Annotated in this window: 55 protein-coding genes and 1 riboswitch (1 of these 56 only partly in view); of the genes, 40 read left to right on the top strand and 15 right to left on the bottom strand. The window is 65.8% G+C overall.

Features of this window, described 5'->3' with window-relative positions; translation table 11 throughout:
• From AC13C7_RS15150 to AC13C7_RS15135, 4 genes are all read left to right on the top strand, one after another.
• Window positions 1-302: the 3' end of a M50 family metallopeptidase gene (locus AC13C7_RS15150; RefSeq protein WP_446117519.1), read on the top strand. It extends 382 nt beyond the left edge of the window; the window shows 302 of its 684 coding nt (coding positions 383-684); the start codon falls outside the window, past its left edge; it ends in the stop codon at window positions 300-302.
• A 152-nt stretch (window positions 303-454) separates the two neighbouring features.
• Entirely contained in the window at window positions 455-2,074 is a 1,620-nt protein-coding gene (locus AC13C7_RS15145; protein WP_482867988.1) for a thiamine pyrophosphate-binding protein, read from the top strand.
• 98 nt (window positions 2,075-2,172) lie between these two features.
• Window positions 2,173-3,402 (top strand): beta-ketoacyl synthase N-terminal-like domain-containing protein, encoded by a 1,230-nt coding sequence (locus AC13C7_RS15140; RefSeq protein ID WP_482867987.1) that lies wholly within the window; start codon window positions 2,173-2,175, stop codon window positions 3,400-3,402.
• 5 nt (window positions 3,403-3,407) lie between these two features.
• Window positions 3,408-4,214, top strand: coding sequence for an enoyl-ACP reductase FabI (locus AC13C7_RS15135; protein ID WP_482867986.1), 807 nt, complete (start codon window positions 3,408-3,410; stop codon window positions 4,212-4,214).
• A 24-nt stretch (window positions 4,215-4,238) separates the two neighbouring features.
• Here AC13C7_RS15135 and AC13C7_RS15130 read toward each other — a convergent pair whose 3' ends face one another.
• Entirely contained in the window at window positions 4,239-4,667 is a 429-nt protein-coding gene (locus AC13C7_RS15130; RefSeq protein ID WP_172320523.1) for an FKBP-type peptidyl-prolyl cis-trans isomerase, read from the bottom strand.
• Between the two features lie 139 nt (window positions 4,668-4,806).
• On the opposite strand from AC13C7_RS15130, the gene AC13C7_RS15125 reads away from it, so the two are divergent.
• The 4 genes from AC13C7_RS15125 to AC13C7_RS15110 are packed head-to-tail and all read left to right on the top strand — an operon-like array spanning window position 4,807 to window position 8,511.
• Window positions 4,807-5,496 carry a haloacid dehalogenase type II gene (locus AC13C7_RS15125; protein ID WP_446117516.1) on the top strand — a complete coding sequence of 230 codons (690 nt, stop codon included), beginning with the start codon at window positions 4,807-4,809 and terminating at the stop codon, window positions 5,494-5,496.
• Complete coding sequence (locus tag AC13C7_RS15120) at window positions 5,493-6,329, top strand: alpha/beta fold hydrolase (RefSeq protein ID WP_482867985.1); 837 nt, start codon at window positions 5,493-5,495, stop codon at window positions 6,327-6,329. The genes AC13C7_RS15125 and AC13C7_RS15120 overlap by 4 nt, the downstream gene beginning before the upstream one ends.
• Window positions 6,326-7,312 carry a threonine ammonia-lyase gene (locus tag AC13C7_RS15115; protein ID WP_482867984.1) on the top strand — a complete coding sequence of 329 codons (987 nt, stop codon included), beginning with the start codon at window positions 6,326-6,328 and terminating at the stop codon, window positions 7,310-7,312. The genes AC13C7_RS15120 and AC13C7_RS15115 overlap by 4 nt, the downstream gene beginning before the upstream one ends.
• Window positions 7,309-8,511 carry an endonuclease/exonuclease/phosphatase family protein gene (locus AC13C7_RS15110; RefSeq protein WP_482867983.1) on the top strand — a complete coding sequence of 401 codons (1,203 nt, stop codon included), beginning with the start codon at window positions 7,309-7,311 and terminating at the stop codon, window positions 8,509-8,511. Before AC13C7_RS15115 ends, AC13C7_RS15110 begins: the two co-directional genes overlap by 4 nt.
• On the opposite strand, the gene AC13C7_RS15105 is transcribed toward AC13C7_RS15110, so the two are convergent.
• The 3 genes from AC13C7_RS15105 to pcaD are packed head-to-tail and all read right to left on the bottom strand — an operon-like array spanning window position 8,474 to window position 11,806.
• Window positions 8,474-9,694 carry a TCR/Tet family MFS transporter gene (locus AC13C7_RS15105; RefSeq protein WP_482867982.1) on the bottom strand — a complete coding sequence of 407 codons (1,221 nt, stop codon included), beginning with the start codon at window positions 9,692-9,694 and terminating at the stop codon, window positions 8,474-8,476. The two genes, AC13C7_RS15110 and AC13C7_RS15105, sit on opposite strands and share 38 nt — an antisense overlap.
• Complete coding sequence (locus tag AC13C7_RS15100; protein WP_482867981.1) at window positions 9,687-11,012, bottom strand: class-II fumarase/aspartase family protein; 1,326 nt, start codon at window positions 11,010-11,012, stop codon at window positions 9,687-9,689. The genes AC13C7_RS15105 and AC13C7_RS15100 overlap by 8 nt, the downstream gene beginning before the upstream one ends.
• Entirely contained in the window at window positions 11,009-11,806 is a 798-nt protein-coding gene (pcaD, locus tag AC13C7_RS15095; protein WP_482867980.1) for a 3-oxoadipate enol-lactonase, read from the bottom strand. Before pcaD ends, AC13C7_RS15100 begins: the two co-directional genes overlap by 4 nt.
• Before the next feature lie 145 nt (window positions 11,807-11,951).
• On the opposite strand from pcaD, the gene AC13C7_RS15090 reads away from it, so the two are divergent.
• Together AC13C7_RS15090 and AC13C7_RS15085 are read left to right on the top strand one after the other, a co-directional pair.
• On the top strand, window positions 11,952-13,037 hold the full coding sequence (locus tag AC13C7_RS15090; RefSeq protein WP_482867979.1) for a Zn-dependent alcohol dehydrogenase: 1,086 nt from the start codon (window positions 11,952-11,954) through the stop codon (window positions 13,035-13,037).
• Window positions 13,034-14,257, top strand: a complete 1,224-nt coding sequence (locus AC13C7_RS15085; protein ID WP_482867978.1) for a mandelate racemase/muconate lactonizing enzyme family protein — start codon at window positions 13,034-13,036, stop codon at window positions 14,255-14,257. The genes AC13C7_RS15090 and AC13C7_RS15085 overlap by 4 nt, the downstream gene beginning before the upstream one ends.
• 68 nt (window positions 14,258-14,325) lie before the next feature.
• Here AC13C7_RS15085 and AC13C7_RS15080 read toward each other — a convergent pair whose 3' ends face one another.
• The 4 genes from AC13C7_RS15080 to AC13C7_RS15065 all read right to left on the bottom strand — a co-directional run bounded on the left by AC13C7_RS15080 (window position 14,326) and on the right by AC13C7_RS15065 (window position 17,513).
• On the bottom strand, window positions 14,326-15,093 hold the full coding sequence (locus AC13C7_RS15080; RefSeq protein ID WP_446117507.1) for an FCD domain-containing protein: 768 nt from the start codon (window positions 15,091-15,093) through the stop codon (window positions 14,326-14,328).
• A gap of 67 nt (window positions 15,094-15,160) precedes the next feature.
• Window positions 15,161-15,817, bottom strand: a complete 657-nt coding sequence (locus AC13C7_RS15075) for a YiaD family glycine zipper/OmpA-like lipoprotein (RefSeq protein ID WP_172320534.1) — start codon at window positions 15,815-15,817, stop codon at window positions 15,161-15,163.
• A gap of 148 nt (window positions 15,818-15,965) precedes the next feature.
• Window positions 15,966-16,544, bottom strand: a complete 579-nt coding sequence (locus AC13C7_RS15070; RefSeq protein ID WP_482867977.1) for a hypothetical protein — start codon at window positions 16,542-16,544, stop codon at window positions 15,966-15,968.
• 105 nt (window positions 16,545-16,649) lie between these two features.
• Window positions 16,650-17,513: a methylated-DNA--[protein]-cysteine S-methyltransferase gene (locus AC13C7_RS15065; protein ID WP_482867976.1), complete on the bottom strand. Its 864-nt coding sequence runs from the start codon at window positions 17,511-17,513 to the stop codon at window positions 16,650-16,652.
• A gap of 68 nt (window positions 17,514-17,581) precedes the next feature.
• Here AC13C7_RS15065 and AC13C7_RS15060 point away from each other — a divergent pair, with 68 nt between their 5' ends.
• The 3 genes from AC13C7_RS15060 to AC13C7_RS15050 are packed head-to-tail and all read left to right on the top strand — an operon-like array spanning window position 17,582 to window position 20,162.
• Window positions 17,582-18,466, top strand: a complete 885-nt coding sequence (locus tag AC13C7_RS15060; protein WP_482867975.1) for a serine hydrolase domain-containing protein — start codon at window positions 17,582-17,584, stop codon at window positions 18,464-18,466.
• A gap of 59 nt (window positions 18,467-18,525) precedes the next feature.
• Window positions 18,526-19,170 carry an endonuclease III gene (nth, locus tag AC13C7_RS15055; protein ID WP_172320538.1) on the top strand — a complete coding sequence of 215 codons (645 nt, stop codon included), beginning with the start codon at window positions 18,526-18,528 and terminating at the stop codon, window positions 19,168-19,170.
• Complete coding sequence (locus AC13C7_RS15050) at window positions 19,167-20,162, top strand: adenosine kinase (RefSeq protein WP_172320539.1); 996 nt, start codon at window positions 19,167-19,169, stop codon at window positions 20,160-20,162. The genes nth and AC13C7_RS15050 overlap by 4 nt, the downstream gene beginning before the upstream one ends.
• 34 nt (window positions 20,163-20,196) lie before the next feature.
• Here the strand turns inward: AC13C7_RS15050 and AC13C7_RS15045 are convergent, their stop codons facing one another.
• The 3 genes from AC13C7_RS15045 to AC13C7_RS15035 form a co-directional block, all read right to left on the bottom strand.
• Window positions 20,197-21,258: a hypothetical protein gene (locus tag AC13C7_RS15045; RefSeq protein ID WP_482867974.1), complete on the bottom strand. Its 1,062-nt coding sequence runs from the start codon at window positions 21,256-21,258 to the stop codon at window positions 20,197-20,199.
• Window positions 21,259-21,289: 31 nt separating this feature from the next.
• Entirely contained in the window at window positions 21,290-21,706 is a 417-nt protein-coding gene (locus AC13C7_RS15040) for an OsmC family protein (protein WP_172320541.1), read from the bottom strand.
• Window positions 21,707-21,767: 61 nt separating this feature from the next.
• Entirely contained in the window at window positions 21,768-22,586 is an 819-nt protein-coding gene (locus AC13C7_RS15035; RefSeq protein WP_172320542.1) for a sulfotransferase family protein, read from the bottom strand.
• A 133-nt stretch (window positions 22,587-22,719) separates the two neighbouring features.
• On the opposite strand from AC13C7_RS15035, the gene AC13C7_RS15030 reads away from it, so the two are divergent.
• The 9 genes from AC13C7_RS15030 (at window position 22,720) to AC13C7_RS14990 (ending at window position 32,966) form a co-directional block, all read left to right on the top strand.
• Window positions 22,720-24,297 (top strand): DUF5928 domain-containing protein, encoded by a 1,578-nt coding sequence (locus tag AC13C7_RS15030; protein WP_482867973.1) that lies wholly within the window; start codon window positions 22,720-22,722, stop codon window positions 24,295-24,297.
• Window positions 24,298-24,309: 12 nt separating this feature from the next.
• Entirely contained in the window at window positions 24,310-24,693 is a 384-nt protein-coding gene (locus tag AC13C7_RS15025) for an HIT domain-containing protein (protein WP_482867972.1), read from the top strand.
• 93 nt (window positions 24,694-24,786) lie between these two features.
• Window positions 24,787-24,975 (top strand): zinc-finger domain-containing protein, encoded by a 189-nt coding sequence (locus AC13C7_RS15020; protein WP_446117496.1) that lies wholly within the window; start codon window positions 24,787-24,789, stop codon window positions 24,973-24,975.
• 79 nt (window positions 24,976-25,054) lie between these two features.
• Window positions 25,055-25,501: a hypothetical protein gene (locus tag AC13C7_RS15015; protein ID WP_446117495.1), complete on the top strand. Its 447-nt coding sequence runs from the start codon at window positions 25,055-25,057 to the stop codon at window positions 25,499-25,501.
• Between the two features lie 84 nt (window positions 25,502-25,585).
• The gene (gene polA, locus AC13C7_RS15010; protein ID WP_482867971.1) at window positions 25,586-28,378 is read left to right on the top strand and encodes a DNA polymerase I; all 2,793 of its coding nucleotides are present in this window, start codon (window positions 25,586-25,588) and stop codon (window positions 28,376-28,378) included.
• Between the two features lie 254 nt (window positions 28,379-28,632).
• Window positions 28,633-29,979 (top strand): SNIPE associated domain-containing protein, encoded by a 1,347-nt coding sequence (locus tag AC13C7_RS15005; protein ID WP_482867970.1) that lies wholly within the window; start codon window positions 28,633-28,635, stop codon window positions 29,977-29,979.
• Window positions 29,980-30,190: 211 nt separating this feature from the next.
• The gene (gene speB, locus AC13C7_RS15000) at window positions 30,191-31,147 is read left to right on the top strand and encodes an agmatinase (RefSeq protein WP_482867969.1); all 957 of its coding nucleotides are present in this window, start codon (window positions 30,191-30,193) and stop codon (window positions 31,145-31,147) included.
• A gap of 56 nt (window positions 31,148-31,203) precedes the next feature.
• Window positions 31,204-31,998 carry a crotonase/enoyl-CoA hydratase family protein gene (locus AC13C7_RS14995; RefSeq protein WP_482867968.1) on the top strand — a complete coding sequence of 265 codons (795 nt, stop codon included), beginning with the start codon at window positions 31,204-31,206 and terminating at the stop codon, window positions 31,996-31,998.
• The gene (locus AC13C7_RS14990) at window positions 31,995-32,966 is read left to right on the top strand and encodes a M28 family metallopeptidase (protein ID WP_172320551.1); all 972 of its coding nucleotides are present in this window, start codon (window positions 31,995-31,997) and stop codon (window positions 32,964-32,966) included. Before AC13C7_RS14995 ends, AC13C7_RS14990 begins: the two co-directional genes overlap by 4 nt.
• A gap of 69 nt (window positions 32,967-33,035) precedes the next feature.
• On the opposite strand, the gene AC13C7_RS14985 is transcribed toward AC13C7_RS14990, so the two are convergent.
• The gene (locus AC13C7_RS14985) at window positions 33,036-33,614 is read right to left on the bottom strand and encodes a DUF1285 domain-containing protein (RefSeq protein ID WP_474889182.1); all 579 of its coding nucleotides are present in this window, start codon (window positions 33,612-33,614) and stop codon (window positions 33,036-33,038) included.
• 86 nt (window positions 33,615-33,700) lie between these two features.
• Between AC13C7_RS14985 and AC13C7_RS14980 the strand changes: the two genes are divergently transcribed.
• From AC13C7_RS14980 to AC13C7_RS14965, 4 genes are all read left to right on the top strand, one after another.
• A complete protein-coding gene (locus AC13C7_RS14980; RefSeq protein WP_482867967.1) occupies window positions 33,701-34,708 on the top strand; it encodes an AAA family ATPase in 1,008 nt (335 codons plus the stop codon).
• A complete protein-coding gene (locus tag AC13C7_RS14975; RefSeq protein ID WP_482867966.1) occupies window positions 34,705-35,598 on the top strand; it encodes a DUF58 domain-containing protein in 894 nt (297 codons plus the stop codon). Before AC13C7_RS14980 ends, AC13C7_RS14975 begins: the two co-directional genes overlap by 4 nt.
• An 85-nt stretch (window positions 35,599-35,683) precedes the next feature.
• Window positions 35,684-38,440, top strand: a complete 2,757-nt coding sequence (locus tag AC13C7_RS14970) for a DUF4159 domain-containing protein (protein ID WP_482867965.1) — start codon at window positions 35,684-35,686, stop codon at window positions 38,438-38,440.
• Between the two features lie 2 nt (window positions 38,441-38,442).
• Window positions 38,443-40,509 (top strand): hypothetical protein, encoded by a 2,067-nt coding sequence (locus AC13C7_RS14965; RefSeq protein WP_482867964.1) that lies wholly within the window; start codon window positions 38,443-38,445, stop codon window positions 40,507-40,509.
• A 103-nt stretch (window positions 40,510-40,612) separates the two neighbouring features.
• Here the strand turns inward: AC13C7_RS14965 and AC13C7_RS14960 are convergent, their stop codons facing one another.
• On the bottom strand, window positions 40,613-40,969 hold the full coding sequence (locus AC13C7_RS14960; RefSeq protein WP_446121599.1) for a hypothetical protein: 357 nt from the start codon (window positions 40,967-40,969) through the stop codon (window positions 40,613-40,615).
• A 165-nt stretch (window positions 40,970-41,134) separates the two neighbouring features.
• Here AC13C7_RS14960 and AC13C7_RS14955 point away from each other — a divergent pair, with 165 nt between their 5' ends.
• The 4 genes from AC13C7_RS14955 (at window position 41,135) to AC13C7_RS14940 (ending at window position 44,108) form a co-directional block, all read left to right on the top strand.
• Entirely contained in the window at window positions 41,135-41,548 is a 414-nt protein-coding gene (locus AC13C7_RS14955; protein WP_482867963.1) for a hypothetical protein, read from the top strand.
• Between the two features lie 108 nt (window positions 41,549-41,656).
• Window positions 41,657-42,493, top strand: a complete 837-nt coding sequence (locus AC13C7_RS14950) for a trypsin-like serine peptidase (RefSeq protein ID WP_482867962.1) — start codon at window positions 41,657-41,659, stop codon at window positions 42,491-42,493.
• A 140-nt stretch (window positions 42,494-42,633) separates the two neighbouring features.
• Entirely contained in the window at window positions 42,634-43,089 is a 456-nt protein-coding gene (locus AC13C7_RS14945; protein WP_172320559.1) for an Hsp20 family protein, read from the top strand.
• A 137-nt stretch (window positions 43,090-43,226) separates the two neighbouring features.
• On the top strand, window positions 43,227-44,108 hold the full coding sequence (locus AC13C7_RS14940; protein WP_482867961.1) for a Hint domain-containing protein: 882 nt from the start codon (window positions 43,227-43,229) through the stop codon (window positions 44,106-44,108).
• Here the strand turns inward: AC13C7_RS14940 and AC13C7_RS14935 are convergent.
• Entirely contained in the window at window positions 44,105-44,977 is an 873-nt protein-coding gene (locus tag AC13C7_RS14935; protein WP_482867960.1) for a glycosyltransferase family 2 protein, read from the bottom strand. The two genes, AC13C7_RS14940 and AC13C7_RS14935, sit on opposite strands and share 4 nt — an antisense overlap.
• Window positions 44,978-45,117: 140 nt before the next feature.
• Here AC13C7_RS14935 and miaB point away from each other — a divergent pair, with 140 nt between their 5' ends.
• Entirely contained in the window at window positions 45,118-46,455 is a 1,338-nt protein-coding gene (miaB, locus tag AC13C7_RS14930; protein WP_482867959.1) for a tRNA (N6-isopentenyl adenosine(37)-C2)-methylthiotransferase MiaB, read from the top strand.
• 117 nt (window positions 46,456-46,572) lie between these two features.
• On the opposite strand, the gene AC13C7_RS14925 is transcribed toward miaB, so the two are convergent.
• Window positions 46,573-46,956, bottom strand: coding sequence for a hypothetical protein (locus tag AC13C7_RS14925; protein WP_172320563.1), 384 nt, complete (start codon window positions 46,954-46,956; stop codon window positions 46,573-46,575).
• A 546-nt stretch (window positions 46,957-47,502) separates the two neighbouring features.
• Between AC13C7_RS14925 and AC13C7_RS14920 the strand changes: the two genes are divergently transcribed.
• The 9 genes from AC13C7_RS14920 to trmB all read left to right on the top strand — a co-directional run bounded on the left by AC13C7_RS14920 (window position 47,503) and on the right by trmB (window position 55,210).
• Complete coding sequence (locus AC13C7_RS14920; RefSeq protein WP_446121588.1) at window positions 47,503-48,072, top strand: OmpA family protein; 570 nt, start codon at window positions 47,503-47,505, stop codon at window positions 48,070-48,072.
• 5 nt (window positions 48,073-48,077) lie between these two features.
• Window positions 48,078-48,440, top strand: coding sequence for a hypothetical protein (locus AC13C7_RS14915; RefSeq protein WP_172320565.1), 363 nt, complete (start codon window positions 48,078-48,080; stop codon window positions 48,438-48,440).
• A gap of 166 nt (window positions 48,441-48,606) precedes the next feature.
• The gene (locus AC13C7_RS14910; protein WP_407925864.1) at window positions 48,607-49,596 is read left to right on the top strand and encodes a PhoH family protein; all 990 of its coding nucleotides are present in this window, start codon (window positions 48,607-48,609) and stop codon (window positions 49,594-49,596) included.
• A 78-nt stretch (window positions 49,597-49,674) separates the two neighbouring features.
• On the top strand, window positions 49,675-50,169 hold the full coding sequence (ybeY, locus tag AC13C7_RS14905) for an rRNA maturation RNase YbeY (protein ID WP_482867958.1): 495 nt from the start codon (window positions 49,675-49,677) through the stop codon (window positions 50,167-50,169).
• A gap of 48 nt (window positions 50,170-50,217) precedes the next feature.
• On the top strand, window positions 50,218-51,111 hold the full coding sequence (locus AC13C7_RS14900; RefSeq protein WP_172320568.1) for a hemolysin family protein: 894 nt from the start codon (window positions 50,218-50,220) through the stop codon (window positions 51,109-51,111).
• The gene (lnt, locus tag AC13C7_RS14895; protein WP_482867957.1) at window positions 51,108-52,592 is read left to right on the top strand and encodes an apolipoprotein N-acyltransferase; all 1,485 of its coding nucleotides are present in this window, start codon (window positions 51,108-51,110) and stop codon (window positions 52,590-52,592) included. Before AC13C7_RS14900 ends, lnt begins: the two co-directional genes overlap by 4 nt.
• Window positions 52,593-52,625: 33 nt before the next feature.
• Window positions 52,626-52,676: riboswitch (SAM-SAH riboswitch) on the top strand.
• A gap of 6 nt (window positions 52,677-52,682) precedes the next feature.
• Complete coding sequence (gene metK / locus AC13C7_RS14890) at window positions 52,683-53,864, top strand: methionine adenosyltransferase (RefSeq protein WP_172320569.1); 1,182 nt, start codon at window positions 52,683-52,685, stop codon at window positions 53,862-53,864.
• A gap of 78 nt (window positions 53,865-53,942) precedes the next feature.
• Entirely contained in the window at window positions 53,943-54,413 is a 471-nt protein-coding gene (locus tag AC13C7_RS14885; RefSeq protein ID WP_172320570.1) for an ABZJ_00895 family protein, read from the top strand.
• A gap of 71 nt (window positions 54,414-54,484) precedes the next feature.
• Complete coding sequence (trmB, locus tag AC13C7_RS14880) at window positions 54,485-55,210, top strand: tRNA (guanine(46)-N(7))-methyltransferase TrmB (protein WP_482867956.1); 726 nt, start codon at window positions 54,485-54,487, stop codon at window positions 55,208-55,210.
• Window positions 55,211-55,401: the final 191 nt, after the last annotated feature.

Here is a 55,401-nt window from a genome sequence, read left to right as displayed (position 1 = left end):
TCTGCGGGCTGACCGGGGCCGCCCTGATCGCCGCCTCGCGGTATCTGCGCGAAGGGGCCTGCGACCTGATCCTGCGGGTGATCGGCCTGTCCAGCCTGATCTACGTGCCCTACGATATATGGGATGACACGATCCGCCGCGCGGACCTGCGTTCGGACGCGCGGATGCTGGCCGAGGAGATCGGCGGGACAACGATGATCTGGGGCGGTCTTTGGTTCCTCCTCAGCCTCGCGGTCATCGCATGGTGCCTGTCGCGCGGGTTGGGGCGGGACAGCAACCTGCATCTCGGGCCGCGCCGGTAATCGGTTTGCACCGGGCTGGATGCGGGATTTTGCAACAAGACCGGCCCCTGGGTGCGCGTATTCCGCATGGATCGGGCAATACGGGCCCAAGAACGCGCACACTTCGCGGTCATTGGCCTGTATGAGGGGGCAAGCAATCCAGGAGGTTCCCGATGGAGAAGATCCACGTCCACCAGTCCCTCGCCAAGGCCGTCGCCGAGCATGGTGTCAAAACGATGTTCGGCCTCATGGGCGACGCCAATCTCTTTCTGGTCGACAGCTTCGTGCGCGACTGCGGCGGACAATTCGTGCCCGCCGCGCATGAGGCAAGCTCGGTCCTGATGGCGCTGGCCTATACCCAGGTGACCGGCAAGATCGGGGTGGCCAGCATCACCCATGGCCCGGCCCTGACCAACACGGCGACGGCGCTGACCGAAGGGGTGCGGGGCAAGGCCCCGGTGGTCCTGCTGGCCGGCGATACGCCGGTCGCCAATCCGCGCCACCTGCAAAGCATCGACCAGCGCGAGTTGGTCAAGGCCACGGGCGCGGGGTTCGAGCAGCTTCGCACGCCCGAGACCGTCGCCGCCGATGTCGCCCGTGCCTTCTATCGCGCGGCGGTGGAGCGGCGGCCCATCGTGTTGAACATGCCGGCCGATTTCATGTGGCAGGAGGTCGCCCATACCCGCCAGGTGCTGGACGTGTTCTCGGCGCCCGGCGGGGTCTCGGAAGGGGGGATCCTGGATGAGGCGATCGGCATGATCGCGTCGGCCCGCGCGCCCATCATCCTTGCAGGTGCCGGGGCCATCGACGCCCGCGACACGCTCATCAAGCTGGCCGACCGGCTGGAGGCACCGCTTGCGACGACGCTGAAGGCCAAGGGGCTGTTCACGGGCCACAAATACGACATGGACATTTTCGGCACGCTGTCGACCCCGGCGGCCTATGAGTTGATCGACAAGGCCGATTGCATCGTCTGCTTCGGCACCGGGCTGCACAGCTTCACCACCGACCAGGGCAAGCTGGTAAAGAACAAGCGGGTCATCCAGATCGACATCGAACCGACCGCCATCGGCAACAGCGTGCACCCCGATGCGGGGCTGGTGGCCGATGCCGGGCTGACCGCCGAGACGATCGCCTGGTGGCTGGACGAGGCCGAGATCCCCGGCAGCGGCTTCACCCGCGACATCGACCCCGACACCTTGCGCGCGCATCCGGTGGCGGCGGACAAGTCGGGTGAGGGCTTCGTCAACTATGTGCGGGCGCTGGACCGGCTGGAGGAGGCGCTGCCAAAGGATCGGATCCTCGTCACCGATGGGGGCCGCTTCATGACCGAGGTCTGGTGCCGCATCACGGTTCGCGATCCGCGCAGCAATATCGTGACCGCCAATTTCGGCGCCATCGGTCAGGGCTTGCAACAGGCCATCGGGGCCGGCGTGGCCGCGCCGGACAGACCCGTTGTGCTGTTCACCGGCGATGGCGGCTTCATGATGGGCGGCATCAACGAGTTCAACACCGCCGTGCGCCTGGGGCTGGACATGATCGTCATCCTTGCCAATGATTCCGCTTACGGGGCCGAGCATATCCAGTTTCTCGACCGTAAGATGGACCCGAGCCTGACGCAGTTCGACTGGCCCTCCTTCGCGGAGGTCGCCACATCGCTCGGCGGAACCGGCCTGGAGGTGCGGTCCGCGGAGGATCTGGAACAGGCCATCACGGCGATCGAGGGGCGCACGGGGCCCATCCTGATCGACCTCAAGCTCGATCCCAACGACGTGCCCCGGATGCGGATCTGACGGGCGGGCCCCGAAACCTGTCTGGCCGCCCGCCCTGCCCCTTGCCCTGCTTCCCGTCACCGTCCTACAAGTGACCAGCGGATCAGAAGGAGCAGTTTATGCGCCGAGTAGTTGTCACCGGATTGGGGATCGTCTCCTCGATCGGAAATAACGCCGAAGAGGTCGAGGCCAGCCTGCGGGCCGGAACATCCGGTATCGAGGCCAGCCCGGAAATGGTCGAGCACGGCTTCCGCAGCCAGGTTGCGGGCACGCTCAAGATCGACCCCAAGGAGCATGTGGATAAGCGCGCCCTGCGCTTCATGGGGCCGGGCGCGGCCTATGCCCATATCGCCATGAGCCAGGCGATTGCCGATGCGGGGCTGTCGGATGATGACGTGGTGAATGTGCGCACGGGCCTCGTCGCGGGCTCGGGCGGGCCGTCGACCAGCGCCATGCTGTCGGCGCATCAGACGGTTCTGAAATCCGGGGCGACCAAGCGGATCGGACCGTTCGCGGTGCCGAAATGTATGTCCTCCACCATCAGCGCCAACCTTGCGACGGCGTTCAAGATCAAGGGCATCAACTACTCCATCACCTCGGCCTGCTCGACCAGCCTGCATTGCATCGGCAACGCGGCGGAGCAGATCATGATGGGCAAGCAGGACGTGATGTTCGCGGGCGGCGGCGAGGAGCTGGACTGGACGCTGTCCTGCCTTTTCGACGCCATGGGCGCGATGTCGTCCAAGCGCAACGATGACCCGACCAGGGCCAGCCGCGCGTTTGACCAGGACCGCGACGGCTTCGTGATCTCGGGCGGCGGCGGCATCGTGGTGCTGGAGGATCTGGACCACGCCCTTGCCCGCGGCGCGACGATCTACGCGGAAGTGACCGGGTTCGCCGCCACCTCGGACGGGCATGACATGGTGGCACCGTCTGGCGAGGGTGGCGAACGGGCGATGCGGCTGGCGCTGCAAACCCTGCCGGAAGGGCGCCGCGTCAGCTATATCAACGCGCATGGCACCTCGACCCCGGTGGGGGACGTGGGCGAAGTGGAAGCCTGCCGCCGCGTCTTCGGCCAAGGCACCGTCCCGCCGATCAGCTCCACCAAGTCGATGACCGGCCACGCGCAGGGGGCCGCGGGCGCGCTTGAGGCGATCTTCTGCCTGCTCATGCTGAGGGGCGATTTCATCACCCCCTCGATCAATGTCGAGACGCTGGCCGAGGGCATCAACCCCGGCGAGGTTGCGACGGACCTTGTTGAAAGCGCGGGGCTGGACACGGTGATGACCAACAGCTTCGGCTTCGGCGGCACCAACGGCTCGATGCTGCTGTCGCGTTATAACGGATAGATTTCATGGCAAATTTGATGAACGGCAAACGCGGATTGGTCATGGGGGTCGCAAACGAGCGCTCCATCGCCTGGGGCATCGCCAAGGCGCTGCGGGCCGAGGGGGCGGAACTGGCTTTCTCCTTCCAGGGCGACAATTTCGGCAAACGAGTGCGGCCATTGGCCGAGCAACTGGATGTCAACCTGCTCTTGGATGTGGACGTGACCGACGATGACAGCCTGGATGCCTGTTTCAGCAAGATCGAGGAGGAATGGGGCCGGCTGGATTTCGTCGTCCATGCCATCGCCTATTCCGACAAGACCGAACTGGCGGGCCGCTTCATCAACACCACGCGCGAGAATTTCAAGAACTCGCTGACGATCTCGTGCTATTCGCTGATCGACGTGGCGCGGCGGGCCGAACCCCTGATGTCCGAGGGCGGCACCATCCTGACACTGACCTATATGGGGTCGAACCGGGTGACGCCGTTCTACAACGTGATGGGCGTGGCCAAGGCGGCGCTGGAAAGCTCGGTCCGCTACCTGGCCAACGATATGGGGCCGAACGGCATCCGCGTGAACGCGATCAGCCCCGGCCCGATGAAGACGCTGGCTGGCGCCGCGATCTCGGGCGCGCGGCGCACCTTCAACACGGCGCGCGACAATGCACCCTTGCGGGCCAACGCGACGCTGGAGGCGATCGGCGGAACAGCGGTCTACCTTGCCTCGGACATGGGCGCCTGCACGACCGGTGAGATCATCACCGTCGATGGCGGCTATCACGTGCTTGGCATGATGCAGCCGGAAAACCTGCAAGGGCCGGGGGCCGCGTAAGGGCAGCCCCCGCCCAGATCCCGGTCAGTCGACCGAGACGACCTTGACGGCAAAGGTCAGATCCTTGCCCGCGAGCGGGTGATTGGCGTCCAGAACGACCTCGCTCTCGGTCACTTCGGCCACCGTCACCGGCATGGCCTGCCCCTCGGGGGTCTGCAACTGCAACTGGGTGCCGAGGTCCAGCGGAATGCCATCGGGCACCGAGGAGCGCGGCACGCGCTGCATCGCCTGCGGGTTCTTCTGGCCATAGGCGTCATCGGCGGGCACGGTGACGGTCTTCTCTTCGCCTTCGGCCATGCCGTCCAGCGCGGTTTCCAGACCCGGGATGATCTGGCCCTCACCCATCGTAAAGCTCAGCGGATCCCGCCCTTCGGAGCTGTCGAAGACCGACCCGTCGGCCAGGGTTCCGGTGTAGTGAATTGCGATCTTGTTTCCGGCGGATGCCTGGGACATGTGACTTTCCTTCGTGTTTCGCGATTTGAAACCGCGCAACCTAAAGCCCATGCGCGTGATGTAAACCGGATTTCCCGAACCTCGCATCTTTCCGCTGACCTCTGCCTGTGCCAGTCTGCCGCCAAAGGGGGACCGCGCGATGACCATCACGACCTGCATTTTCGATGCTTACGGCACGCTCTTCGATGTCAGTGCCGCCGCCCGCGCGGTGGCCGAGGAGCCCGGCGCGGGCGCCTTCGCCGGGGTCTGGCAGGACGTCGCCGGCCATTGGCGCGCCAAGCAGTTGCAATACACCTGGATCCGGGCGCTGACCGGGCGGCACGTGGATTTCTGGCAGGTCACGCAAGACGCGCTGGATTGGGCGTTGGAGCGTTGCGACGTGGCCGATGCGGAACTGCGCGAGCGTCTGTTGGGTCTCTATTTCACGCTGGCCGCCTATCCGGAGGTGCCGGGGATGCTGGCCGAGTTGAAGGATGCGGGGCTGGCGACGGGGATCCTGTCGAACGGCTCGCCCGAGATGTTGCAGGGCGCGGTGGACAGCGCCCTTATCGGCGACATGCTGGACGCGGTGTTGAGCGTCGAAAGCGTCGGTATCTTCAAGCCGGATGCGCGGGTCTATGACCTTGTCGGGGCGCATTTCGGGTGCCGCCCGGACCAGGTGCTGTTCGTGTCCTCGAACGGGTGGGACGTGACCTCGGCCAGCGCCTACGGGTTCCGCACGCTCTGGGTCAACCGCGCCGGTGAGCCCGTGGACCGTCTGCCGGACCCGCCCGACAGGATCGCCCCGGACCTCACTGGCGTTGCCGGATTGCTCGGGCGGTTTTCATGAGGAATGTCACGACCGCGGACGGGCTGACGCTGGCCTATGACGATCAGGGCGCGGGCGTGCCGCTGCTGTGCCTGGCGGGCCTTACCCGCAACATGGACGATTTCGAGCCGGTTCTGGAGACGTTCGGAGACCGCGCGCGCATCATCCGGCTGGACAGTCGCGGGCGCGGGGCGTCGGATTTCGCCGAGGATGTGATGACCTATTCGGTCGTGCAGGAGGCCGCCGACGCGCTGGCGCTGGTAGATCACCTGGGGCTGGACAAGGTGGCCATCCTCGGCACGTCGCGGGGCGGGTTGCTGGCGATGACGCTGGCCTTTCAGCACAAGCATCGGCTGGCGGGCGTGCTGCTGAACGATATCGGGCCGGATATCGACGCGGACGGGTTGCGCTTCATCATGACCTATCTGGGCGAGCCGCCGCCCTTTGACACGCTGCAAGACGCCATCGAGGGGTTGCCCGATCGCATGGCACCCGCGTTCCGCAACGTCTCGCCCGAGGGATGGGAGAGGTTCGCGCGGCGCTGCTGGTCGGTGGCCCCCGATGGCAGGCTCGGGTTGCGCTATGACCCGCGCCTGCGCGACGCGGTCGAGGCGCAGGCGGAGGGATTGGAGCCGCCGGATCTCTGGCCGCTCTTCGGGCTGTTGGAGGGGGTGCCGCTTGGCCTGATCCGGGGCGCAAATTCCGACCTGCTGACGCGCGAGACGGCGGGCAAGATGCAGGCGCTGCGCCCCGATATGGACTACACCGAGGTGCCCGACCGGGGCCATGTGCCGTTCCTGGACGAGCCTGAAAGCATTGCCGCCATCACGCGGTTCCTGGAGCAGCTTCGATGAGTGACATCACCATGATCGAGGCCGCCCAAGCGCGCCTTCAAGGCCACGCGCGGCGCACGCCCATGCTGTCCTCGCCCTTCCTCGATGAGATCGCGGGGCGGCGGGTGCTGGTCAAGGCGGAGGCACTGCAACATAGCGGATCGTTCAAGTTTCGCGGCGGATGGGCGGCGGTCTCGGCGCTGCCGGAGGCGGCGCGCAAGGCCGGTGTGGTCGCCTTCTCCTCGGGCAATCACGCGCAGGGCGTGGCGATGGCCGCACGGGCGCATGGCGCACCTGCGGTGATCGTCATGCCGGAGGATTCGCCTGCGTCCAAGCTTGCAAATACGCGCGCACTCGGGGCCGAGGTCGTGACCTATGACCGCAACAATCCCGATCAGCGCGACGAGATCGCGGCGCAGATGGTGCAACTTCGGGGCCTCAGCCTGATCAAGCCCTTCGACAACCGCGAGGTCATCGCGGGGCAGGGCAGTTGCGGGTTGGAAATCGCGGAGCAGGCGGCAGAGGCAGGTGTGGACAGCGCCGATGTGCTGGTTTGCTGCGGCGGCGGCGGGCTGACCTCGGGCATTGCCCTGGCGCTTGAGGCGCGCGCGCCGGGGCTGCGGGCAAGGCCGGTGGAGCCGGAAGGGTTTGACGATGTGGCGCGGTCGCTGCAATCGGGCCGGATCGAGGAGAATGTGCGCAAATCGGGCTCGCTTTGCGATGCGATCATCACGCCCAAACCCGGCGAGATCACATTCCCCATCATGCACCGCCTCTGCGGCCCCGGCCTTGTGGTCAGCGAAGAAGATTGCCAGCGGGCGATGGCGCTGGCCTTTTCACGCCTGAAACTGGTGCTGGAGCCGGGAGGGGCTGCGGCGCTGGCGGCGGCGCTCTTCCAGCCCGACAGCGTCACCGGCCCGGCTGTCATCGCCGTGGCCACGGGCGGCAACGTCGATGCGGGCCTTTTCGCGGACACCCTCAGACAGTTCGGAGACAGCGCATGAGTGACGTCACCATCGCCAGTTTCAACGTCAAGAACCTGATCGGGCCGGAACAGGAATATTACGAGTTCCAGAAATACACGGCCGAGGAATACGCCTGGAAACGCGATTGGCTGGCCGATCAGGTGCTGACCCTGGATGCCGATGTGATCGGGTTTCAGGAGGTGTTCGAGCCCGAAGCACTTGAGGATGTGATGGAGGAGGCCGACCTGCGGGCCCGCGCGCTCAATGACGTGGCACAGCCCGCGCGCGGCGTCGGCTACGGGCGCAAGGCGATCTTCCGGCGGCTGAAACTCGAAGGCTATGCCGACGCGCAGGTGGCCTTCGCGCCGAACCTCAACGATGGCGACCCGGGGCAGCGGCGGCCCGGCCTTGCGGTGGTCTCGCGCTTCGGGTTCGTGGGCGCGCCGGAGGTGATCCAGGAGATCGAGCCGCCGCTGTCGATCCCGTTTTCCGCGCTTGGGGGTGAGGCCGGCGCGGGCAGTTTCACGCTGAAACGGCTCTCGCGCCCCATCCTCAAGGTTCGGATCGCGATGGGCGGGCGCGTCGTGACGCTCTTCAACTGTCACCTGAAATCGAAACTGGGCGAATACGACCGCCCGCCGGGGGCGGAGTTCGCGCCCGCCGCCGACCTGACGGATTACGACCCCGTGGGCCGCGCGCTTGGCAGTTTGCGGGCGGGGCTGCGCCGGATGGGCGAGGCCTTCGTGCTGCGCCGCCTCATCGTGGCGGAGTTGACGGCGGGCAACCCGGTCATCGTGTTGGGCGATTTCAACGACCATGAGAACGCGGTATCGTCCGAGATCATCGCGGGCGAGATCCCGTTCAAGAATTACGCCTGGATGCTGCGCCACGATGCACAACATGCGGGCGACCGGTATTCACGGGAAGAGGCCCGCCAGATCCGGGAGGATGTCGAGGCGATGCGGCTGCACTCCGCCGAAAGCCTCTTCGTGCAGAAATCCCTGCGCGACATGGTCTATACCGCCACATTCGGCGGCAAGTTCGAGAGCATCGACCGGATTTACCTGTCGCGGCATTTTCTGCCCGGCACACCCGACACGGTGGGAGAGATGACCTATTTCTCGGTCCTGAACGATCACCTGACCGATGGTTCACACCCCGAGGCGCCCTATAACAAGCTGGCCTCGGATCACGGGCAGATCATGGCGCATCTGCGCTTGCGCGACGGCGCGGCCTGAAGGCGAAGAGGGCGAGGCATCCGGCGATCAGCAGTGCTGCGAAGAGGAACGGCGCGCCCGGTGCATAGGGGCTGGCGTCCTCGCGGGAGAACCACCAGAAGATCTGGGTCATCACCAGGGGCGAGATGATGGTCGCGATTGCCTGGAGCGATCCCTGAACCCCTTGCAACTCGCCTTGCTGATCGGCGCTGGCGCGCTGGCTCATCAATCCTTGCAGCCCCGGTTCGGTCATGTCGGTCAGGGCCAGGAGGGGCAGAACGGCCCAAAGCATCCAGGCCTCGCGGATCAGGCCCAGGTAGATCAGCGTCACGATGGTCAGGCAGAGGCTTCCATAGATCACCCGCCGTTCGCCGAAGCGGTGAATGATCGGTCGGATCAGGAAGGCCTGGGTGATGAAAAGGCCGATGCCGTAGGCCGCCAGCGACAGGCCCACGAGGCCTGGATCGAAGCCGAACCGCGCCTGCGTCCAATAGGCCCAAACGGCAGGATAAACCCACGAGGCGACATGGTAGATCAGGATGACGAGGAGAAGCTGCCGCATCCCCGGCAGTTTCTCCATCGCCTTGAGGCCGCCAAGCGGATTGGCGCGGCGGATGTCGAAGGTGCGGCGGTGGCGCCGTGCCAGCGTCTCGCGCAGGACGACCCAACCGAGGCCGAAATTGAGCAGCGCCAGCAGGGCCGCGCCCCAGAACGGTGCGCGCGGGTCGAGATCGCCGAGCAGGCCGCCAAGGGCAGGCCCCGCGACGAAACCGATGCCGAACCCCGCCGCGATCAGGCCGAACTTGGCGGAGCGCTCGGGTCCGTCATAGATGTCGGCCACCATCGCGTAGATTGTCGTGTAGGTGGCCGAGGTGATGCCCGCGACGACCCGCGCCAGGATCAGCACCCAGATCGTCTGCGCCAGGGCCATCACCACGTAATCGGCGGCCAGCACGATCAGGGAAATCAGCAGGATCGGGCGCCGCCCGTACCGATCCGAGAGGTTGCCCAGGACGGGCGAGAACAGGAACTGCATCACCGCGAAGATCGCCGAGAGGATCCCGCCCCAGATCGCGGCCGAGGCGAGGCCCACCCCGCGCACTTCCTCGATCAGGTCGGGCATGACCGGGAAGATGATGCCGATCCCCATCGCGTCCAGCGTGATGGTTGCCAGGATGAAGACCAGAGTCGGGCGGTCAGCCATCCTCGCGCCCATGCACGGCGCGGGCGAAGGCGCTTGCCTCCTCCGGGGCGTGGCCGAGGGGGGCGGATTGGGTCAGGTCGAGGTCGGGATGGGCGCGGGCCAGAAGGTCTTGCAGGGGGGTGCCGGTTTCCTGGGCCTGTCGGCACAACGCCTTGACCTCGGCCTGTGCCTCGGGGCGCGGGATATGGGCGGCGAGGGCAAAGCTGAGCGCCTCGGCATGGATGAGGCCAAGCGGATCGGAGAGGTTTTCGGCCATCCGCTCCGTCTGCGGCTCCAGCGTTTCGATCAGATCGGCGGCGGTGGTCAGCGCCTTGGCCGTGCCCATGACCATCGCGGGCAGGCTCAGCCATTCGGTGAACCACGCCGCGCCGTCGCGTTGCTGCCGGTGCAGGGCGGCCCCTTGCATCGCGCCGTTCAGCGCAACGACGTGACGCGCCAGCGCCACCAGCACGGACGCCCCCACCGGATTCTGTTTCTGCGGCATGGTCGAGGAAGCCCCGGCTGCGCCGAACCGCACCTCGCCACTGTCGGTCTGCGAGAGGAGCAGCAGGTCGTCGCCCAGTTTGCCAAGGCTGCCCGCCACCAGCGTCAGCCAGCCCGCCAGTTCCGTAACGCTATCGCGGGTGCTGTGCCATGAATGGCCAGGATCGGAGAGGCCGAGCGCCTCGGCCATCGCCTTGCGCAATCCGGGCGCGTCGGGGCCTAGCGCGCTGCTGGTCCCTGCCGCGCCGGAAAGCGAGACCTGCAACAGGCGAGGCCGCAATGCCGCCAGCCTGTCCAGATGCGCCAGGTGCGGCCAACCCCAAGAGGCGACGACCGCGCCGAAACTGGTGGGCGTGGCGCTTTGGCCATAGGTGCGGGCGGTGATCGGCGTGTCGGCATGGGTCTCGGCCATCGTCGCCAGTGCATCCAGCATCCGGGTCTGCGTGGTCTCCATCAGGCTCAACGCCTGGCGCAGGCGCAGCACCAGCCCGGTGTCGATGATGTCCTGAGACGTCGCCCTCCAATGCAGGTATTGCGCGTGCTCCGGCGCGTCCATCGCGGCGCGGAAGGCAGCGACCAGCGCGGGCACCGGCACGCCGTTCTGCCCCGTCGCGGCGGCAAGGCCCGAGGGGTCGATCTGCACCTCCATCGCGGCGCGGTGGATCGCCTCGGCGCTGTCCTGCGGGATCAGCCCCAAGGCACCTTGCGCCTTCGCCAACGCGCCTTCGACCAGCATCATGGCGCGGATCTCGGTGCTGTCGGTGAAAAGACGGGCGATATCGGTGTCAGTGAAAAGGTCGCGGTAGAGCGCGCTGTCGAAGGGGCTGATGCTCATGCTCGGCCCCCGTGACCGATCGAGGTCAGGAAATCGGACAAGAGCGCGGCATAGGTTTCGGGCTGTTCCGCGCAGGGCAAATGCCCCGCGCCGCGCATCAGCTCGAACCGCGCGCCTGGGATAAGGTCGGCCAGGTCGCGCACCAGGTCGGGCGGCGTCGCGCCATCCTCGGAGCCTGCGATCACCATGGCGGGCAGGCGCAGACCGCTGGTCGGCGTGATGAAATCGGCCCCCGCGATGGCGGCGCAAACCCCGGCATAGCCCTCTGCGGGCGTGGTTTCGACCATGCGTTGCCAGGGCGGCATCGCGGCCCCCTCGCGGAACTTGCGGGAAAACCAGCGCTCCATGATCGCGTCCGACATCGCGGCAAGGCCCTGCGCGTGAACCATCGCGATTCTCTCCTGCCACATCTCGCGGGTGCCGATCTTGACGCCGGTATTGGACAGCACCACGGCCCGGATCATGTCCAGCCGCTTGGCCGCCAGCCCCTGCGCGATCATGCCGCCGACCGAGAGGCCGACCAGAACCGCCTCGCGCACGTCCAGCGCGTCCAGCAGCCCTTCGAGGTCCGACACCATCGCCCCCATGGCGTAGGGTGCGGGCGGGCAGGCGCTGAGGCCATGGCCGCGCATGTCGTAGCGGATCAGTTTCAGGCCCGCGGGCAGATGCGCCACCACGTCGTCCCAGAGCCGCAGATCGGTGCCGAGCGAGTTGGAGAAGACCACCGGGGCGCCATCCGGGTCGCCATCAATCCGGTAGTGGAGATCGGTGCCATTGACGGAGAAGCTCAGCATGGGGTCGGGTCCGGCGTTTGGGTGCGATGCGTACCTTTTGCGGGCTTTGGCCCCAGGGCGCAACTGTCGCGTGCCTGGAAGGGGTTGCACCAGGGCGCACGCATCCGCATGGTCATCGCGACACCGGGCAAGGGAGCCACCGCCGATGACCAAAGTGAAAGCCGCCGTCTGCCATGCGTTCGGGCAGGATCTGCGCATCGAGGAGATCACCCTGCGGCCGCCTGACCTGGCTGAGGTCCAGGTGCGGCTGGAGGCGGTCGCGATCTGCCATTCCGACATATCCTACATGGACGGCGCTTGGGGCGGCGACCTGCCTGCCGTCTACGGGCATGAGGCGGCGGGGCAGATCACCGCCGTGGGGGCAGGGGTGACAGGATATCGGGTCGGGCAGAAGGTTCTGGTGACGCTGATCAAATCCTGCGGCACCTGCGGGCCTTGCGCGGGCGGCGCGCCGGTCTATTGCGACGGAACGCCCGCGGCGGAGGGGGCGATTACGCTCGCGGATGGTTCCACGGCGCTGAAGGCGATGAATTGCGGGGCCTTCGCCGAGGCCGTGGTGGTGCATCAGAGCCAGCTGGCCCCCTTGCCCGACGACATGCCCTCGGACGTGGCCAGCCTCCTGGCCTGCGGCGTCATCACCGGCATTGGCGCGGTGGTGAACACGGGACGGGTGCGGCCCGGTCAGAACGTGGTGGTGATCGGCGCGGGCGGCGTCGGCCTCAACACCATCCAGGGCGCGCGCATCGCGGGCGCGGCGCGGATCATCGCGATGGATATGTCAGAGGACAAGCTGGAGGACGCGCGCGCCTTCGGGGCGACCGACGCGCTGCTGGCGACCGGCGACAAGCCCTGGGAGGCGGTGGCCAGGATCACCGGCGGCAGGATGGCCGATGCGGTCTTCGTCACCGTCGGCGCGATCCCAGCCTATGACCAGGCGCTGCGCCTTCTGGGCAAGGGCGGCATGGCCTACGCGGTCGGGATGCCCCATTCCGGTGCCAAGGCCGAGTATGAGCCGGTGATCATCGCCGCCGTCGGGCAGGGCATGAAAGGCAGCAAGATGGGCGACACCGTGCTGGCGCGGGACATTCCCTGGATGGTCGATATGTACGGGCAGGGCCGGCTGAAGCTGGATGAGCTGATCTCGGGTCGCTGGCGGCTGGACCAGATCAACGAGGCGATTGCCGACACCAAGACCGGCCATGCCCGTCGCAATGTGATCGTGCTGTCATGAGACTGGCGGAGCTGGAGATCTTCACCGTTGCCCCGCCTGATCCCGGCATGGGCGGGCGCTACTGGATATTTCCCAGGCTGACCACGGCCTGCGGGATCGTGGGTTATGGCGAATGCTATGCCTCCACGGTCGGGCCTGCCGCAATGCGGGCCGTGATCGAGGATGTGTTCGCGCGCTACTTCGAAGGCGAGAACCCCGAGAATGTGGAGCGGATGTTCCGCCGCACCTATTCCAGCGGGTTCACGCAGCGCCCCGACCCGACCGTGATGGGTGCGTTTTCGGGGCTGGAGATCGCCTGTTGGGATATCCTGGGCAAGGCGCGGGGCCGTCCGGTCTGGGCGCTGATGGGCGGACGGATGAATGAGCGTGTGCGCGCCTATACCTATCTCTATCCGTTGGCGCATCACGACTCGGCGGATTTCTGGATTTCTCCCGATATGGCGGCAGAGGCGGCTGCGGCCAAGGTCGGGGAAGGCTGGACCGCACTGAAATTCGACCCGGCCGGCCCCTACACGATGCGCGGCGGGCATATGCCGGCGATGTCGGACGTCACCCGTTCCGTCGCTTTCTGCAAGGCGATCCGCGAGGCCGTAGGCGACCGGGCCGACCTGCTTTTCGGCACGCATGGGCAATTCACGCCCGGTGGTGCGATCCGCCTGGGACAGGCGTTGGAGCCCTATTCGCCGCTCTGGTTCGAAGAGCCGACGCCGCCCGACAATCACGCCGCCATGGCCGAGGTCGCGCGCGCGGTGCGGATCCCGGTGGCCACCGGCGAGCGGCTGACCACCAAGGCGGAGTTCACGCAGGTGCTGCGCGCGGGCGCTGCGACGATCCTGCAACCGGCGCTTGGCCGTGCGGGGGGCCTCTGGGAGGGCAAGAAGATCGCCACGCTGGCCGAAGGCTTCGGCGCGCAGATCGCGCCGCATCTCTATGCCGGACCGGTGGAATGGGCCGCCAATATCCATCTGGGCGTGACCTGCCCCAACCTGCTGCTGGTCGAGACGATCGAGACGGAGTTTCATGCAGCCCTGATCGGGGCGACGATCAAGGTCGAGGAGGGGTTCATCGCCGCGCCATCGGGGCCGGGGCTTGGGATCGCCTTCAACGAGGATCTGGCGCGGGCCCATCCCTGCGACAGGGCGGGGCTGCATCTGGAAATGCAGGATGACCCATGTGACTGGCAGAACGGCAATGCCTTTGCGGGCGGCTCGCCGGAATAGCGGGCGGGCGGCCCGTCGACGGGCCGCACAGGCGCTCGGTCGACCGAGCGCATCCCCCGGTCGTTAGCCTAGCGCTCCTGCTCGTGGGCGTAGCGCAGCCGGGCGATTTCCTCGTTGCGCTCGATCTTCTTTTCCTGCGTCAGCGCCTCTTCGACGAAGCCCAGATGCAGCTCGATCGCGGCGCGCGCCGCGTCTGGGTCGCGCGCCTGGATCGCGTCGTTGATGGCGCGGTGATGCTCCAGCAGGATGTCGCGGGTGTTGCGGTGGCGGAACATGGCGGCGCGGTTGAAGAACACGCCCTCCTTCAGCAGATCGAACATCGACCGCATCATGTGCAGCATGATCACGTTATGGCTGGCCTCGATGATGGCAAGGTGGAACTGCGCGTCCAGCTCGGCCTCATCCGCGGGATTGCGCTTGGAATGGGCGGCTTCCATCTTGGTGAACAGCGTGTCGATCACCTTGAGATCGGTCTTGGTTGCCGACAGCGCCGCGCGCGCGGCGGCGATCCCCTCCATGTCGCGGCGAAAATCGAGATAGTCGAACACGGCTTCCTCATGCGCGCTGAAGAGCTTGATGAGCGCGGGGGAAAAGGCGCTGCCCAGAACCTCGGCCACGTAGATCCCCGCGCCTGCGCGTGCCGTCAGCAGGCCGCGCTCCTGCAGATCCGAGACCGCCTCGCGCAGCGACGGGCGCGACACGCCGAGCCGTTCGGACAGTTCGCGTTCGGACGGCAGACGTTCGCCGGGGCGCAGGATGCCGCGCAGGATCAGCTCCTCGATCTGGTGAACGACGGATTGCGACAGCTTTTCGGATTCGATGCGCTGGAACGGCATGGAGGCACCCCCTGATTGGTCAGGTTAGATGACCACATCAGGGGGTGTCCAGAAAAAGCCGCCCAGGTCAGGCGTTTGGACGGATGAAAATCTCGACCCGGCGGTTCTGCGCGCGGCCCTCGGGCGTGAGGTTGGTGGCCACCGGCTGATCTTCGCCGCGTCCGATGCTTCGCACGCGCGAGGGGGCGACGCCCTGTTCCAGCAAGATGCCCGCAACGGCCGAGGCGCGGCGCGCCGACAGGTCCTGGTTGTATTCCGCCGACCCCGTGTTGTCGGTATGGCCCACGACCTCGACCGTGCTGTCGCGGTATTCCTGGAGGTTGCGCGCCAGCGCCCGGATGTCGGCCTGAAGATCGGCCCGCACGGCGGCGCTGTCGGTGGCGAAGAGGATGCCCTCGGGCATGGTCACCAGCAGGTAATCGCCCCGGTTGTCGATCTGGATCCGGTTATTCGCCATCGAGGCGCGCAGATCGGCGGCCTGCTGATCCAGCGAATAGCCGATCGCCCCGCCGACAGCCGCCCCCGCCGCCGCGCCGAGCACCGCGTTGCGGCCCCGGTTGTCGTTGTCCGAGGCGGCGCCGAGGAACCCGCCGAGGATGCCGCCGATGATGGCCCCGTCGCGGGTGCGGTTCTGGTTGGGGTCGGTGTTGTAGGCCGGTTCGCAGGCGGCCAGCCCGAATGCGGCGATGGTGCCGAGCGCGATCATGCGGAAGGAGGTATTCATGGTGCTGCCTTTCCCAAAAAGAGGGGCCCGACTGATGCGGGCCTTGTTCGGCGGGACTATATCAGCCCTTACGGGTTACGGCAGGGGAAAACCATCGACAGGCGAATTATTGCCCGCCTGCCGATGCGACTGAAATCGGGCGGCGGGGTCAGCCGCTGGTGAACTCGACCGCCAGCGGGTTGAAGACGATGGCCCGGATCGACGTATCGCCATGCGGGTTGCTGTCGTCCGATATATCGTCGCCCATCGTGTCTCCGATCAGCCGGACCATCTGGACCGGGCCGGTCGAATCGGCGTTAACGGTCATCATCAGCGCCCCGTCCTCGGACCCCAGGCAAGTCCCCGCGCAGGTCGGGCGGGACAACACAACGGTGCCCCAGACCGGGCGATCAATGCGCGAGACGAAGCGGGCACCGTCCGACGGCTGCCAACGCCAGACCTCGAAGGTTTCTTCTGTGCGTGTGAATGATCCGTCGCCTCCCGTTTCGCGAGCCGAAAACTCGACATGAGCGAAAATCGCGCGTCCGCCGCGCCCGACTTCAAGTGTGACGCCGATATACATGTTGGGACCGTTGCCGCCGAACTCGCGGTCACCGGTGATGACGGCGGTGGGTACGATGGGCGTTGTGATCGAGGTGAGGTGCAAAATGCCTGTTTCCTGCGCCGATGCCGGTGACAGGCTGGCGAGAACGATGGCGGAGGCGGAAAGAAGGGCAAGGGGTTTCATAGGAAGAATCTCCACGGAATGTGCTGAGTTGAAGTATCAGGTAGCAATATCCGTGGGTCGAATTGACGTAGGGGAAGGTTCAAAACCCGGTCGCCCTCGACCGCCTTACGCGCTGCGGCGCATGTCCTCCTCGGCGCTTTCCCAGGCCAGCATGGCGCGTTTCACCGGCAGGCCCCAGTGGTAGCCGCCAAGCCCGCCCGACTTGCGCAGTGCGCGGTGGCAGGGGATCAGCCAGGAAATCGGGTTGCGCCCGACGGCGGTGCCAACTGCGCGCACGGCCTTTGGGTTTCCGATGGCCTCGGCAATCTCGGAATAGGTGGTGACATGGCCCGTGGGGATGCGCAGCAGGGCCTCCCACACCTTGATCTGGAAGGGGGCTCCGATGAGGTAGAGCCGCGCTTCGCCGGGTGTCGCGCCGAAGGCCGCATCGACCCAGGGCTTCAGCGCGTCGGGGTCTTCGCTGAACCGCGCCTCGGGCCAGCGGGATTGCAGGTCGGCCATGGTGGCCTCTTCCCCGGTTTCGGCGGTAAAGCCGATGCCACAGATGCCCTTGTCGGTCCCCATCACGATGGCGGGGCCGAAGGGGCTGTCGAAAAGGCCCCAGGCGATCTCCAGCCCCGCGCCGCCGGCGGCAAACTCGCCGGGGCTCATCGCCTCCCATTTCACGAACAGGTCATGCAACCGGCCCGAGCCGGAAAGGCCGACCTCATCCGCCGTCGCCAGCGTGGTGAAGCGGTCGCGCAGCAGGGTGCGGGCGTGGTCCAGCGACAGGTATTGCTGGTAGCGCTTGGGGCTGACACCGACCCATCGCGAGAACACCCGTTGCAGATGCGCGGGGCTCATGTCGAGGGCGCGGGCCAGGGCCTCCAGCGAGGGGCCGGGGGCAGGGGCCGCGTCGATGATATCCAGCGCGCGGCGGATGACGTTGTAATGGTAGGCGGTCTCGGGCGTGTCGGTCATGGCGGGCATCTCCTTGCCCGCAAATCTAGGCGCGCGGCCCTTGCCACGCGACCCGAAACTTGCGCCTTATGCGGGTCATGACGGTGAGCGCATGGATGGATCGGGATGAAAGGGCGGGCGGCGACGGCCCCGAGGGAGCGCTTTTTCCGTGGTGGAGCTTCACCAAGACCGTGATGAGCATCTGTGCGCTGCGGCTGGCCGAGGCGGGCGCGCTCGACCTGGAGGAACCCTTGCCGGGGCGTCCCTATTCGACCCTGCACCTGATGGCGCATCGGGCGGGGGTGCGGGATTATGGCGGGCTGGAGAGCTATCACAAGGCAGTTGCGTCCGGCGATGCTCCGTGGCCGGTCGCCAGACTGCTGGATGAGGCAGGCGCGGATACCCCCCTTTGGCCGCCCGGTCACGGGTTCGCCTATTCCAATATCGGCTATCTGGAATTGCGCGGCGTGCTGGAACGCGCCGCCGGGTGCGATATGGGCCGGATGGTCGCGCGGCTGATCACCGGGCCGCTTGGGCTGACCTCGGTGTCGCTGGCCACGACGCCACAGGATTTCGAGCGCATCCACTGGGACAGCGCGGGCGGCTATCACCCCGGATGGGTCTATCACGGCTGCCTGATGGGCAGTGCGGGCGATGCCGCGCGGGTGCTGCACACGGTCATGACGGGCGGGCTGATCTCGGAGCAGTCACTAAAGAAGATGCAGACATCCCATTTCACAGGCGGCGCAATTCCCGGCAGGCCGTGGTCGGCAATCGGCTATGGCCTCGGCCTTATGCAGGGTGTGGTGGAAGGGCTCGGGCCTGCCCTGGGCCATAGCGGCTGCGGGCCGTTCTGCGCCAATGCGGTCTATCATTTCCCCAATACCGGCGTGACGGTGGCCAGCTTTACCGATGGCGGGGATGAGGCCCCGGCGGAATGGGAGGCTACGCGGATCGCCCGCGAAATCGCCGCTTCGCGTTGATCTTCCGGCGGGCTCGCTCTACTCCTGCCTCTGACCCGACCCCCGGAGCCCTCGCGATCATGTCCAAGCCGCTTCCCTATGCCACGATCCACGAAATCTTCACCCGCTTCCGCGAGGCCGAGCCGGAGCCCAAGGGCGAATTGCACCACACCAATGCCTTCACGCTGGTCGTGGCCGTGGCCCTCAGCGCGCAGGCGACCGATGCTGGCGTCAACAAGGCGACGGCGAAGCTGTTCGAGATCGCCGACACGCCGCAGAAGATGCTGGATCTGGGCGAAGATCGGCTGATCGAGCATATCAAGACCATCGGGCTTTACCGCAACAAGGCCAGGAACGTCATCAAGCTGAGCCGGATCCTGGTCGAGGACTATGGCGGCGAGGTGCCGTCCTCCCGCGCGGCGCTGCAATCCCTGCCGGGTGTGGGGCGCAAGACCGCCAATGTCGTGCTGAACATGTGGTGGGGCATGCCCGCGCAGGCGGTCGATACGCATATCTTCCGGGTCGGCAACCGCACCGGCATCTGCCCCGGCAAGACCGTCGACGCGGTGGAACGCGCCATCGAGGACCGGATCCCGGCGGAGTTCCAGCTTCACGCCCATCACTGGCTGATCCTGCATGGCCGCTACAAGTGCAAGGCCCGCAAGCCCGGCTGTCCGACCTGCCTGATAAACGATCTCTGTGCCTTCGAGGAAAAGACCATATGACCAAGACCTATGATGTTGTCGGGATCGGCAACGCGATCGTCGACGTGATCTCGCACGGGACCGACGATTTCCTGGAGAACATGGGGATCACCAAGGGCATCATGCAACTGGTGGAGCGTGAACGCGCCGAGCTGCTCTATGCCGCGATGAGCGACCGGACCCAGGCACCGGGCGGGTCAGTCGGCAACACGCTGGCGGGGATCGGTTCACTCGGCCTCGTGACGGCCTTCGTGGGCCGGGTGCGCGACGATACGCTTGGCCGGTTCTACGCCGAGAAGATGCAAGACGAGGGCACCGATTTCCCCAACCCGCCGGTGGCGAGCGGGGAAAACCTGCCGACCTCGCGCTCGATGATCTTCGTCAGCCCCGATGGCGAGCGGTCGATGAACACCTATCTGGGCGAGGGGGCCGAGTTTTCCGGCGCCGATGTGGATGCGTCGGTGATGGAAAACGCCCGCATCCTGTTCCTGGAGGGCTATCTCTACGACAAGGACAAGGGCAAGGAGGCCTTCGCCGCTGCCGCAGCCGCCTGCCGCAGCGCGGGCGGGCAGGCGGGGATCACGCTCTCCGATCCGTTCTGCGTCGACCGCCACCGCGCCGATTTTCGCAAGCTGATCGAAGACGAGATGGATTTCGTGATCGGCAACGAGGATGAATGGCTGTCGCTCTACCAGACCGCTGACCTGACCGCCGCACTGGATGCGGCGGCGGATGTTTGTCCCATCGTGGTCTGCACCCGGTCGGGGCAAGCCGTGATCATCCGGCAGGCCGGTGTCACGGTCGAGGTGCCGGTAACGGAGGTCACGCCGGTGGACGCGACCGGTGCGGGCGACCAGTTCGCCGCCGGGTTCCTCTACGGGCTGGCGACGGGGCGCGACATGGAGGCATGCGGGCGCATGGGGGTTGCCGCCGCCGCCGAGGTGATCGGCCATATCGGCCCGCGCCCGAAACGGGCGTTGAAGGCGATCTTCGCGGAACAGGGTTTGATTTGATGGCGTTCAGGCTCCTGGCTAACGTCAGCCTCCTTTACGCGAGAACCGATGCAACGGCGTCGAGGTCATCCGACTGAAGTTTGGGTGCCAGCCAATCGAACACACGCTTCTGTTCGTCTCGCGTAAGCTCTGCCGGAACAGCGTTGTCCCAGGGGGTGAGACAGCCATCGACCGCCAGGGACGGAAACTGATTTACGTCCTCGGTGTAAATCTTCAGCGCCTGTTGCGCATATTCTGGCGGCAGGAACCGGTAGTCCCGGGACTCGATTTCCATTGGTGGCTTCGTGTGCCTTGCCATCTTGAGACCGGCACGGGAGACCCGAAAAATCACGTCAGTGGGCAGCTCGGTCTGCTGCAAATGCCAAAGCAGTATGGTCAGCGCGACCGGACGTGACTGGTTCAATCGCTCTTGCGGCGCGGCGTTGGCCAAGATCTCTTGGTGCGGCAGGTCAAGAGCTTTCAGGAAATCGGGAATGACGCCGTCTCCGATGCGGAATGCAGAATAGGGCCGCACGATGAATTCCGCCTGTGGCAACATTCTGGAATATGCCTCGGCAACGAATCGCACCCCCCGCGCCTCCATTTCGCGGACATGAGGTGTGTTCTGGATCATCGGGATTTTCTGTCCATGATGCACGGTCGATCTTGGTTGCAGCCTGCCCCAAATGAACTGTCGGTATAGGCTCTCGTTCCAATCATCGAGACGCCGGGCATAGACCAGGATGCGAACCGGATCTTGCCCAACCAGGTCTTTCAGGACGTTGGCATCAATGCGCTCAATGTTGTTGTAAAGCATCTCATGGGACAGAAGTATCTGCTTGGTATCGGGATCGGATTTCGCATCAGCGAGGATCTTCATCAGGATTCGATGCGCTTCACTGGGAGGGAAGTCGAACCAATGCTGCATCATTGGCGTCAGGGCATGGACCAGAAGATGGTGGTGTGGGGAAACCGCGAGCGCGGGATGATCCTCACCGGTAGGATAGAATAGCCCGTATTGCTGCAACAGTTTGTGATTCGATTTGAGGAACCCCTGTACCGAGCTTGAGCCGGTTTTAGGTGCGCCGATGTGCAACGTAATCTGTGTGCTGGTCACGTGGGATGCTCCGGGTGCGATATTGCGGGTGTCAGTCTGAGGAAATTACCTCGAAATCATGGGTAATCTCTGCCGTCTTGGCGATCATCGCCGAGGCCGAGCAGTATTTCTCGACCGAAAGCTGGATCGCCCGTTCCACCTTGGCCGGGCTGACCCCACGCCCCTTGACGATGAAACGCATATGGACACGGGTGAAGACGGCGGGCGTCCCCTCGGCCCGCTCCGCATCCAGTTCGACGATCACATCCTCGACCGGCTCGCGCCCCTTTTCCAGGATCGAGACCACGTCATAGGCCGAACAGCCGCCGGTGCCGATCAGGACCAGCTCCATCGGGCTTGGGCCGGGGGTGGTTCCATCCTCTTCCTTGGTGCCGAAGACGAAATTGTGGCCGGTGCCGGAATGGCCGATGAAGGTCCGCTTGCCGGTCCAGTTCACGCGCGCTTTCATGGGGGTCTCCTGTTGTTGTTTCCCCGTGTCTTACTGCGATGTCAGGCGGGGAAACAGAGGGTCAATCGCCGAGCTTGGCGTGCACCTCGTCCAGGTCGATCTCGCCTATGGGCATCTTGTTGCCCGGATTCTCGAAATCGTATCTGAACAGCTGGAAGTCGCGCTTGTAGATCTCGTAGACCAGATGCATCGACAGGTCGTCGAAATAGTCCTCCACCGGGTGCAGGCGCTTGGGCCCGTGACCTTCGGATTCGTTGAAGCGCGGGATCTCCTCCAGCTTCACCTCGTGCTTGTTCTCGATCGAATCGAGCACGCCCTGCATTCCTTCGTTGAACTTCTCGGTCCAGAAGATGCGGTCATAGCGCCCGCCATTGACGATGAAGGTGGAGACATGGCCCGACATGGCCGACCAGTGGATATCCGGGTCCATCGGGCGCCGCCAGCGGATGGTGTCGCGGGCAAACAGCAGGAAGCGGCGGAAGCTGGCGATCTGGTCAAACTCGCCCTTGCCATCCTCGCCGCCGACCTCGATGCCGTATTTCTGGATCAAGAGCGGCACCAGGTTACCGCGATAGCGTTTGCCGTTCCTCTGGATGCCGCAGATCTTGTCGAAAAAGCTGGAGAGAATCCGCGTGTAGGGGTTGCGTACGCAGGTGAAGGCAAAGCTCTTGTGGCCGCGCACATTGGCCTCGATCAGGGGTTGCGAGCCTTCCAGCGCCCATTTGTGCAGCCCCTTCTTGGCGTCATGGATGTCGCCGTCGAAGAATTCGCCCGAATCGGCGTAATACATGATCTGCCCGATGGTCGAGCAGGCGCATTTGGGCACCACGCGATAGACCACACTCTCGCTCTCGGTCATCCAGGTTCCGGGAAAACCCATACTCGTCTGTCTCCACTATTTTTGTCTGTTCTGCGGATTGATCGGGAATCGGCAAACATCTAGGCTGTCTTTAACTGGTATTAGGCCTTATTGGCACAACAATAAGGAAAGATTGAGGCTTGTTGTTTCGCGCATGGCAAAGATTGCCTTCATATTGTTGTGCCACAAGGACCCGGAGGCGATCATCCTCCAGGCCCGCCGCCTGACCGCGACCGGCGATTACATCTCGATCCATTTTGACGCCCGCGCCGGGAATGACAAGTTCAACCAGATCACCGCGGCGCTGGCCGACAACCCGTCGGTCACTTTCGCGCGCAAGCGGGTCAAGTGCGGATGGGGGGAATGGAGCCTGGTGCAGGCCACGCTCGGCGCGGTCGAGGCAGCGGTTGCGGCCTTTCCGGATGCGACGCATTTCTACATGCTCTCGGGCGACTGCAACTCGATCAAGTCGGCGGCCTATGCGCATGATTTCCTGGATGCCAACGACAAGGACTATATCGAAAGCTTCGATTTCTTCGCCTCGGACTGGATCAAGACGGGGATGCGCGGCGAACGGCTGGTCTACCGGCATTTCGTCAATGAGCGCAAGCACAAGCGGCTGTTCCACGCGCTGATGAACCTGCAAAAGCGCCTGGGGCTGGAACGGGCCATCCCCGAGGACATGCAGATCATGATCGGCAGCCAATGGTGGTGCCTGCGGCGCAGCACCATCGAGAAGATCCTGGCGTTCTGCCAGGACCGCCCCGATGTGCTGCGGTTCTTCCGCACCACCTGGATCCCGGATGAGACCTTCTTTCAGACGCTGGTCAATCACCTGGTCGCGCTGCGCGAGATCGAAAGCCGCACGCTGACCTTCCTGATGTTCACCGATTACGGGATGCCGGTGACGCTCTACAACGATCATTACGACCTGCTGCTGAGCCAAGATTTCCTCTTCGCGCGCAAGATCTCCCCGGAATCGGCGGAGCTGAAGGAGCGGCTTGGCCAGCTATGGGCCTCGGACCGCCGGGAATTCGCGATCTCGGGCGAGGGGCGGACGCTCTACAAGTTTCTCGCCGGGCGCGGTCGGATCGGGCGCCGCTTCGCGCCGAGGTTCTGGGAAAGCGAAAGCACCCTGGGGCAGGAGCGCGAGCTTCTGATGGTCGTGTGCAAGAAATGGCATGTCGCCAAGCGCCTGCTGGAAACCGCCAAGCGGGTGACGCGGACGCGGGGGCTGGAATACATGTTCGACGAGGCGTCGTGCGAGATCCCCCACCTGGGCGGGCTGGAACGCACGCTTGAGAAACGCAACCGTCACCGGCGCGCGGTGATGCGGCTTCTGTTCGACTTCTACGAGGTCGACCGGCTGATCATCTGCCTCGACCCCAACAATGTCGACCTGATGCGCGATTTCATGAACGACCAGTCCAGCGCGCGCATCCTGGAAATCCAGTGCACCTTCACCGATGACTACCTGATCGGCCATGCGCAGCGCGTCGGGCTGGCGCATGACGGCACACCGGACGGGGTGGTTGAGCACCTTTTGCCGACCCTGCGCCATGAGTTCGACTATGAGGCGACCCGCATCCGCGAGGCCGGGTTCTCCAACCATTGGCGCGTGCGTGAGGACCGCAGCAGCGACGAAAACGCCGTCGCCATCGCCGAGTTCTTCGGCTGCGACATGGACGCCGCGCGCGAGATCGCCGAAACCCCGCATCTGTATTCCGATTGAGGAGGCACCGATATGGCCTATGCCTATGACGACCTGAACATCTTTGCGAAAATCCTGCGCGGCGAGATCCCCAATGACACCGTGCTTGAGACTGAGCACAGCCTCGCCTTCAAGGATATCTCGCCCTCCGCGCCGCATCATGTGCTGGTGATCCCCAAGGGGGCCTATGTGACCTACGATCACTTCGCGGCAGAGGCCAGCGAGGCCGAGATCGTCGATTACACCCGCGCCATCGGGCAGGTTTGCGCGCAGCTTGGGGTGGACCCCGGCGCGGGCGGGGGGGGCTACCGGATGATCTCGAACGCGGGTGAGCATGGCGTGCAGGAGGTGCCGCATCTGCATGTGCATATCCTGGCGGGACGCAATATCGGGCGGATGATCGAGAAACAGGGCTGATTGCGCTTTGCCGTCGCCCTTGCCGGGGGCGGGACAATTTGTAATATCGGGCGCAGGAACCGCCGCCCCACGCACCGCAAAGGAAGCCCCCGGATGAGTATCGACGCCCCTGAGACGGAAGTTGTCAACGCCTGGCGCGTGTCGTGCGACGGCGGCGAGGGCGCGCTTGGCCATCCCCGGGTCTGGCTGTCGCTGGACCGTGAGACGGGCGAGGTCGAATGCGGCTATTGCGACAAGAAGTTCATCCACGAAAGCGTCCTGAAGAATGCTGAGAGCGCCTGAGCCGGCCGTGCTGGTCACCGCCTGACGGTCGCGCCCTCAACGTGGCAGCTCTCGGAGCCTCAGCAGAAGGAACTGCAACATGTCGATGCCTGCCACCCGGACTGCTCCGTTTGCCAACTGGGCCATGTTGCTGGGCGCTGCCGCGCTGGTGCTGACCCTTGTCCACCTGTTTGCCGGTCCATTCGCCCCGGTTGATTCCGCGGGCGTGACACTTGGCGAACTGGCCGCCGAGATTCAGCAATCGGGCCTTCGCGCATTGCGAGGTGAGCCGCAACCCGAGGCGCAGCCACGTCCCTGGGACATTGACCGCATCCTTGCATTGGCGACGGCGGCAATAGGGGCCGTGGCCATCGTGCTGGCCGTCATCGGGTTCGTTCAGCACGAACCGCGGCGCGCGGTGATCGGCGGTTTCGGCCTGGGTGCGACGGCCATCGCCTTTCAGCTCATTGCCTGGTTGGCGTTCGCGATCCTCGGAACCATGATCGTCATCGCGCTGGTCCAGTCCCTCGACCTGGATTTCGGCTGAGCCGATCGGCGCGCAGCGGCTGGACTTCGGGCCAAACGGTTGTCATGAACGAGGCTGGACAGGGCGGCTGACGGGGGGACGGACATGGCATTCGGCAAGGGACATCACCTGCATCTGGTCGACGGATCGGCCTTCATCTTCCGTGCCTATCACGCGCTGCCGCCCTTGACGCGCAAGTCGGACGGGCTGCCCATCGGGGCGGTGTCGGGCTTTTGCAACATGCTGCACAAGTTCGTCGAGGATAATCACGGGCCCGACGCCCCCACCCATGTGGCGGTGGTATTCGACAAGGGCAGTCACACCTTTCGCAACGACCTCTACGATCAATACAAGGCCAACCGCGAGGCGATGCCCGAAGACCTGCGCCCGCAGATCCCGCTGACCCGCGACGCCACCCGCGCCTTCAATATCGCCTGCCTGGAAATCGAGGGCTATGAGGCCGATGACATCATCGCCACCCTGGCCCGCCAGGCGCGCGAGGCGGGCGGGCGCTGCACCATCATCAGTTCCGACAAGGACATGATGCAACTGGTCGGCGGCGGGGTGGAAATGCTCGACGCGATGAAGAATCTGCGCATCGACCGCGAGGGGGTGGAGGCCAAGTTCGGCGTCGGGCCGGAGCGGGTCGTCGATGTGCAGGCGCTGGCCGGTGACAGCGTTGACAACGTGCCGGGCGCGCCGGGCATCGGGGTGAAGACGGCGGCTCTCTTGATCAACGAATATGGCGATCTCGATACGCTGCTGGAGCGCGCGGGCGAGATCAAGCAGCCCAAGCGCCGCCAGACCCTGATCGACCACGCCGACCAGATCCGCCTGTCGCGCCAGCTTGTCCTGCTCGATGACGCGATGGAGCTTGATTTCAGCCTGGACGATCTGGACCTGCGCGCCCCCGAGCCGGAAACCCTGCTGGCCTTCCTGGCCGAGATGGAGTTCCGCACCCTGACCAGGCGCATCGCCGACAAGATGGGCGTCGAGGCGCCCGAGATCGAGATCGCACCCCAGGCCGAGGAGGGCGCGGAGGCGCCCGAGGAGGTGCCGTTCGACGCCGCAAGCTACGAGATCGTGCGCGACGCGGAGGCGCTGCAGGTCTGGATCGACGCGGCCCATGCGCGCGGCTACATCGCGGTGGATACCGAGACCACGGGCCTCAACGAAATGCAGGCGGGGCTGGTGGGTGTCTGTCTTTGCGTCGAAGCGGGCAAGGCGTGCTACGTGCCGCTGATGCACAGGCCCGGCGGTGACGACCTCTTCGGCAGCGACGCGCTGGAAGAGGGGCAGATGGGCCTGGATGAGGCGCTGGCGCTGCTGAAACCGATGCTGGAGGATGCGAGCGTCCTCAAGATCGGGCAGAACATGAAATACGACGCCAAGATCCTGAAACGCTACGGGATCGAGGTGGCCCCGATCGACGACACCATGCTGATGTCCTACGCGATGCATGGCGGTATCCACAATCACGGCATGGATGCGCTCAGCGAACGCTATCTGGGCCACACGCCGATCCCGATCAAGTCGATCCTGGGCAGCGGCAAGTCCATGAAAACCTTCGATCAGATCAAGATCGAAGACGCCGCGCCCTATGCCGCCGAGGATGCCGACATCACCCTGCGCCTCTGGCAGGCGTTCAAGCCGAAGCTGCACCAGGTGCAGGTGACCACGGTTTATGAGACGCTGGAACGCCCGCTTGTCCCCGTTCTGGCGCGCATGGAGATGCACGGGATCAAGGTCGATCGCGATACGCTTTCCCGCATGTCGAACGCCTTTTCCCAGAAAATGGCGGGGCTGGAGGCCGAGATCCACGAACTTGCCGGACGCAGCTTCAATGTCGGCAGCCCCAAGCAGTTGGGTGAGATCCTCTTTGACGAGATGGGGATCGAGGGTGGAAAGAAGGGCAAGACCGGCGCTTATGCCACCGGCGCGGATGTGCTGGAGGATCTGGCGACCGAGCATGACCTGCCCGCGCGGGTGCTGGATTGGCGGCAGCTTTCCAAGTTGAAATCGACCTATACCGACGCGTTGCAGGACCATATCGACCCCGATACGGGCCGGGTGCACACCTCCTACGCCATCGCCGGGGCCAGCACGGGGCGGTTGGCGTCTACCGATCCGAATTTGCAGAACATTCCGGTGCGCACTGAAGAAGGGCGACGGATACGCGAGGCGTTCGTGGCGGAGCCGGGCAATGTGCTGGTCTCGCTGGACTATTCGCAGATCGAGCTGCGCATCCTCGCCCATATCGCGGGGATCGACCAGCTCAAGCAGGCGTTCAAGGACGGCATCGACATCCACGCGCTGACCGCCAGCCAGATGTTCGGCGTGCCGCTGGAAGAGATGACCCCGGATGTGCGCCGCCGCGCCAAGGCGATCAATTTCGGGGTAATCTACGGCATTTCCGGCTTTGGCCTCGCGCGCAACCTGCGCATCCCCAGGGCCGAGGCGCAGGACTTCATCAACACCTATTTCGAGCGCTTCCCCGGTATCCGCGACTACATGGATGACACGAAAGAATTTGCAAAATCAAACGGTTACGTTCAGACACTTTTCGGACGCAAGATCCACACGCCTGAAATCAACGCCAAGGGCCCGCGCGCGGGATTCGCCCATCGCGCGGCCATCAACGCGCCGATTCAGGGCACGGCGGCGGATGTGATCCGGCGGGCGATGATCCGCATGGATGACGCCATCGAGGACCTGCCCGCGAAGATGCTCTTGCAGGTGCATGACGAGCTGCTCTTCGAGGTCGAGGAAGGCGCGGCGGAGACGCTGATCGCCCGCGCGCGGGAGGTGATGGAGGGGGCGTCGGACCCTGCCGTGAAGCTCTCGGTTCCGCTGACGGTCGATGCGGGGCAGGGCGCGAACTGGGCCGAGGCGCACTGAAAAAGGGGGGTGCATCCCCGTACACCCCCCGATGCACCCCCCGTGCATACGCGGGGGGCGTAATGTGCGGGGCGAATGTGGCGGTGTAGTCGACCGACATGCCCAATCGGGCGCACATCGGTGACGCATACTGCGACGGGTTTGCGGCCAACTTTCTCATTCATTATGGCGCAGCGATGGTCTGTAAACCTTCTCCTTGATCGGCTCCGCGACACCAGTCAAATTAAAAGAAAGTTATTGAAAGGCTGAGAGTGGTGGACCCCATTGTGATTTTCGCAACCGCCTGGTTGCTCTTACCCATCCTTCTTTTGGTCCTCTGGCTTCGCGCTCGTGGCGCAATACACCGTGCCGAAAAGCGGATTGCGGAAGCGGAAGTGACCACAGAAACGCTCAAGGAAAAATATGCGCCCATCACATCTGTTGAGGATGAAGTCTCGACGCTCAGGGACACGGCAACAGAGATACGGAAGCAAATCGAAGAGACGCGTAGCTCTTATTCCGAGAAGCGCGCCACGCTAAGAAAATTAGAGCAACAAGTCGCAATTTATGACGAAAAGCTCTCTTTCGCGGAACTGGGCGTCTATGAACCCCATTTCGAGTTCAACGATGCTGACGAATACAAGCAAGAGATCATTCGCATCCGCGACCGCCAGAAAGCAATGGTCTCGGCCAAGACCTCGACCCTCTGTCCGACGGATTGGCAAGTGGACGGAAGCCGCGCCAAGGGTCAGACGATGATTAACCGCCAGACCCGTCTGACCATGCGCGCCTTCAACAACGAATGCGAAGCTGCAATCGCAAACACGCGCTGGAACAACGTCAACGCGATGGAAAAGCGTATCCTCAATGCGGCCAAGCAAATCGACAAAACCAACGAGTCCATGAACCTGCGTATCAGTGAGCAATATGTCAGCCTCAAGCTGGACGAATTGCACGCGACGCATGAATACCGTGAACGCCTAAAGATGGAGAAGGAAGAGCGCGCAGAGCTGGCCCGTGCGGAACGCGAAGAGAAGAAGCTCCTAGCGGAAGCCGAAGCCGCAGAACGTGAGGAGGAACGGTATCAGAAGCTTTTGGACAAAGCGCGCTTAGAGGCGGGCGTAGATGAAGACCGTATTGCGGGGCTGGAAGCTGCTCTGGCCGAAGCCCACGCGAAAAGCGAACGGGCCCGCGCTATGGCTGAGATGACCAAATCTGGATACGTTTACATTATCTCGAACATCGGTTCCTTTGGCGAGGATGTAGTCAAGATCGGCCTGACGCGGCGGCTTGAACCAGACGACAGGGTAAAAGAGCTTGGTGACGCGAGCGTCCCGTTCGGCTTCGACACCCACGCCATGATCTATTCGGATGAAGCCCCAGCCCTCGAAGGCGCTCTTCACAAAGAGTTCGCAGACCGCCGCGTGAACGCTTCCAACATGCGGAAAGAGTTCTTCCGAGTCAGCTTGGAAGAGGTCGAGGAAGCCGTGAAACGCCTTGCCCCGTCGTCCAGCTTTTTCTCGGACCGTGAGGCGCAGGAATGGCATGAAACCATCTCGCGCCGCAAGGAGGCATTGAAGGACATGGCACGACCGTCAGACGTATTGCCCGAAGCGATATAGTCGTTCGTGCAACAGTTGGTGCAACAGTGGCGAAATCTCGTTTCGTTCCGCGCAGCAGCTTCGCCATGAAAGGCCGGATTCCCGCGAAACCAGGATCACGACGTGGACAAACACCCTGTTGTGGCTGCGAGCGGGCACAAGATCTTCCCTTTGCTTGCCTTGGCTGCCAGAACAGGGTCTCCTGCCGGGCGGAAAAACCGGGAGGCCCGACATGACCCACGGACAGGACAAGGGCGGCATCAACCTGCCTTTCACCGGCATCGCCACCTTCGGCAAATCCCCCTATTTGGCCGATTGGGAGGCTCTGGATGCCGATGTCGCCATCCTCGGTGCGCCGTTCGATTTCGGCACCCAGTTCCGGGCCGGCGCGCGGTTCGGGCCCCGGAGCATTCGTGAGGCATCGACGCTGTTCTCCTTCGGCCATGGGGGTGCGTATGACCACGAGGATGACGTGACCTATCTGGGGCCGGAGACCTCGATCGTCGATCTGGGCGATGCCGATATCATCCATACCGATACCGATGGCAGCCACGCCAATATCGAGGCTGCCGTGCGCTTCATCCTGTCGAAAGGCGCGCTGCCGGTGGTTCTGGGGGGCGATCATTCGGTGCATATCCCCTGCATCCGCGCCTATGAGGGGCGCGGGCCGATCCAAGTCGTGCAGATCGACGCGCATCTGGACTTTGTGGATGAACGCCATGGGGTGCGGCATGGCCATGGCAACGCGCTGCGGCGCGCGGCGGAGCAGGATCATGTCAGCGGCATCAGCCAGCTTGGCATCCGCAATGTCAGTTCCACCGCGAAGGAGGGCTATGAGGCGGCGCGTGCGATGGGGACGGATATCCTCTCGGTCCGGCAGGTGCGGGCGATCGGGGTTGAGGGGATGCTCAAGCGGATTCCGGCGGATGTGGACCTTTACTTTACCATCGACATCGACGGGTTCGATCCGTCCATCGCGCCGGGCACCGGCACGCCGAGCCATGGCGGGTTCCTCTATTACGAGGTGCTGGAGCTGCTGGCGGGGCTGGCGGCGCGGCAGCGGGTGGTGGGGATCGACCTGGTCGAGGTCGCGCCGGATCATGACGCGGGCGATGTGACCTCGGTGCTGGCGGCGCAACTGCTGCTGAACCTGATCGGGCGGGTATTGCACGCGGGCCACGCGAGGTAACGCTTGACCCGATGGCGGCGGGCGGCGTCTGCTGCGGGCGAAAAGGAGCCTCTGCAATGTCCGATCTGATGACTGTCCTCAATGCCGCCGGTCCGGTGGCCGAGATACGCCTCAACCGCCCCGCCAAGAAAAACGCGGTGACGCTGGAATTGCTGGCCGACCTGGTCGCGGCCTGCGAGGCGCTGGCCGACGAGCCGGGTCTGCGGGCCGTGGTTCTTTCGGGCGAGGGCGGCGATTTCAGCGCCGGGATCGACCTTTCGGTGCTGATGTCCCTTGCGGGCGACCTGGAGGGCGTGAAGGCCGAAATGCTGTCGATGGAGCCGGGCCAGCCGAACCGGTTCCAGGCCCCGGCCAAGGCGCTGATGGACCTGCCTGTGCCTGTGATCGCCGCGATTGAGGGCGTGTGTTTCGGGGCCGGGATGCAGCTGGCGCTGGCCTGCGATTTCCGCATTGCCGCGCCCGGTGCGAAGCTGTCGATCATGGAGGGCAAATGGGGCCTCATCCCCGATATGGGCATCAGCCTGAGCCTGCCGCGCCTGATGGCGCCGGATCGCGCCAAGGCGCTGATCATGACGGCGCGGGTGCTGTCGGGCGAGGAGGCATTGGGTGAAGGCTTGGTGACGCGGGTGGAGGAAAATCCACACGCCGCAGCGTTGGGGTTCGCCGAGGAACTGGTGGCGCGCTCGCCCGATGCGGTGCGGGCGTCGAAGGCGCTGGTGGATGCGCTCTGGGGGCAGGCGGGCGACGGCTTGCGGCTGGAGGCGGAGTTGCAGGCGGCACTGATGGGGGCGCCGAATCAGATGGAAACGGTGATGGCGCAGATGCAAAAGCGCGCGCCGGTCTACAAGTGAGCCCGGGCGGCATCGACCGGCGCGCCGTCCTGTTGGGCGGTCTGGCGGCGGGGCTGGCCGGGCCGGGATCTGCGCAAGTGCCGGGGAAAAACCCCCGGCCCGAGGTGCCGGTGGTGGTCCCGCCGGAGCATCCGCGCGTGGCGGGACTGGTGGGGCAGGTCTCGGCGGTCCGTCTGCGCGCGACGGTCGAGGGGCTGACCGCGTTCCCGACCCGCTGGAGCCCGTCGCCGCAGTTTCCGGCGGTCGAGGATTGGGTGGCGCGGGCGATGGGGCAGGCCGGACAGCCCGTGGCGCGGCAGGGCTACACGCTGCAGACCGGCGTGACACGGCACAATATCGTCGCGGGCAATCCGCTTGATCCGCGCGGGGTGGTGTTGGTCGGCGCGCATTTCGACAGTATATCGGAGCGCCCCGGAACGGACGCGCCGGGGGCCAACGACAATGCCTCGGGCATGGCGGCACTGATCGAGGCGCAGCGGATCCTCGCGCCGCTGTCCTTCGCGCATGAGATCGTTTTCGTTGGGTTCTCGGGCGAGGAGCAGGGGCTGGCCGGCTCCACCGCCTGCGCCAATATCGCCGCGCGCGAGGGGTGGCGGGTGGCGATGATGCTGAACCTCGACATGCTGGCCCGCCGCCGCGACACTCCGGACGCCCCGCTTTTCATCGAGGTCGATCAGGGCAACGCGACACCAGCGAATGACCGGGCGGCGGAGGCCTATGGCGCGCTGGCGGCACGGCTGGCCGCGGAACACACCAGCCTTGCCACTGCCCATACCGATATCTGGGACAGCGATTACATGCCGTTCGAGGCGCAGGGCTTTCCTTGTATCGGGTTCTACGATGGCGGGGCGGAGGCGCCGGAATATCACAGCAGCAGCGACGGGACGGACCGGCTGGATTGGCACCGGCTGGAGCAGGCGGCGCGGCTGGTCGTGGCCACAGGCGCGACGGTGGCACGGCTGGCGTGAGGCTGGTTTCGGGCGGGAAACCGCGGCGACGCGGTTTGCGCCACGCGTTTTCGAAAACGCGTTTCGCGCTCAGCCGTCCAGGTCAGCGACCGGGATGATCGGGAAGAACGTGGCCTGCGACCAGACGCCGAACCAGTCGGTGCCGTCGATCACGTGGGATTCGCCGAGATCGACCAGCCGGTAGAAGCTCTTGCGGTCGATCAGCGCCTCCATGCCCGCGCGCACCATGACGTAAGGTGAAGGCTCGCCCTCCTCGTCGCGCACCACGCGGATAGGATGCTCGGGCCCGGCGATGACGGTATCCTCCACGTTTGTGGTGAAACTGATAACCTGCTCGGCGCCCGCGCCCGCCGCCTCGATATCGACCGCGACGAAGGGCTTGTCGACGACGCGGATGCCGACCTTTTCCACCGGCGTGACCAGGAAATACTGGCCATCCTCCAGTTTCAGGATCGACGAGAACAGCTTGACCAGCGCGTGCCGCCCGATGGGCGTGCCCATGTAGAACCAGGTGCCGTCGCGCCGGATCTCCATGTCCAGATCGCCGCAGAATTCAGGGTTCCACAGGTGGACGGGCGGAATTTTGCCGCCCTTCTGGGCCTCCCTGGCGGCTTTCATCAGGCTGTCGGCGGTTGGTTTCACGATGATTTGTCCTGTTTCGGCTTTTGCCATTTGTGGTCGGCGCGATAGTTGTCTTTACTGAGCCGATATAAATCCTCGAGCGGAGCATTGCCATGTCTGACCCCGAAAAGCTTGTCGACGAGATAGAAGCGCTAGGCCGCCGGTTGGCCGAGGCGCGCGCCTCGATCGCAACGCGGATCATCGGCCAGGGGCAGGTCGTGGACCTGTCGCTTGCGGCCCTTCTCTCGGGCGGTCATGCCCTGTTGATGGGGTTGCCGGGGCTGGGCAAGACATTGCTGGTGGACACGCTGTCGACGGTCATGGGCCTCACGGCGGCGCGCATCCAGTTCACGCCCGACCTGATGCCCGCCGACATCCTTGGCTCCGAGGTGCTGGAGACCTCGGATGACGGCGCGCGGTCGTTCCGGTTCATCCAGGGCCCCGTCTTCTGCCAGCTTCTGATGGCCGACGAGATCAATCGCGCCAGCCCGCGGACGCAATCGGCGCTGTTGCAGGCGATGCAGGAGCGTGAGGTAACCATCGCGGGCGTGCATCACCCGCTGCCCGCGCCGTTTCACGTTCTGGCGACACAGAACCCGATCGAGCAGGAGGGCACCTATCCCCTGCCCGAGGCGCAGCTTGACCGCTTCCTGGTCAAGATCGACGTCGATTACCCGGACCGCGAGACCGAACGCGGAATCCTGTTGGCCACAACGGGGACCGAGGAGGCCAGCGCGCACCAGGTCTTTACCGCCGAGGATCTGATGGCCGCGCAGCAGGTCGTGCGCCGGATGCCGGTGGGCGACGGGGTGGTCGAGGCGATCCTGGACCTCGTGCGCGCCTGCCGCCCCGAGGATGAGGGCGCGCCGCAGACGGTGTGCGATCACGTCGCCTGGGGGCCGGGGCCGCGCGCGGCGCAGGCCTTGATGCTGACGGTGCGGGCGCGGGCGCTGCTGGACGGGCGGCTGGTGCCCTCGGTCGAGGATGTCGTCGCGTTGGCGCGGCCGGTGCTGTCGCACCGCATGGCGCTGAGCTTTGCCGCAAGGGCCGAGGGCGTGGTGCTGGAGGATGTGATCGACGAGGTGACGGCCCGCGCGACGCGGATCGAGGCGGCCGCTTGACCCTGAACACCCGCCATACGCCGGAAACCCTGCGCTCCCGCTCCGAGGCGGTGGCGGGCAGCCTGCCGTCGCTTCTGGCCGATGCGCAGCACCTGGCGGCGACGATCCTGCTGGGCGAACATGGCCGCAAGCGGGCGGGCACGGGCGATGAGTTCTGGCAATACCGGCAGGCCGAGGCGGGCGATGCGTTGCGGTCGATCGACTGGCGGCGCTCGGCGCGGGCGGATGTGCATTTCGTGCGGCAGACCGAATGGCAGGCCGCGCAATCGGTGATGATCGGGGTCGATGACGCGCGCTCGATGACCTATTCGGGGTCGAAGGCGCGCCCCTCGAAGCTGCGCCGGGCGCAGACCCTGGCGATGGCGCTGGCGATCCTGGCGGTGCGCGGCGGCGAACGGGTCGGGCTGACCCATCTGGCGGAACCCCCGCGCGGCGGCGAGGCGCAGTTGATGCGCATGGCCAGCGCCCTGATGGACCCCGAGGATGCGGGCGACTATGGCACGCCGCGCCCACAGGTGATGCCGCTGGGCGCGCGCGCGGTGGTTTTCTCGGATTTCCTGGGCGAGGTCGGCCCGGTCGAGGAGGCGCTTGGCCAGGCCGCCGACCGGGGCGTCAAGGGCGCGCTGGTGCAGGTGCTGGACCCCGACGAGGAACGGTTTCCCTTCGACGGGCGGACCCTGTTCGAGAGCATGAGCGGCGCGATCCGCTTCGAGACGCTGAAGGCGGGGGGCCTGCGCGCGGCCTATCTGAAACGGCTTGCGCTGCGCAAGGCGCAGCTGCGCGACATCGCGCGGCGCACCGGATGGCGCTATCATTGCCACCATACCGGAGAGGGGGCGGAGCCGAGCCTCTTGTGGATCTATCGCGCGCTTGAAAAGGTGCGGTTGTGACGGGCGGGCGAGGCATCTTTCCGGGGGCGGAAAGCGGGCCACGCGTCGATGCGCGTTTTCACCGTTCAGATTCTAGGGGGCGCCCATGATCGGAGGTCTCTCCTTTGCCGCGCCGGGGTTGTTGCTGGCGCTGATCGCCTTGCCGATCCTGTGGTGGCTGTTGCGCGCGGTGCCGCCTGCGCCGATCCGCAGGCGCTTTCCCGGTGTGGCACTGCTGATCGGCCTCAAGGATGATGACAGCCAGACCGACAAGACACCCTGGTGGCTGCTGCTCTTGCGTATGCTGGCCGTGGCCGCCGCGATCATCGGCTTTGCCGGGCCGGTTCTGAACCCGCCCGAGGAGCGGGAAACCGACGGGCCGCTGCTGGTGCTGATGGATGCCTCCTGGGCCTCGGCGCGTGACTGGCCGGTGCGGCTGGACCGTGCGCGGGGGCTGATCGAGGAGGCGGGGCGCGATGGCCGCCCGGTCGCGCTGGTGCAACTGACCGATCTGCCGGCGGGCGAGGGCGTGGCATTCCAGGCCGCGAATACCTGGCTGGCGCGGCTCGACAACCTGGAACCGCAGCCCTTTGCCCCCGACATGGGCGCGGCGCTTGACTGGGTGCAGGGGATCGAGGGCGAGTTCCAGAGTTTCTGGTTTTCGGACGGGCTGGACCATCCCGGCCGCGACGACCTGGCGCAAGCGCTGGCGGATGCGGGCGGTGTCATTGCCTTCGAGGGCGGGCGCGACGTGTTGGGCCTTGGGCCCGCGCGGTTCGAGGATGGCGTGATCCTGGTGCCGGGATACCGGCTGGAGACCGAGGCCGACCGAGCCGTTACCGTGCAGGCCTTCGGGCTGGACCCCACGGGGGTCGAGCGGGAACTGGCGCGCGGAGACCTGGCATTCGCGGCGGGCGACGGCGAGGCCGAGCTGGAGCTGGACCTGCCGCCGGAGCTGCGCAACCGGATCAGCCGGTTCCAGATCGCGGGCGAACGCAGCGCGGGCGCGGTGAGCCTGACCGATGACGGGTTGCAACGGCGCGAGGTGGGGCTTCTTGCCGGGGCCTCCGAGGCCGAGGGGCAGGAGCTTCTGTCGCCGCTGCATTACTTGCGGCAGGCGCTGGCGCCCACGGCGGACCTGCTGGAGGTGGGGCTGTCGGACCTGCTGCTGGCCAGCCCCGATGTGATCATCCTGGCCGATGTCGCCACGCTTTCGCCCGAGGAAACGCAAGGCTTGCAAGCCTGGGTGGAACGCGGCGGGATGCTGGTGCGCTTTGCCGGGCCGCGGCTTGCGGGCTCGGACGTGGCGCGCGACCAGCTTGATCCGCTGCTGCCGGTGCGGCTGCGCGAAGGCGGGCGCACGGTGGGCGGCGCGATGAGTTGGGGCGAACCGAAGGCCCTGCGCGCCTTCGACGAGGACAGCCCGTTTTACGGGCTTCGCATCCCCGCCGATGTGCGGGTGAGTTCCCAGGTCCTGGCGCAGCCCGACCCCGAGCTTGCCAGCCGCTCCATCGCGGCCCTTGCCGATGGCACGCCGCTGGTGACGCGGGCGCGTCTGGGGCAGGGACAGATCGTGCTGTTCCATGTCACCGCGAATGCGGAATGGTCGACCTTGCCGCTGTCGGGCCTGTTCGTGCAGATGCTGGAGCGGCTGGCGATTTCCACCCGCCCCGTGGACCCCGACGCGATCGACCTGGCCGGAATCACCTGGGTGCCGGAAGTGTTGCTGGACGGGTTCGGCACGCGGCGCGAGGCGGGCGTGATGCCCGGTGTCGACGGGATCGACCTGGCCACCGCGCCGCTGTCGGCAGCGTTGCTGCCCGGTCTCTATTCCGGGTCCGAGCGCCGGGTGGCGCGCAACGTCCTGGGGGCCGAGGAAATGCTGAGTGCCGCCAGCTGGCCCGCCGCCATCCCGGTCGAAGGCATGGATGCGCGCCCGGTGGTGACGCTGGCCTGGGCCTTCCTGAGCGGGGCGTTCATGGCTCTCTTGATCGACTCGCTGGCCGCGCTGTGGCTGTCTGGGCGCTTGCCGGGGCTGGCGCGGACCGCCGTGCTGCTCCTGGCCGTGACGCTCGCGCCCGAGGCGCAGGCGCAGGAGGAGTCGGACGAGGCGCTGGCACTGCTGGCGACATCGGAGGTCACATTCGGCTACGTCCTGACGGGTGACGCGCGGCTTGACGAGACATCCCGCGCGGGGCTCTACGGGCTGGGCCTGACACTGGCGCGGCGCAGTTCGGTGGAGCCCGCGCCGCCCATCGGGATCGACCTGGAAAATGATGAGCTGGTCTTTTTCCCGATGATCTACTGGCCGATCAGCCCCGATCAGCCGATCCCGTCGGATGCCGCCTATGCCCGGCTCAATGCGTATTTGCGCGGAGGCGGCATGATCGTGTTCGACACGCGCGACGCCGATATCGGGCGCTTTGGCACCTCGACCCCCAATGGCCGCGCGCTTCAGGAAATCGCCCGCCCGCTGGACATTCCGCCGCTGGAGCCGGTGCCCGAGGATCACGTGCTGACGCGCACCTTCTACCTGTTGCAGGACTTCCCGGGGCGCCATCTGGGCCGGGATGTCTGGGTCGAGGCCGCGCCGCCGGATGCCGAACAGATCGAGGGGATGCCGTTCCGCAACCTCAACGATGGCGTCACGCCGGTGGTGATCGGCGGCAACGATTGGGCCGCGGCCTGGGCGATGGGGGAAAACGGGCGGCCTCTCTATCCCATCGGGCGCGGGTTTGCCGGGGAACGTCAGCGCGAGATCGCGCTGCGCTTCGGTGTCAACCTGGTGATGCATGTGCTCAGCGGCAATTATAAGTCCGATCAGGTGCACGTGCCCGCCCTTCTGGACAGATTGGGGCAATAGCGATGACCGGAACCCTTCTTTTCGATCCGCTGCTGCCCTGGCTGGTGATCTGGGCCCTGGCCGCGCTGGCCGCGCTGTTCCTGGCGCTTCAGGTCTGGCGCAACCTGGCCGGTTGGCCGTTCCGCGCGCTGGCGGCCCTGGCGCTGCTTCTGGCGCTGGCGAACCCGTCGCTGCAGGACGAGGAGCGCGAGCCGCTGACCGATATTGTGCTCATGGTGATCGACGAAAGCGCCTCGCAGCGCATTTCCGACCGGCCCGACCAGACAGAGGCGGCGGCAGAGGCGGTGCGGCGCGAGGTTGACGCGCTGGATATAGAATTGCGCGAGGTCCGGGTGGGCGACGGGCCGGACAATACCGGATCGCTGGTCATGGGCGCGCTGACCGAGTTGATGGCCGAGGAGCCGCGCGCCCGGATTGCCGGCGCGATCGTGATTACTGACGGGCAGATTCATGATGCCGAGCTTGCGCCCGATCTGCCCGCGCCCCTTCACGCGCTGATCACGGGGGCCGAGGAGGACTGGGACCGGCGGCTGATGGTGCAGAACGCGCCCGCCTTCGCCATCCTGGGCGAGGAGGTCGTGCTGACCCTGCGTATCGAGGATGAGGGCGCGGTGCCCGACAGTATCGGCGGGCTGGCCGAGCTGCGCATCTCGATCGACGGGCAGGATGCGCGTAGCTTCATGATGCCGGTGGGCCGGGAGTTCGACCTGCCGCTGACCCTGCCGCATGCGGGCATGAACGTGATCCAGTTCGAGGTGCCGGAGGCGGAGGGCGAGATCACCGACCGCAACAACGCCGCCGTGGTGCAGATCAACGGCGTGCGCGACCGGCTGCGGGTTCTGCTGGTCTCGGGCCAGCCGCATCCGGGGCAACGGACCTGGCGCAACCTGCTGAAATCGGACCCCTCGGTCGACCTTGTGCATTTCACCATCCTGCGCCCGCCCGACCGGCAGGACGGGGTGCCGGTGACCGAGTTGAGCCTCATTGCCTTTCCAACGCGGGAGCTGTTCCTGGAAACGCTGGACGAGTTCGACCTGGTGATTTTCGACCGCTACCGGCGGCGCGGCATCCTGCCGATGATCTACCTCGACAACGTGCGCGCCTATGTCGAGAATGGCGGCGCGCTGCTGATGGCGACGGGGCCGGATTTCGCCAGCGCCGCCTCGCTCTACCGCACGCCGCTATCCGAGATTCTGCCGGGGCGGCCCACGGCGCAGGTGATCGAGCAGCCGTTCCTGCCGCAAATCTCCGACCTCGGCCAGCGTCACCCGGTGACGACGGGGCTGGAGGATACGCATACGCCGCTGCCCGGCAGCGATGCGCCCTGGGGCCGCTGGCTGCGCCAGATCGACATCACCGAGCAAAGCGGCCAGACCGTGATGACCGGGGTGGATGGGCGGCCTTTGCTGATGCTGGACCGGGTCGGCGAGGGGCGGGTGGCGCTCCTGGCCTCGGATCACGCCTGGCTGTGGGATCGCGGCTATGAGGGCGGCGGGCCACAACTGGAGCTTTTGCGCCGTCTTGCGCATTGGATGATGGGCGAGCCGGAACTGGAGGAGGAGGCCCTGCGCGCCGAGGCGGATGGGCAGACCATCGTGATCACGCGCCAGACGCTGGAGGACAGCGCGGGCGATGTCACCGTCACCGCGCCAGACGGGTCCGAGGTGGTGGTCGAGCTTGAGGAATCCACGCCGGGGCGCTTTACGGGCGAGTTCACCGGGCCGGAGATCGGGCTTTACCGCCTGCGCGAAGGCGACCGCGAGGCGGTCATCGCGCTTGGCCCCGCCGCCCCGCGCGAATTCGAGGAGACGCTGGCCAGCGGCGCCCTGATGGAAGAACCGGCGGCGGTTCTGCGCGGCGGCGTGATGCGGCTGGAGGACGGGATGCCGGATATCCGCACCGTCTCGGAAGGGCGCAACGCCTCCGGGCGGGGCTGGATCGGCGTGACCCCGCGCGCGGCCTACCTGACCACGGATATCACCGTGACGCCGCTGCTGCCCGCATGGCTGTTCCTGCTGCTGGCGGCGGGGCTGATGTTGGCGGGCTGGATCCGCGAGGGGCGGCAATAGAGCGTTCCGGGAAACACTGAATCGCCAGGACCCTGCCACGCAATCAGCGCTCCCGTGTTCTTGGCGATACCATGAGCATTTGGTGTTTCCCGAAACGCTCTGGTCAATCGAGCGCGTGGATGGTTGTCTCTTCGGCCCATCCCGTCACGTTGGTCGAGGCCCGGATATGGACCGTGTCGGTGCCGTCCGGGATTGCCACGTCAAAGAGGCTGCGGGTGAAGGGTTGCTCATCCACATGCGGATGCGCCAGCACGCGGGTCTCCAGGATCGTGCCGTCGGCCAGTTCCACCCGCCATCCATCGGCGTAATCCTCCCACCCCGTATCGGCATGTGCGACGGTCACGTCGAAGCGCCAGAGGCCGCCCGATTCGGACGCCTCCATGGCCACGATCCGGGCGGGATCGGCCATGGCGGGCAGGCCGAGACCAAGCAGAACGGGCAAGGCGTGCAACAATCTCATGCCCCCTTATCCCACGCCGGATTCCCCTTTGTCATCTGACGCCTGCGTGAGCCCCGTCATCCGATAACAGCTTTCCGACATTGCGTGTCAGGGACACGAACGGTCAGTCTGAGAGCAGCGCCCGGACAGATCCGGACGAATTTCGCAACAAGGGACTTTAGACCCATGTTCAAACCCTTCCTCAAACCCCTTGCCGCCGCCGCGGTCGTGGCCGGTGCCCTTGCGGGCGTGGCCGCCCAGGCCAACGGCGTCGCCTTCATGGTCGTCGATGGCAATGCCACCGTCGTGCCGATCGGCAACACGCGCATCGTCGCGCAGGAGGCGCGGCCCGCCGCAACGCCCGGTCTGCAACTGGAATGTGCCGTCGCCGGCACGCCGGTGGAGTTCCCCAACGACATCAAGGTCTGGTCGACCCAGGCCATTGCCGCGGGCACCCAGGTGGCCTGGAACGTGCCGGGATCGACATTCGACGGGCTATTCGAGTTGCCCGCCCTGGCCGCGAACCAGCACGCGTTCCTGTCCAGCGTCCTGCCCGGCGGCTTGCCTGCGGGCACGCCCTGCGAGGCGGTGGCGCAGTAGGCACCAGCCAGCGGGGGCCGCTGCCCGTAGCGGGCCCCGGCCCAATTTTTGCCCCACTCGGCGCGTAAACCTTGCCGCGACACCGTTCCCGCCAAGGACCAATGCCCCATGCGCGCGCTCCTGTTCCTCCTCCTATCCGCGCTGGCCGCCCCGGCGCAGACCACCCTGCCCGTCATCGCCCCGGCAGGCCCGCCGCTGGAGGCCGTCACCGGCGTCGGCACCGATCGGCAATGGCAGGCCGTGGGGCGGATCGACACCGGGCCGGGGTTCTGCACCGGCACGCTGATCGCCGCCGACCTGGTGCTGACGGCGGCGCATTGCCTGTTTCACCCCCAGACCGGAGAGCGCCTGCCCGAGTCCGGGTTCAGTTTCAACGCGGGGCTGCGCAACGGTCGCCCGGTCGCCTTTCGCACTGTCCGGCGCAGCGTGATCCATCCCGGCTACGCCACCGACCTGGCCGACCAGCTGGACCAGGTCCGCACCGATATCGCCATCCTGGAGCTTGACCGCGCGATCCCCGCCGAGATGGTTCAACCGATCCCCGCGCGCGGGCAGGCGGCGGTGGGCGATCTGGTGCAGATCGTCTCTTACGGGCGCGACCGGGCGGATTACGCCTCGCTGGAGGATGGGTGCGATGTGCGCGCGGGCGAGGGTGGATTGCAGGTGCTGTCGTGCCATATCGACCCCGGCTCCTCCGGCGCGCCGGTGTTCCTGCGGCAAAACGGGCGGCTTGGCATCGTCTCGGTCATTTCGGCCCAGGCCGAATGGTACGATGATCCGGTGTCGCTGGCCGCCGATCTGGGCGGAGGGCTGGCCCCGATCCTGGACCTGCTGGACCGTACCGACGACGTTTTCAGCCGCGAGGCCAGCCGCATCCGCACGCTGAGCGCGGGCAATGACGGGACCGAGGATATCGGCGCAAGGTTCATTCGCGTCACCCCTTGACGGGCGGGCGCAGGGTTCCCAAATCGCATGATGTTCCGGTGCCCGCAGAAAAGGGGCCGGGGCAAAACCCAAAGGGCGGTGCCATGACGGACCGCCCGACAGATCGTTATCGCTCAAGACAAGCAAAGAGGATGACCACCATGCGTACCCATGATTTCACCCCGCTTTACCGCGCCAGTGTCGGCTTTGACCGTATGGCGGACCTGCTGGACCGGGTCATGACCCAGGATACCGGCGCCACGACCTATCCGCCCTACAATATCGAAAAGACCGACGACGACGCCTATCGCATCTCGATCGCGGTGGCCGGTTTCGCCGCCGAGGATCTGAATATCGAGCAGCGCGAAAACGGCCTGATCGTTTCGGCCCGCCGCGAGAAGGACGAGTCCGATCGCACCTACCTGCATCGCGGCATCGCCACGCGCGCATTCGAGAAGCGGTTCCACCTGGCCGACCATGTCCGCGTGACCGGCGCCAGCCACGAGGCCGGCATGCTGCATATCGACCTGGTGCGCGAAGTGCCCGAGGCGCTGAAACCGCGCCAGATCGAGATCGCGACGGAGACGCCCAAGGCGATTGAATCCGAGGCCGCGTAAGCCCTCGCGCCCGGATCCGGGTGATCAGACGCAGCCCCTCGGGGCTGCGTTTTTCGTCTCAGGGCCCCCGTTAGCGCGGCGGAAACCATTTCATGGCCTTATGGGCGCGACTGACAGCGATAGCCGGGCCAAGGGACATGGACGATCAGCAGCCATTGGGGCGGGAAATGCTCTGGCCCGACCTCGACGAGGCGGGTGCTGCGCTGACGCGCGGCGCCGATCAGTTCGTGGTACGCGAAGGCCCCGGCCATGAGGTGATCGCGGATTTCTCGCCCGGTGTCGGCGACCGCATCATCTTCGACCGCTACGAGATGCAGACGATGGCCGATATCCGCTCGCGGCTGCACCCCTCGGGCCGTGACGCGCTGATCCGGTTCGACGATGGCGGGTCGCTGCGGTTGACGGGTGTTGCTCCGGGCGCGCTTGAGGATCGTCATTTCGTCTGCCTTGGCGGGCCGGTGCAGCTGACCGCCGACACGTTGGTGCAGACGGGGGACGGTTCCAGACCGGCGCGCGACCTGGTCGAAGGCGATCTTCTGCGCACCCGCGACCATGGCTTGCAACCGGTGCGCCAGATCATCCGCCAGGCCCGCCGCTTTGCCGGACCGGACGACCCCTCGCGCCCGGTCATGATCTCGTTCGGCGCGCTCGGGCGCGGGGTGCCATGCCGCGCGCTGACCGTCGCCCCCTATCAGCGCATCGTGGTCCGACATCCCGTCACCGGGGCGGAGCTGCTGATCGCGGCAAGCAAGCTGGTCGGACGGGCCGGTGTCACGCGGGTGCGCGGCTGCGCCGAGGCCGGTTTCATCAACCTGGCGATGGACGCGCATGAGGTGATCCTGGCCGAGGGGCTGGCCACCGAAACCCTGCTGATCCATCCGCGCGACCGGCTGATCGCGGGCCAGGCCGCGCCGTGCCGGATGACGCCCGCGCGGCCCATCTACCTCAAGGATCCGGCCTTTCACCCCGACCGGCTGGATCCGCGGTTCCGGGGCCTGTCACGGCCCGACGTGGCCTAGAACCACTGGCCCGGTTCCATCAGCCCCAGTTCCATCAATTGCTGGGACGACCAGAAGAAACGGGTCGATTTGTGCCAGCGGAAACTGTCCACGTCATGGCGCGATCCGGGGTTCGACCGCAGCGCCTTGGCGACGCGGAAGGAACAGACCGTGGCCGACATCGAGTGATGCCAGGGGCAGGTATAGGTGTTCATCTCGGGGTCGGACAGCGTGTGATCGTCGTTGAGCGTCAGCCCCGGCATGGCCTGGAACAGGCTCGACCGGTCGATGCGGCGTTTCGGGGCCGGGACATGCTCCTCGAACCGCCAGCGCAGCCCGCCGTAGAAGTTGAGCTGCCGGTCAAGCACCTCGTCATCGGCGTTGCGCCGGGTCTCGGCGTAATAGCCGGAGCTGTCCAGATGCGCGGTTTCCAGCGACACGGCATCGGTATAGCGGGTCAGATCCTCGGCATAGAGGTCGATCACAAAGGTCGGCACGACATTGCGCCGTTCCTCCATGACAAAGGCGATGGCCTCGCCGATGCGGCGCTGTTCGCAAAAGGGGAAGAACAGGTATTCGGCGTTGTAGCAGTAGTGAATCCACTCGCCCGGCACCAGCTTGATCAGGGCATTGACAATGGCGGGCGCGGTGCCCGGCTGGCGGGTCGGGTGGCGGATCACCTCGACGATGGAGGCATCGTCGATATCGTCGGGCAGGTCGACATCGTCGGGCGCAACCAGGAACAGGCGGCGAAAACCCAGATGGGTCAGGTGATCCAGCGTCGTCGTCAGCTCGGTCCGGTCCTCGGCGATGACGATGGCGAAGGGGCCGCGCCCGAGCGGTGTGCGCCGCGCCTGGGCGGCGAAGCTGGAAATGGAGGAATGGATCATCTGGGTTGGCCCCGGTTTTTCTGCCCGGCGCATACTCTGCCCTTTGGCTTTCGATTTTGCAAACACCCGTGCGCATTGAAGCGGGGCGGGGCATGGGGTAGATGGCGCAGGTGATCCGCCCGCAATGGAGGCCCTACCCCATGTCCGCGCCCAGGAAGCTTTTCGTCAAGACCTATGGCTGTCAGATGAATGTCTATGACAGCGAGCGCATGGCCGAGGCGCTCGGGTCGGAAGGTTATGAGCAGGTCGCAACGGCGGAAGAGGCCGATATGATCCTGCTCAACACCTGCCATATCCGCGAGAAGGCCGCCGAGAAGGTCTATTCCGAGCTTGGCCGCTTCCGCCCCCTGCGCGAGGCAAAGCCCGACCTCAAGATCGGCGTCGCCGGATGCGTGGCGCAGGCCGAGGGCGAGGAGATCATGCGCCGCCAGCCCATGGTCGACCTGGTCGTCGGGCCGCAGACCTATCACCGCCTGCCCGCAATGGCCCGCGCGGTCGAGGCGGGCGAAAAGGCGCTGGACACCGATTTCCCGGAAGAGGACAAGTTCCTGCACCTGCCGAAGGCGCGCAAACCCAGGCGGGGCCCGACCGCGTTCCTGACCGTGCAGGAAGGCTGCGACAAGTTCTGCGCGTTCTGCGTGGTGCCCTATACGCGCGGGGCCGAGGTGTCGCGCCCGGTGGAGCGGTTGCTGACCGAGGCGCGCGAGTTGGTCGATCGCGGCGTGCGCGAGATCACGCTTCTGGGCCAGAACGTGAATGCCTATCATGGGCAAGGGCCGGATGGGGAATGGGGTCTGGCGCGGCTCATTCGGGCGATGGCCGAGATCGACGGGCTCGACCGTATCCGCTTCACCACCTCGCATCCCAATGACATGGAGGACGACCTGATCGCCGCGCATGGCGATTGCGCCAAGCTGATGCCCTATCTGCATCTGCCGGTGCAATCAGGGTCGGACCGGGTGTTGAAGGCGATGAACCGCAAGCACAATGCGGCGGAATATGTGGCGCTGATCGCGCGCATCCGCGCGGCGCGGCCCGACCTGCTGCTGTCGGGCGATTTCATCGTCGGCTTTCCCGGCGAAACGGAAGAGGAGTTCCAGGCCACGCTGGACCTGGTGGAGGCGGTCGGCTACGGGCAGGCCTATTCCTTCAAGTATTCCGCACGCCCCGGCACGCCTGCGGCCGAGAAACCACCGGTGCCCGATGAGGTCGCGTCGGAGCGGTTGCAGCGCCTGCAGGCATTGCTCGGGCGTCAGCAAAGGGCGGCGCAGGACGCCATGGTTGGCCGCGAGGTGCGGGTGCTGTTCGAGAAACCGGGCCGCGAGGCGGGGCAGCTCATCGGCAAGTCCGACTATCTGCACGCCGTCCATGCCGATGCGCCGACAGACCTGATCGGTCAGATTGCCACCGTGCGGATCGTGGAAAGCCGGGCCAATTCGCTGAAGGGCGAACTGGTGACGCAGAGCGTTTCGGCCTGAAGAGGTATCGGTTTTCCCTGCCTGGTCCCTTTTCGGGCCGAACGCGAAAACCGATACCTTGGGTCCGGTGGAACCTGAAACGCTCGGGAAGGGGCCGCCTGATACGGCCCCCTCGCATCACTGTTGCCAGCGCGGCGGTTCGCTTTCGATGATGTTCAGCATGGTCGATCGGATATTCTCCGGGTTGCCGACCCCGGTGGAGTCGCGGCAAACCCGTTCGCCGATGGCATGCGCCTCGGGGTAGGTATAGCCGATGCCGACCAGGCTATCGACGAAGACCGGCTCGGGGCGGTCCCAGATCACCTCCTCCCAGGGGCCGCGGAAGCAGCTGATCGTGACCGTCGCGCTGATGACGCGGACGTTGCGGTACTGGTGGCCTTGCTGATTTGCATAACCGTGCTGGTGGCCGTGGCCATAGCCGCCATGCACGCCGCCGGCCACGGCGGGCGCGGCGGTGGCCAGGGCGGCGATGAGGGCAGTGGCAATCAAGGGGCGTTTCATTATCTTCCCATCCTTTTTCGTGACGTAGTGATGACCATCTGCACGATGATGGGCGGGCCGGTTCGCGCCGATCCTCTTCCCCCCTTGCCTGTTAATCCGATTTTAACTTTTTGGCAGCGGCTGTGAAGTCCGGTCGTACCCGGCCTGCCGTTTTGCGAAACAAAGGGGCGGTCTTGGCCTATTGTTCGCAGGGCCGGGACAAAGCGGGCCGTTGCCCGCCATGTTTCCTGCAATTTTCCTAAAATCCGCCACAATCCGGGGGTTCCGAACATGGGGGCGCCCGAATCGGTTAACGCGTCGCGCGGTCCCGATCCGGGCGTTTCGCGGCGATCGGCGGCGCGGGGTTCTCCTGCGATTTCAGCCATCTTCGAGGCCGGTCTTTTCGCGCGGCGCGTGTGTTTTTGCCAATTCAGGCTTCCAATGGCGCGCAATCTTGCTACTGTTTGAAAAACAACCGGGATTTTTCCACTCGGCCCTGCCAGGCCGGGACTTCAAGCAAGAAACGCGCCAGGAAATTGGCCGACGGACAAAGGGGGTGCTGCCGCAATGCGTTTACTATTACCGAAATTCGGGTCTGCCATCGTGGGGGTCATTGCAATCGGGGCGGCGTCTCTGCTGCCGGGCTTGGCCGCCGCGCAAAGCACGGCCACGATCACCGGCACCGTTGAGCCGACCATCTGGATCGACCCGGATGGCTGCATGCACTGGGCCGCCGATGGCGGGGTCGAGGGCTATATGGAAGGCCGGGTGAACCCGCAGAACGGGATGCCGGTTTGCCTGGACATGAACACCTGCTCGGTGGAAAACACCGACACGCTGTTCCACACCGACAGTGCCCGCCTGATGCCGGGCGCGCGCGAACGCCTGTCGCAGTTCTTCACCAGCGCGGGGGCCTTCGCCTATGCGATCTACGGCCATACCGACAGCCGCGCCTCGGATGAATACAACATGGGGCTGTCGCAGCGCCGTGCCGCCTCGGTTGCCGCCGTGGCGCGTTCGGTCGGTGCGCAGGTGGCGCGGGAGATCGGATATGGCGAACGCCGTCCGGTGGCCCCGAACAACAGCGCTGCGAACATGCAGCTGAACCGCCGCGTCGAAATCGTATGCTACAGGTGACTGCCATGATGACTTTTTCCACACCGCTGAAGTTCACGGCCACCCTTGGCACGGCGCTGCTGCTGTCGGCTTGTGCCGAAAACTTCGAGGGCGTGACCTCGACCAGCGATCCCGCCCCGCTGCGCGCCATCGGCGATGACCGGGGCCGCGACGCCGCGCATCTGTCCACGATGGAGGCCGGGATCTATATCGACCCCGACGGCTGCCAGATCTGGATGATCGATGACGGGCTGGAAGGCTACTGGTCGCGCCGCCGCGATCCGGTCAGCGGGCTGCCGGTCTGCACCAATGTGGCGCCTCCGGGCTCCATCGTCGGTGACACCCAGGCGGGCGCCGGTATCCGTGACCGCGTGCCGCGCACCCCGTAACCGGGACGACCATTTTCCAGGCGGGCGGTCCATGAAGGGCCGCCCGTTTGCCGTTGGGGGCCTCCATTTCGGTCTTGCAGCGTTCTGGCGGTTGCCTTGCCCCGGCTGGCTTGCCACAGTGGAGACAGATTCACCTTCACGGGAGACGCCCTTGGCGACAACCTCCATGTCTCCGGCCCAGGCCGAGACCCCGCCGGAACTGACCCTCGAATTTCCCGACAATCGGTTGTTGATCGCGCTATGTGGCGAATTCGACCGCAACCTTGCCCAGATCGAACACCTGATGGATGTGCAGATCATCCGCCGTGGCAACGCGGTCGAGGTGCTGGGCGGCGCGCGCGAGGAGGCGGCGAAGGTGCTCGAGGTGCTCTATGAACGGGCCGAGGCGGGGCGCGGCCTCAGCCCCGGCGATATCGACGCCATCGTGCGGCTTGGAAATTCCGGCGAGGGAACCGGCGCGCGCGACGGCGACCAGATGGAGATGTTCCAGGGCGGCGCGCTGGAGATCAAGACCCGCAAGAAGACGATCGAGCCGCGCACACTGGCGCAGCAGGCCTATGTGCGGGCGCTCTTCGACAATGAACTGGCCTTCGGCATCGGCCCGGCGGGCACCGGCAAGACCTATCTGGCGGTCGCGGTGGCGGTGAACCAGATGATGGGCGGCCATGTCGACAAGATCATCCTCAGCCGTCCGGCGGTCGAGGCGGGCGAACGCCTGGGTTTCCTGCCCGGCGACATGAAGGACAAGGTCGATCCCTACATGCAGCCGCTCTATGACGCGCTGAACGATTTCCTGCCTGCCAAGCAACTGGGCAAGCTGATCGAGGAAAAGCAGATCGAGATCGCGCCGCTGGCCTTCATGCGGGGGCGGACGCTGTCCAACGCTTTCGTGGTGCTGGACGAGGCGCAGAACGCGACCACGATGCAGATGAAGATGTTCCTGACCCGGCTTGGGCGCGGCAGCCGCATGGTGATCACCGGCGACCGCAGCCAGGTCGATCTGCCGCGCGGCGTGACCAGCGGCTTGCGCGATGCCGAGCGGATTCTTGAGGGGATCGAGGGAATATCCTTCAACTATTTCACCGCCAAGGACGTGGTGCGCCACCCGATGGTGGCCAGGATCATCGAGGCCTATGATGCGGATAGCCCTGCGTGAGGTGGTGCGAAAAATCTTTCTGAAGATTTTTCCACCCGAAGAATGTTGCGGAAAATTCTTCTTGCCAAGGACCGCGCGATGAGCGTCGATGTCATCGTCGAGGCGGGCGACTGGGACGAGGCGGCGTTCACCGCGCTGGCCGAGGCCGCCTGCGATGCGGCGCTGCGCCATCTGGAGTTGGACCCGGACCGCTTCGAGATCAGCCTCCTGGCCTGTGACGATGCCCGCATCGCCGATCTCAACGCCGATTTCCGGGGCAAACCCACCCCCACCAACGTGCTGAGCTGGCCCGCCGAGGAGATTGACCTGCCCCTTGGCGAAAGTCCCCACCTGCCCACAGCCCCGGCAGGCGGCCCGCCCGTCGAACTGGGCGACATCGCCATCGCCCATGAGACCTGCGAGCGCGAGGCGCGCGACCTCGGGCGGCCTTTTGCCCATCATCTCAGTCACCTTCTGGTGCATGGCACCCTGCATCTGTTGGGTTTTGATCACATAAACGACGCCGATGCCGCCGTCATGGAAGGGCTTGAGACGCGCATCCTTGCAACTTTGGGGGTGCCTGCCCCATATTAGGGTCGCGGGCGCAATTTCCGCGCGCGCGTCACCTTTTGGAAAGGAGCCATGAGCTCAAACCCCGACAGCTCGTCTAGCGCGGCGCAAAGCGCGCCACCCGAAGATGAGAGCGCAGACCAGAGGCCGGGCCTTTTCGCCCGCATCTTCGGCAGCGCCAGCCCCGATGACACCCCCGAGCCCGAGGCCAACCCGTCCGAGCCGCATCACCCCGTCGGCAACGGCGCGCTTGCGGCGATCCGGATGCACAACCTGCGCCGGCTCAGGATGGATGACGTCTCGATCCCGCGCGCCGAGATCACAGGCGTGGCCAACGATATCTCGATGCCCGACCTGGTCGAGGTGTTCCGCCAGACGGGCTATACAAGGCTGCCGGTCTATGACGGCACGCTGGATACGCCCGTGGGGCTGATCCACCTCAAGGACCTGGCGCTCGGGCATGGCTTCAACGGCAAGTCCAACGATTTCGACGTCACCACCATGCTGCGCCCGCTGCTCTATGCGCCGCCGTCGATGCCCATCGGCGTGATGCTGCAAAAGATGCAGAGCGAGCGCATCCACATGGCCCTGGTGATCGACGAATATGGCGGTGTCGACGGGTTGGTCACGCTGGAGGATCTGATCGAGCAGATCATCGGAGAGATCGAGGATGAGCACGATGTCGACGAGGACCAGCTCTGGACCGATGAGGGGGGCGACAGCTGGCTGGTGCTGGCGCGCGCGCCGCTCGACGAGTTCGAGGAGGCCATCGGCATGACCCTGACCGAGGATCTGGACGATGAGGAAATCGACACGCTCGGCGGGCTTGTCTTCGTGCTGACGGGCCGGGTGCCCGCGCGCGGCGAGGTCATCCCGCATCCCTCGGGCGCCGAGATCGAGGTGATCGACGCCGACCCCCGCCGCATCAAGCGCCTGCGCGTGCGGCTGCCGAAACTGGGCGCGTGATCTTGCGGGCGCGGCTGGTCAGCCTGATATGGATCCTGCCGGGGTTGATGGCGGCCACCGGGCAGGCGCCGCTGAACCTGTGGTGGCTGGCCCTGATGGCCTGGGGTTTGGCGCTTTACGCGATTTCGCGGGCGGCAAGCTGGAAACAGGCGGCCTGGTTCGGCTGGCTGGTCGGCGTCGGTTATATCGGCGGCACGCATTTCTGGATCGTGGCCCCGTTCTATGTCGATGCCGAAGCCTATGCCTGGATGGCCCCCTTCGCCCTGGCGGGGATGGTCGGGGGGCTGGCGCTGTTCTTCGCGGCGGCCTACGGGGCGGCTTTTGCGCTTGGCCGGTCGCAGGGCATGCGCCTGGTGGCGCTGGCGCCCTGCCTGATCCTGGCCGAGTTCCTGCGCGCGACGCTCTTCACCGGGTTTCCCTGGGCGCAGATCGGATCGCTCTGGCTCAACCATCCGCTCATGCAGCTGGCGGCCTGGATCGGTGTGCCCGGCGTGGGCCTCCTGACCCTGCTGGCCCTGGCGCTGCCGCTTGCCGCGCCAGGGTCACGGGCCTGGCCCGCCCTGGCGGTCTCGACCGCTCTTCTGCTCGGGGGATCATGGATCGGGGCGCAGCGTCTGGCCGCGCCGGTCGCCCTGTCGGAAACGCAGATCCGCATCGTCCAGCCCAATGCGCCGCAGCATCTGAAATGGCGCCCCGACATGGCCCCGGTCTTCTTCCAGCGTCTTCTGGACCTGAGCGCCGCGCCGGCGGATACCCCGCCCGACGTCGTCATCTGGCCCGAGACCGCGCTGGCCTGGCGGCTGGACATCGCCGAGGAGATTTTCCCCCTCATCGCGGATGCGGCTGGCGGCGCAGAGGTGATTTTCGGCGCGCAGCGGCTGGACGAGCAGGGCTACTACAACAGCCTCGCCGTGCTTCAGCCCGACGCCACGATCAGCCATGTCTATGACAAGCATCACCTCGTCCCCTTCGGCGAGTATATCCCTCTGGCCTCCCTGCTGGCCGCGACCGGGCTGATGCCCGATGCCGAACGGCGCGGCTATGCGAGCGGGCCGGGGGCGCGGGTTCTGGACCTTGGCGCCGCGGGCCGCATCCTGCCGCTGATCTGCTACGAGGCGATCTTTGCCCGTGACGTGGCCGCGGCGCCCGAACGGCCCGACTGGATCGTGCAGATCACCAATGACGCCTGGTTCGGCAACAGTGCCATGCCTTATCAGCATCTCGACCAGACCCGGCTGCGCGCCATCGAGCAGGGCCTGCCGGTCGCGCGCGCCGCCAATACCGGCGTGTCGGCCCTGATCGACCCTTACGGGCGCATCCTCGCCTCGCATCCCCTCAACGAACAGGGCGTCATCGACGCGGTCCTGCCCGCAGCCCTTGCGCCGACGATCTACGCGCGCCTTGGCAATTGGCCCGTGTGGGTGTTGCTTTTGACGCTCGTTGGCGGCCTGGTCCTGGTGCGGCGCACGCGGGGCCATTGAACTCCCCCCGAGAACCCCGTAATGGCAAGGCATACCGCGCCACAACGGCTTCCTGACGTGGCGAGAAGACCAGATACCGGAGCACTTCCCATGGCACGAAACAATTATACCTTCACCTCCGAATCCGTGTCGGAGGGGCACCCGGACAAGGTCTGCGACCGGATCTCCGATGCGATCCTCGATGCGCTCATCGCCGAGGAACCCGAGGCGCGCGTTGCCTGCGAGACCTTCGCCACCACCGACCGCGTGGTGATCGGCGGCGAGGTCGGGCTGAGCGATCAGGACAAGCTGCACGACTACATGGCCCAGGTCGATCCCATCGTGCGCGCCTGCATCAAGGATATCGGCTACGAGCAGGACAAGTTCCATCACGAGACGGTCGAGATCACCAACCTGCTGCATGAGCAATCTGCCCATATCGCGCAAGGCGTCGATGCGGCGGCGGGCAAGGAGGAAGGGGCGGGCGACCAGGGCATCATGTTCGGTTTCGCCACCAACGAGACGCCCGAGCTCATGCCCGCGCCGATCCACTTTGCCCATGCCATCCTGCGCCGCCTTGCCGAGGTGCGCAAATCGGGCGAAGTGCCGGTTCTGGGGCCGGATGCGAAATCGCAGATCTCGGTGAATTACCGCAACGGCAAGCCGGTGGGGATCCATTCGCTTGTGCTCTCCACGCAGCACCTGGATGAAAGCCTCACCAGCCCCGACATCCGCGCCATCGTGGAGCCTTACATCCGCGAGGTTCTGCCCGAGGGCTGGCTGACCGATCAGACCATCTGGCACGTCAACCCGACCGGCAAATTCGTCATCGGCGGCCCCGATGGCGACGCGGGCCTGACCGGGCGCAAGATCATCGTCGACACCTATGGCGGTGCCGCCCCGCATGGCGGCGGCGCGTTTTCGGGCAAGGATCCGACCAAGGTGGACCGCTCGGCGGCCTATGCCGCGCGCTACCTGGCCAAGAACGTGGTGGCCGCCGGCATGGCCGAGCGTTGCACGATCCAGCTGTCCTATGCGATCGGGGTGGCGCGGCCGCTGTCGATCTATGCCGACACGCATGGCACCGGCGACGTGGAATCGCTTGAGATCGAGCGCGCCGTTGCCCGCGTCATGGACCTGACCCCGCGCGGCATCCGCGAGCATCTGGGCCTCAACCGCCCGATCTACGAGCGCACCGCCGCCTATGGCCATTTCGGCCGCACGCCCGACGCCGATGGCGGCTTCAGCTGGGAGCGCACCGACCTGACCGGCAAGCTGTCAGCCGCCGTTTAGATATTCGCCGGGGCTGTGATAGAGACAAGGGCGGTGCCGGTGACGGTGCCGCCCATTTTCATGCCCAAGAGGTTTTTCATGCCTGACATTTCCCCCGGCTTTATCGCCCGGTTCACGCGCATCTACGCCATCGTCGCGGTGGCAATCACCCTCGTCTTCGGCGTCGCCATGGCGGCGTTCCCGAACCTGCTGGCCTCGCCCATCCTGCGCGGCGCGCTGATCGGCGGCTCGGTGGGGGCGATCCTCTGGCCCGTCACCGATTTCGCGCAGCGATACCTGCAGTCGGAAGGCCGGAAACCCGAAAGCCGCGCATCCTGGGCCTATGCGATCCGCTTCGCGCTGCGGGCGCTCTTGGTCAATCTGGGGATTGGCGTGGTGGCCGTGGGCCTGTCCTTCGCGCTTGGCGGGGTGCGCGGCGACGAGATCGGCATCGCGCTTGGCGTCATGGGGATCGGCGTGGGCGTGGGTTTTGTCCTGCTGATCCCGCTCTTCCGCCTGTTCATCTGGTCCGCCTTCAAGGGCGCGGAAAAACGCGCCGCGCGCGGGTGACATGGTTGAGGCCGGGGCGGATATTGGTTAGGCACCGCTGGTCCGATTTCCTGCCAAGGGCTGCATGACCCATGCCTGACAAGACCCACCCAAAAACCCATCCTTCAGGCGCGCCCTGGCGTAATTTCTATGGCCGCCGGAAAAGTCACCACATGAAGGACAGCCAGCAGCGGCTGATCGAGGCCGACCTGGAGGGGCTCAGCCCCGGCCCGGTGGACTGGGAGGCGAACCCCGACCGGCTGCCGCTGGACATCGACGCGCTGTTCGGCGGGCGCGAACTCTGGCTGGAAGTGGGCTTTGGCGGCGGCGAGCACCTGGTGCATCAGGCCGCGGCCAACCCGGATGTGGGCCTGATCGGCTGCGAGCCTTACATCAACGGGGTTGCGATGCTGCTGGCCAAGATCCGCGACGCGGGCGTGGACAACCTGCGCGTCCATCCCGGCGATGCGCGCGATCTGTTCGACGTGCTGCCCGAGGCGAGCCTGTCGCGGGTCTTCCTGCTCTATCCCGACCCATGGCCCAAGAAACGCCACCACCGCCGCCGCTTTGTCACGCAGGAGCATCTGGAGCCGCTGGCCCGCGTGATGACACCCGGCGCGATCCTACGAGTGGCGACCGATATTCCCGATTACGTGCGTCAAACCTTGCAGGAGGTGCCGAAGGCGGGGTTCGACTGGCTGGCGGAACGCCCGCGCGATTGGCGGGAGCCGTGGGGCGACTGGCTGTCCACCCGCTATGAACAGAAGGCGCTGCGCGAGGGCCGGGTGCCGCATTACCTGACGTTTCGCAAGACCTGAGGGGTTTCGGCGCTGACGCGCCGATCCGCCGGGGCTCTGCCCCGGACCCCGGGCAAGTGTGTTGTTCAGGTTGGCTGGTATGGCCTGTTTTCGCGGATCATGGCATTTAGAATGATGAGCAGTTTGCGCGTGACAGCGATGATGGCCTGTTTTGGAGCTTTGCCGTTTGCTCTGAGCCGGTCTGAGAAAGC

The sequence above is a fragment of the Alterinioella sp. B-7 genome (assembly GCF_056857775.1).
The sequence above is the reverse complement of the archived record's forward strand: the minus strand, read 5'-3'. Positions and strand labels throughout refer to the sequence as shown.

Excerpts from the sequence above, each read along its gene's own strand:
- AC13C7_RS15145 (WP_482867988.1), top strand. The coding sequence starts at position 455 with ATGGAGAAGATCCACGTCCACCAGTCCCTCGCCAAGGCCGTCGCCGAG.
- AC13C7_RS15140 (WP_482867987.1), top strand. The coding sequence starts at position 2,173 with ATGCGCCGAGTAGTTGTCACCGGATTGGGGATCGTCTCCTCGATCGGA.
- AC13C7_RS15135 (WP_482867986.1), top strand. The coding sequence starts at position 3,408 with ATGGCAAATTTGATGAACGGCAAACGCGGATTGGTCATGGGGGTCGCA.
- AC13C7_RS15130 (WP_172320523.1), bottom strand. The coding sequence starts at position 4,667 with ATGTCCCAGGCATCCGCCGGAAACAAGATCGCAATTCACTACACCGGA.
- AC13C7_RS15125 (WP_446117516.1), top strand. The coding sequence starts at position 4,807 with ATGACCATCACGACCTGCATTTTCGATGCTTACGGCACGCTCTTCGAT.
- AC13C7_RS15120 (WP_482867985.1), top strand. The coding sequence starts at position 5,493 with ATGAGGAATGTCACGACCGCGGACGGGCTGACGCTGGCCTATGACGAT.
- AC13C7_RS15115 (WP_482867984.1), top strand. The coding sequence starts at position 6,326 with ATGAGTGACATCACCATGATCGAGGCCGCCCAAGCGCGCCTTCAAGGC.
- AC13C7_RS15110 (WP_482867983.1), top strand. The coding sequence starts at position 7,309 with ATGAGTGACGTCACCATCGCCAGTTTCAACGTCAAGAACCTGATCGGG.
- AC13C7_RS15105 (WP_482867982.1), bottom strand. The coding sequence starts at position 9,694 with ATGGCTGACCGCCCGACTCTGGTCTTCATCCTGGCAACCATCACGCTG.
- AC13C7_RS15100 (WP_482867981.1), bottom strand. The coding sequence starts at position 11,012 with ATGAGCATCAGCCCCTTCGACAGCGCGCTCTACCGCGACCTTTTCACT.
- pcaD (WP_482867980.1), bottom strand. The coding sequence starts at position 11,806 with ATGCTGAGCTTCTCCGTCAATGGCACCGATCTCCACTACCGGATTGAT.
- AC13C7_RS15090 (WP_482867979.1), top strand. The coding sequence starts at position 11,952 with ATGACCAAAGTGAAAGCCGCCGTCTGCCATGCGTTCGGGCAGGATCTG.
- AC13C7_RS15085 (WP_482867978.1), top strand. The coding sequence starts at position 13,034 with ATGAGACTGGCGGAGCTGGAGATCTTCACCGTTGCCCCGCCTGATCCC.
- AC13C7_RS15080 (WP_446117507.1), bottom strand. The coding sequence starts at position 15,093 with ATGCCGTTCCAGCGCATCGAATCCGAAAAGCTGTCGCAATCCGTCGTT.
- AC13C7_RS15075 (WP_172320534.1), bottom strand. The coding sequence starts at position 15,817 with ATGAATACCTCCTTCCGCATGATCGCGCTCGGCACCATCGCCGCATTC.
- AC13C7_RS15070 (WP_482867977.1), bottom strand. The coding sequence starts at position 16,544 with ATGAAACCCCTTGCCCTTCTTTCCGCCTCCGCCATCGTTCTCGCCAGC.
- AC13C7_RS15065 (WP_482867976.1), bottom strand. The coding sequence starts at position 17,513 with ATGCCCGCCATGACCGACACGCCCGAGACCGCCTACCATTACAACGTC.
- AC13C7_RS15060 (WP_482867975.1), top strand. The coding sequence starts at position 17,582 with ATGACGGTGAGCGCATGGATGGATCGGGATGAAAGGGCGGGCGGCGAC.
- nth (WP_172320538.1), top strand. The coding sequence starts at position 18,526 with ATGTCCAAGCCGCTTCCCTATGCCACGATCCACGAAATCTTCACCCGC.
- AC13C7_RS15050 (WP_172320539.1), top strand. The coding sequence starts at position 19,167 with ATGACCAAGACCTATGATGTTGTCGGGATCGGCAACGCGATCGTCGAC.
- AC13C7_RS15040 (WP_172320541.1), bottom strand. The coding sequence starts at position 21,706 with ATGAAAGCGCGCGTGAACTGGACCGGCAAGCGGACCTTCATCGGCCAT.
- AC13C7_RS15035 (WP_172320542.1), bottom strand. The coding sequence starts at position 22,586 with ATGGGTTTTCCCGGAACCTGGATGACCGAGAGCGAGAGTGTGGTCTAT.
- AC13C7_RS15030 (WP_482867973.1), top strand. The coding sequence starts at position 22,720 with ATGGCAAAGATTGCCTTCATATTGTTGTGCCACAAGGACCCGGAGGCG.
- AC13C7_RS15025 (WP_482867972.1), top strand. The coding sequence starts at position 24,310 with ATGGCCTATGCCTATGACGACCTGAACATCTTTGCGAAAATCCTGCGC.
- AC13C7_RS15020 (WP_446117496.1), top strand. The coding sequence starts at position 24,787 with ATGAGTATCGACGCCCCTGAGACGGAAGTTGTCAACGCCTGGCGCGTG.
- AC13C7_RS15015 (WP_446117495.1), top strand. The coding sequence starts at position 25,055 with ATGTCGATGCCTGCCACCCGGACTGCTCCGTTTGCCAACTGGGCCATG.
- polA (WP_482867971.1), top strand. The coding sequence starts at position 25,586 with ATGGCATTCGGCAAGGGACATCACCTGCATCTGGTCGACGGATCGGCC.
- speB (WP_482867969.1), top strand. The coding sequence starts at position 30,191 with ATGACCCACGGACAGGACAAGGGCGGCATCAACCTGCCTTTCACCGGC.
- AC13C7_RS14995 (WP_482867968.1), top strand. The coding sequence starts at position 31,204 with ATGTCCGATCTGATGACTGTCCTCAATGCCGCCGGTCCGGTGGCCGAG.
- AC13C7_RS14980 (WP_482867967.1), top strand. The coding sequence starts at position 33,701 with ATGTCTGACCCCGAAAAGCTTGTCGACGAGATAGAAGCGCTAGGCCGC.
- AC13C7_RS14970 (WP_482867965.1), top strand. The coding sequence starts at position 35,684 with ATGATCGGAGGTCTCTCCTTTGCCGCGCCGGGGTTGTTGCTGGCGCTG.
- AC13C7_RS14965 (WP_482867964.1), top strand. The coding sequence starts at position 38,443 with ATGACCGGAACCCTTCTTTTCGATCCGCTGCTGCCCTGGCTGGTGATC.
- AC13C7_RS14960 (WP_446121599.1), bottom strand. The coding sequence starts at position 40,969 with ATGAGATTGTTGCACGCCTTGCCCGTTCTGCTTGGTCTCGGCCTGCCC.
- AC13C7_RS14955 (WP_482867963.1), top strand. The coding sequence starts at position 41,135 with ATGTTCAAACCCTTCCTCAAACCCCTTGCCGCCGCCGCGGTCGTGGCC.
- AC13C7_RS14950 (WP_482867962.1), top strand. The coding sequence starts at position 41,657 with ATGCGCGCGCTCCTGTTCCTCCTCCTATCCGCGCTGGCCGCCCCGGCG.
- AC13C7_RS14945 (WP_172320559.1), top strand. The coding sequence starts at position 42,634 with ATGCGTACCCATGATTTCACCCCGCTTTACCGCGCCAGTGTCGGCTTT.
- AC13C7_RS14940 (WP_482867961.1), top strand. The coding sequence starts at position 43,227 with ATGGACGATCAGCAGCCATTGGGGCGGGAAATGCTCTGGCCCGACCTC.
- AC13C7_RS14935 (WP_482867960.1), bottom strand. The coding sequence starts at position 44,977 with ATGATCCATTCCTCCATTTCCAGCTTCGCCGCCCAGGCGCGGCGCACA.
- miaB (WP_482867959.1), top strand. The coding sequence starts at position 45,118 with ATGTCCGCGCCCAGGAAGCTTTTCGTCAAGACCTATGGCTGTCAGATG.
- AC13C7_RS14925 (WP_172320563.1), bottom strand. The coding sequence starts at position 46,956 with ATGAAACGCCCCTTGATTGCCACTGCCCTCATCGCCGCCCTGGCCACC.
- AC13C7_RS14920 (WP_446121588.1), top strand. The coding sequence starts at position 47,503 with ATGCGTTTACTATTACCGAAATTCGGGTCTGCCATCGTGGGGGTCATT.
- AC13C7_RS14915 (WP_172320565.1), top strand. The coding sequence starts at position 48,078 with ATGATGACTTTTTCCACACCGCTGAAGTTCACGGCCACCCTTGGCACG.
- AC13C7_RS14910 (WP_407925864.1), top strand. The coding sequence starts at position 48,607 with ATGTCTCCGGCCCAGGCCGAGACCCCGCCGGAACTGACCCTCGAATTT.
- ybeY (WP_482867958.1), top strand. The coding sequence starts at position 49,675 with ATGAGCGTCGATGTCATCGTCGAGGCGGGCGACTGGGACGAGGCGGCG.
- AC13C7_RS14900 (WP_172320568.1), top strand. The coding sequence starts at position 50,218 with ATGAGCTCAAACCCCGACAGCTCGTCTAGCGCGGCGCAAAGCGCGCCA.
- metK (WP_172320569.1), top strand. The coding sequence starts at position 52,683 with ATGGCACGAAACAATTATACCTTCACCTCCGAATCCGTGTCGGAGGGG.
- AC13C7_RS14885 (WP_172320570.1), top strand. The coding sequence starts at position 53,943 with ATGCCTGACATTTCCCCCGGCTTTATCGCCCGGTTCACGCGCATCTAC.
- trmB (WP_482867956.1), top strand. The coding sequence starts at position 54,485 with ATGCCTGACAAGACCCACCCAAAAACCCATCCTTCAGGCGCGCCCTGG.